The following is a 57,671-nucleotide window of genomic DNA, read 5'->3' as shown; positions in this document are numbered from 1 at the left end:
CACGTTCAAAACTCCGGTCTACTTCCGGCAGGATGCCATTCAAGCACTGACCGAATACATCGCGATTCGGCAAACCCGCTACAAGCCGGCCAAAAAAGAAAAAGCCCTCTTCCTTGCCATCGCAAACGGCAAAAAAGAAGGCGAACGTATGACCAAGAGAGCTATTCAAGAAATGGTAATCAAGTACGCCAAGCGCTTCGGTAAGCCGTACTTGTCCGTTCATAAGCTGAGACACTCTTTCGCCACAGATTATTACTTGCAAAATGATTTGTACAAAACGCAGGAACAACTCGGTCACGCCTCGCCGGAGACCACGCAAATCTATGCGCATCTTACCGATAAAACGATGGCGGAAGCAATCGACAAACGAGGGGAATCCTGAAGATTACTTCAGGATTTCTTCGATTTGCGCGAGCTCTTCGTTCGAGAAGTCCAAGTTTTTCAGCGCAGCTACATTTTCCTCGATTTGAGAAACGCGGCTGGCTCCGATGAGTGCTGAGGTTACCCGCTCTCCTCTCAGCACCCACGCCAAGGCCATCTGCGCCAAGCTTTGTCCGCGGCCGGCCGCGAGCTCATTCAGCTTGATGATCTTGTTCTGTGTTTCCTGCGTGATGTCCTTCTCATTCAAAAACACGCTGCTGCCACCTGCGCGGGAATCAGCTGGAACTCCAGATATGTATTTGTTTGTTAGCAATCCTTGAGCAAGCGGACAGAAAGCTATGCTTCCAACTCCATGCTCCTCCAATACACCTTGCAGACCCTCTTCAATCCAGCGATTAAGCATGCTGTACTTCGGCTGATGAATTAGCAGAGGTGTGCCTAGGTCTTTCAAAATTTTGACCGCCTGCTCCGTTTGCTCTGCCGTATAATTCGACAAACCCACATAAAGCGCCTTGCCCTGACGGACAATTTGATCGAGTGCGCCCATCGTTTCTTCAAAAGGCGTATTCGGGTCCGGTCTGTGCGAATAGAAGATATCTACATAGTCGAGACCCATGCGTTTGAGGCTCTGGTCCAGGCTGGAGATTAAATATTTCTTGGATCCCCACTCCCCGTAAGGGCCTTCCCACATATAATATCCTGCCTTCGTGGAAATAATCAGTTCATCCCGATGAGCGGCCAGCTCTTGCTTAAGCACCTGACCAAACATCTCTTCAGCTGAGCCCGGCGGTGGACCGTAGTTGTTTGCCAAGTCAAAGTGGGTAATGCCCAGATCGAAGGATCGAAGCAGCATAGCCTTTCCATTCTCGTGTGTATTGACGCCGCCAAAATTATGCCATAAGCCTAAGGAGATGGCTGGAAGCTTCAGACCAGACTTTCCTGTACGATTATATTTCATTTCTGCATATCGCGTTGCGCTCGCTTGATATCTCATCTACGTATCTTCCTCCTTCATCTTACTTGCATCCTTAGTATAGGCGAAACGCTTGTACAAAAAAAGAGCTGAAAAAAACGTGCCTTAGTTACCCGCAAGTGAGTACCACCGCAAAAATAGGAAGAAGCCGCCGAATGTATTGGATTCGACAGCTTCACATCTTCATCTCTGTTATTTTCTGCAGCCGCAGCCGCAAGAACGCTTCCGTTTCTTACTATGCGAGGTTCCATGATTGTTTCTATGGGATTTACCTTTGGAGCGGGAGCCGCTCACTGTTCTGGCACAGCTTAAGCAATCGGATATGCATTGACTTCGGCCTACAACAAACAACCTGGAACATACATTCGTACAATAACGACGGCATCGGGATCCGGCATTCCCCTGGTACATCGGTCTTGGCAAATGAAGCACCACCTTTTTATTTGGTGATACATGTTATGTCAACGACCATCTGATTACCCGTGCTCCTGCCCGATTTGCACAGCGATTCTTTCCCATATATTCACAACCCGTTCACCATATTGTTCAAGCCATCTTGTTTTCTCAACTGTACTCATGATCGTGCCGGCAAGCACGTCCTCTTGATCAACACCATCCAAATATCTGCCGAGAAAATGAACAAATACATCCAATCTTCGGAGCTCAATCAGCAGTGGAAGTAATCGAACCTCGTCTTCACTTAAGTCGGCAGCCTGACGATAACCCTTAAACAGAGCTTCAATTCTTCCCCACATTTCACCTTCTGCTGCTGATGGATCTATTAAATCAGAGACGCATACAGCCAGTTCCATAACTTTCAAGTCCCATGTCACGAACTCAAAATCCAGGATCGCTGCGATGGCGCCACCGTCTTTTACAAGCATATTGGAAGCGTTGATGTCTCCGTGAACAAGCTGATGCGGTAATTGCTGCAGCTTTGGTATTTGATCGAAGAATGCGCGGAAACGTTTCTCAATTTCTGACAGTTGAGGCCTCCATGTTTGAAAGTTAGAAGGAGGATTTTGAAAGAAGTCAAAAATCACTTCCGGCGTACAGCGCGGATGGATCTGATCAATTTCATAATAAGGTCTATACACGGGTTGAAGGCGAGAAGGCAGATCTCGTAAGGCAGCTGATATTTGACCCACAGCTAAACCGACCTGCTCGAGCTGTTCCCTCGATCTCCAGCTAGGATTGATACCTACCGTATAGCTGAATAAAGCTGCAAGTCTACGGGTACCGTCCGTAAGCTCAATCATGGTCTCCCCAGATGGCAGAGAAATGGGAACGGGTGTTCTGAAAGGAAGCTTCAACCTAGCTAATGCCAGCAGTACATGATGCTCAAATTCAATCTTCGCTAAATCTCGATGTGTCTCATAGATTCTTAAAACATATTTATGGTCGTCTAGCTCCACAAAACATGTTGTATTGTTCATTCCGCCGGTTCCGGTTACCATCGTCCATTCATCATGAGGAAACCAGTGGCCAGGTAAATCTTCCAGTCTCACGTCGCTATTCATCTTCATAACCCGCCTTATACCTATTTCTAAATGATTGCATCTCTACACTTGATAATCCTCTTCTACAGCATATTCGAAATCTTCCACATCAAACACCTGAACAGGTATTTCCGCCTCGATAATTCGCTCCATAAGCTCTAATTGATCGGTGATGAGCCCTGCGTTTTCTTTAATGGCTGTTAATATAAGCTCAGTTTCAATCGGATCGAACTGTTCCCCATATTCAGCATGATCAACCGCATAAACCACAGCCAATGTGACAAATTCATTGATCAGCAGCGGTGTGCTTTTTCTCCATGGAACTTGAAGCGCTTTCTCGATTTTCTTTCTATTAAAGGCTTCTTCAAAAAATGCGATGAGCTCGACGATACGCTGCTTCACATAAGCATCATCTGAAGAAACCAGCATAATCGGTTCATTCAAATCCTTCAGCTCATAAAGCTCTTGAATGCTTGTATATGGGATAACATAAGTAACAGGTATATCAGGATGCAGCAGCTGTCCGTGTACCGCCAGCATCACAGCTTCAATGACCAAAGTCCGGGACATGCTTCACCCTCCTTTATTCTTTGTACCCCTTACTTCGATAACGTGTTCTCAAAATCCTTCTTCAGATATCAGTCACTCTTAAAGGGAAAAAGCCGCTCGACATGCAGACCATGGTGCAGATCCGGCATGAGCGAACGGTTATGTGAAATGCTATAAGCTGCCATCGGCCACCTCTTGACTGGAGATATGCTTACGGAGAGGAGTCGGCTTCTTCGTATACCGATTGGCATAAGAAGAAGCTGCATAGCAATCCGGCTTGATCACCGGTACCATACCGACTGACTCGACTCTTCTCATCATTTCGTCTACGAAAGGAGCTGTTTTATTACGCAAAACGTCCGCGCCGGCATCAATATGAATAAACATATCAATCGAAGCGCCTTTGTAAATATAAGGAACGACGATATCCTCCATCTCCTTCCTCTTGTCTTCACTGATGTACATGGCAATTTCCTCACTCAGCGCGGTTTCCGTAGATAACTTCTCTCTCACTGAGCGCAGTGCCCTTGGAATGAAGACTTGCCGATAGCAAGCCCACGCGCCTTTCCCCATACGTTGGATGACAATACCGGAGATAAATTTGGTATACCCGGCATGTACTTGACAATCTGTTCCGATAATGAATCTATAGGTTCCTGTGGGATCCAAACGCATGAAACGAAGAATCCTATGATGTACGTCGTCGATCGTAAGCCCTTGTTCCGTCGTGTTTCGAAACTCCAACTTTCTGCTCTGCTGTTTCAAAGATAAGATTCTTCCCTTCCTATTTGGATTAAGAAAAAAACGGATGCACGTTTATGCATCCGTCTCTCCTATACTTAGTATATGTCTTGTAATCAAAAGTTCGAACCATACTTATTGTAAAGCACTGCCTCCATATAAAAAGCGGTAAGCCCACTGCTTGTCCGTCATCGATTCTACTACGACTCCGCCGGAATCGATGGAATAGGTATGAAGGATTTGGCCATTCCCTAGATAAATACCTACATGTGTTACTGGCTCAGTCCAGCTATTCATGCCGGCATAATCCGTGTCTCTCCAGCCTTTATAGGAACTAAAGAACATCAAATCTCCGCGCTTCAGCTGCTGCCAGTCCGTCTTCGCGTTACCCAGGGATCGTACATAATCCCCTTGGGCTTGAGAATCGCTTGGTATCATTACTCTTAAAGCATCCCAGAAAGCTGTTTGTGTGAAATCGGAGCAATCAAAAGTTGTGGGATTAAAACGCTCGGAGCCGTATTCGTATGGAGTACCTAAATAGGTCATTCCTGCTGCAATAACAGCCTCTGCTTGATCCTCTAGCGACATATTCGGTGTTGCAATGGTGAAGTCCGTAACTATGTATTTGCTGCTTGAACTCATATAGCCGGTTGTGCCATTCATATCTTGAATTTTATACCAGCTATCATTCGTCTTTTCCAAGACGAGCACTTCTTCGCCTTTAGACAACATCCGAATGACTTTGGATCCGTCTGTTGTCGGCAAGGTGCGAAGGTTTACTCCATAAATGATTTTCGCGTTGCTGATAATTTTTATATACTTAGCGTTAGAGGACACATACCCTGAAACACCCTGTGCATCCTTGACTTGATACCAATAGGAATTTACAATATCCGTTACCGTCACGACTTCATTTGTTTTCAAATATCGCAGAACGTTACTTGACGTACTAGGCTGGTCCCGGAAGCTCACTCCTGCTACGATCTGCCCCTTCGTATTCACCAGTTCATCGGCTGCTGCAGCCTGAGGCAAAATTAGCGTCAACACCATCAACATGAAACCCATCATTGCCGTCCATTTTTTCATCGTCTTTACCTCCATTAGTTGTCTTCTCTTGATGCTTCAGTAATATCGCGTTATGTATAACAATGTGGTCTTTCTGCAGACTGTATGCGGGTTGAACGCACCTCCTATACGAATGGAAAAAGGATAACTCTGGCCTTCAGCAGCCGGGTTACCCTGTGAGTACCCATCGCCTTCGGCAGCTGGCTGGCACTGTACCGCTTGATGCGGACTGGAGCCCCTATAGCTTTGCGTCCCAGGCTTTCGCCCGGTTTGCCTTTTCGCTTCGATGTTAGATTGTTTACTTCGTAGCTCTATTATAGATTCAGGGGGTCCTGTCGAAAATAGGTTTACAGTAGCGTTTCGTGTCGAATTTTTTCATGTCGCTCTGCCTATTGACCTGTCCATTCTTACATTTCAGCCTATTCTCTACGGCGGGCCTCATAAGTTTCATAGTCCATTTCGAATAGGTCTAAGGTGGGGTCATTCTTTAATTTCACATTACACAGCTTCATCTTGCGATCCTCGATCTCTTTCACTTCCCATTCAATTGGTAAAGCTTCACCCCTTTCCTGTAAAAATTGCTGGGATTGTTCCAACGCGTCATCACGCGTGTCCCAATATTTCACTCCGTAGTAAGCTAATTCATAATGATTGACAAGCATACACGCGTAGACCTGTTTGTTCTTCATATTCTGCAAAATAAATGGCATGACAGTTTCATCCTTTCTTCTATCAGTTTGTCGTAAGCAAAGGCAAAGGCACTGTTCCTGCGGACAGGAAAGTGCCTGGTTTCTTACAAATAAGGATTCTCGTGCTTCGCTTTCAGAATATTCCATCGGCGCTCGACTTCATGCTCGAACGATTTCAAAGACTCCTCATATTCCGGCTTCGTCATATGCTTCGTCTTGCCCATCGTTTTTAACCAATCAGCGAGCGGTACCTTCTTCCCTTTATCCTCCGGATTGTAAGTAAGCGTAGTCACCCCGTGCTCAACTTCATACAGCGGGAAGAAACAGGAATCTACTGCAGCACCTACGATATTGGAGCCCTGCTGATCGTCGGACAGCCAGTTGAGCGGGCAGGCAATCAGAATTTTCCCATAAACGAGCCCTTCGTTTTGAGCGTACCATTGGGCTTTTGCCGCTTTTTTCACCAAATCCTGCGGGTACGCCTCGGACCCTGTGAATACATAAGGAATATGTGTTGCCGCCATAATTTGCGCCGTATCCTTATGATGAAACACCTTCCCGCCCTGCTTCTTGCCGACATTGGACGTGGAAGTACGATGACCAAGCGGTGTGGAATAGGACAGCTGGGCTCCCGTATTCATGTAACCCTCATTATCGTACTCCAGGATAATCATCTTATGGTTACGCAGCGCCGCCCCGATGGCAGGCCCCATGCCGATATCCATGCCCCCGTCACCGGTAATCATGACAAAAGTAAAGTCATCTTTAAGGCCTAACTCATCCAGCTCACCGCGACGCTTACGCTCCCAGAACATTTCCACCACACCGGATAAGGTTGCAGCACCATTCTGGAACAGATTATGAATGTAGGTCGCTTTATGCGCCGAATACGGATATCCCGTTGTCACGACCATCGCGCAGCCTGTATGGAACAGCGCAACGATATCGCCCTCAATACCTTTAAAGAACAGCTCGAGACCTGAGAATATGCCGCACCCCGGACACGCGCCATGCCCCGGTGCAATTCGCTTAGGCTTCTTCGTCAGCGAACGAAGCGGCGGTATGCGCACATTCAATTTTCCTGTCTGCTCGTCAGGCGTAACGGTAATCAGCCCCGTCTTGAGGTCCTCATATTTCATTGGCGTTAGCACCCGCTTCGGTGCTTTAGTCGGATCGCCAGGTGTATGTCCGTAGTAATCAAACGGCACCTCGACATAGCCCTTATTCATTGCATCAATGGCAAACTGGAATAAATTATGTCCGTCTTCCGCATAGAAATCTTTACCGCCGAGACCGTACACACGGCTGATTACCAAGGTATCATGGTTTCTGTGCGTAAATAACGCAGCCTTAATCTCATTAACCATATTGCCGCCATGCCCGCCGTACGAATCAGCACGGTCGCCAACGGTGATAGCCTTCACATTCTTGAGCGCTTCCGCTATTTGCTTAGCCGGGAACGGGCGAATCATATTAGGAGCGATCGAGCCCGCCTTAATTCCCTTCTCGCGCAGCTGATCCACCACGTCCTTGATAATTTCGGATGATGAATTCATCAGGAACACGGCCACCTCCGCGTCCTCCATCCGGTACAGATCCAGGATTGGATAATCGCGACCGGTCAAATCCGCATATTCCTTACGAATTCGGTCAAAAACCTCCTCCGCATTATACATGGCAACAGATTGCTGATAACAGTTGTTAATGTAATCCGGTTCATTCATGTAGGGTCCAACCGTGATAGGGTTATCTCGGTCTAATGTATTAGGGAAGCCCTTCGGCTGCTCGCCAACGAAAGCATGCACATCCTCGCGATTGGCAAAGGTCTGTACCCTGCGCTTCTGATGCGACGTAAAGTAGCCGTCTGAAGCCACGAGTACAGGAAGACGTACCGATGGATCCTCCGCTAGCTTCAGCGCCATGATGTTCATATCATACACAGCCTGCGGATCCCGGCACATGAGAATTGGCCAACCTGTGTTCAGTGCGTAATAGAGATCGGAATGATCGCCATGAATGTCGAGCGGTCCGGATACCGAACGGCATACGAGATTCATGACCATGGGAAAACGGGTACCCGACTGTACCGGCATTTGCTCCAACATGTATAAATAGCCGTTGGCGCTAGTTGCGTTGAATACACGGCCTCCCGCTGTGGAAGCCCCATAGCATACGCCTGCCGAGCCGTGCTCGCCGTCTGCCGGAATCAGCACGATATCGTGCTGCCCGTTCGTTTTCATTAAATCCAAGAATTGCGCAACCTCAGTGGAAGGCGATATCGGAAAATACCCCATAATATGATAATTGATCTGATGAGCCGCATAAGCAGCCATCTCGTTGCCTGATTCATAGACAATGCGCTGCTCAATTTTGGCCTCTCCCAGTTCTTTTTTAATATCAATTGCCATCTGTCGTTTCCACCCTTCTTCCTTGCTCCCTTATTCACCTTATGATAATGATAATCGGATGTGAAGATCTTTCGGTCAAACGTTAGAAGCTAGACTAAACCGGTGAGGCATTCGGTTCGCATCCGCGTAACCGTCAACCTCGCGCTCGCTGGATAAAGCTTCGGTCGGACAGGCCTGTACGCATTTGAGGCAGCCCTTGCAGTATTGGTAGTCAATGCCTTGCAAGAACATTTGCGGACGGCCTTTCTTGTCCGGAAGCTCATCCCAGACAAAGCAGAAATCCGGGCACACATTATCGCAAGAAGCACAGTGGATGCATTTATCATCATGGAAGTGCGGCATCATACCCGCACGGGAAATGCTCAGATCTTTCAAAATGCTGTTTCCGGGATTCGTAATGACACCGCCGATCGGCTGTGTTTCGTAGCCGAGCACAGGTGTATCGAAACGAACAAAATCGGGCATCGTCTCGCCTTCCGGAAGCGCATAAGTTTGAAACTGGACTTCATTGTAGCCGCGATCGAAAGTTCGAATGGCAGGAGCCACCGCTTGCGGATACTTCTTCTCCAGGGACTTCTTAATAACGCCACGCATGACTTCAGGATCGAGAAAATCACAAAGCCGGAACAAAGCTCCAAGCATAGCCATGTTCACCCTATTCTTCTCTTCGAGCGAAATGCCAATCGCGTCAATAACTGCGATCGTGCCTCCTTTAAGCTTCATCTTTTCCTTCAGCTCATCCGGTGATTTTGTCGAATTCACCAGGACTGTACTGTCTTCATATATACCGCTGATAACGTTTACAGTTTTTGAAAGTGATTCATGAAATACCCCTACTACATGCGGCCTTTCGACCGGAGATGTATCACGAATGTTCGTGCTCATATCACAGAATCGGATGTGCGCCTTAACAGCGGATCCTTTTTCTCTGAACCATAAGAAGAAAAAACTGACCCCATTAAGTCCTACTCCAACCACACCTGCTTCAGCAAGCATTTTTCCGGCCAAATTCGCGCCGAGTCCACCGATGGATTCCAGCCTAATCTCGAAAAAATCCGAGATCGTTCACCTTGGGCAAAGTTACCATTCCATGTCTCCTTTCAAAAATGAAGTGCTGCGATGACTAAATTTTTAGAATAGTGAGTCTACTAACATTGTAACAATAAATTCAAGGTAAGCAACATTTTTTTACAAAACTAGGACTAAAGCAAATAATCAAAGATCAAGCCGCAGCCTCCCAAATAATAGCTTTCGCTGCCTATATCTGATTCATTAGGATTTTGTTCAGCGGAATCACTCCCGCATTGTTCGCACACATCGACGTAATCTTCATCAAGCGGATCAAAGATAACACCACAAACATGCAAGCACGTCTTCATCCTAATCGCTCTCCGTTCCTCCGTTGCTGCGCCGCTCACTGTAAACGCTTACAGCGCGCCCTCATCTTATTATACAGCGGAGCGATTAAAATGTCTCACCTGTCTTTGTGAAATCTTTATCTTTTGAAACGTGCCCTCCCTATTTGAAGCGGTCACAATTTGTGAGATAATGTAGAAAAAAGAAAAATATTGTCACGCGCAGAAAGGATGTTTGGATTGCTTCACTCCGTCATCTCCCATGAATGGCAAGGACTTTTGTACATTATGAGTGCGCTATTGATCTACTTGGTTCTCACTCCTATCTATGTATATAAAGAACGTAAGAGAAAAATTCTTTTCGTATTCATACTTTTTGTCCTCACTTACTTTTACTTGGGCTATGAAGATATTGAGCCTGTCGAATATACCCTGCATCTCATCCCGGTTTCATTAACCCTCGCCATATGGTTTGAAGGGTCCATACCGAGTATTTTCACCTGGATCGCGTTCAACTTTGGAAGCAGTGTCGTGCTTCATAACGAACCGCTTCCCGTTTTCGTGGGCAGCACCTTCATGCTTGTGGCCGGTCTATTATTTAAACATCGGGTAATTTCCGCCTCTCTCAGGCGAAAGCTCCTCTATTCGATAGGCTTGCTAACCGGATATACAGCATTTTACCTAGGCGCACAGCCTGTGCTGCTGAAAGGAAATCTTAACTATGCCTGCTTGACAATTGCATTATCTTATCTTTCAACTAGCTTTGTGACCTTCCTATTCTATCATGTGAAAAAACAAGAGATTCACAAAGAAAAGCTGCTGAGGCTTGAAAAAGATCGTATGGTCGGCCAATTAGCCGCCTCTGTCTCTCATGAAATACGAAATCCCTTAACAGCAACACGCGGATTCCTTCAAATGATGGAACAGAAGGAGTATTCAGTAGAAGAACGCAAACGGTACTTATCCCTGGCGATTTCAGGTATCGATCAGGCGAATGACATCATAACGGAATACTTGCATTATGCAAAGCCCAACAACGATCAACAAGCACAGCTGGATGTAAAGGAAGAACTGGCCTCCATTCTCCGCTTCATCAGTCCGAGTGCTTTTGCAGGCGGGGTTGCGATTGATATCTCTCACAGTAGCGAAAATCCTATGTATATATGGGGCGAGTCGAAGAAATTCAGGCAATGCCTGATGAACCTCATCAAAAATGCAATCGAATCCATGCCGGGTGGCGGGACTTTAACCATCCATACCCATCAATCCGATAAACATATCCAGGTATGGATTACCGATACAGGTGTCGGCATGAGCAAAGCCCAGATTAATTCGCTAGGCGTACCGTTTTTTACGACAAAGAAGGAAGGAACCGGATTGGGACTCGTTGTTGTTATGAGCATCATCAAATCGATGAATGGCAAAATCACCTATTCCAGTAATGTGAATAAAGGAACTGTATGCCTGATCCAATTTCAAACAGAATAGTCAAGTTCTACTTCCTGCTCAGCAATTAACAAGCTACCTCTTTTATGGTATTCTGTTAGAACAAGCAAAAGACCATAACTGTGAAGGAGGCTGCCTTATGAATCCGGACTTCATCAAGATCAAAACACTAGACGGGGACTTGAAGATGTCCCACAAGAAAAGAGACTACGGGTTAACGGTTTCTACTCACGAACTGGTTTTACATAAACCGCATGTGAATTATTATTTCAAGCTTAAGGACATTATTAGTATCGTGCCTTATGAGCCGGCGGCCATGAAGAGCATTACGTTTGTGAACTGGCGTTCTTCCAATCAAGAGACAACCCACATTGACACGGCTTCTAAGCATTATCGTATCTTTGTGAAGGGCGCAACCGTTCATAATCGCAGCGGAATCTTTACCCTGGGAGCAACGGATGTTATTATTCCGATCCATTCTAACATGATGGAAGCCATCTCTGAGTGCGTACAGCATCAAGGCTTAACAGCCTTTTAAATAAAAAAAGCAGTGAGCGATTGTTGTTAATTCGCTCACTGCTTTTTTTGATGATTAGATAGTTGAATGAATAACTGGAATACATCTCGCAATTATCATTGTTATAGAGTCGAACGCTATTCGCAGCCCATTCTTAACAACATTAAGCTTAGATGCCCTCTCTGTTTCTGATGTAAGCAAGTAGGCGTTCACAGCTTTCATCCACCATCTCAAATACTTCATTAAAGTTTCCCGTATAATATGGATCAGGCACATCGCCATTACTAGCATCAGGCGCAAATTCCAGAAGCTTATGTATAGATGCGGAATAGCTATCAGGAGCAAATGTCTGCAGGTTCCGAATATTACTTGCATCCATCGCAATGATGTACGTATAGTCGTTGAAATCCTCAGTTTTCACTAATCTTGATTTCATACCATCATATGAAATGCCGTGACTCTTGAGAATGCTCCTGGTTCCCTCATGAGGGGGCTCACCTAGATGCCAATCTCCGGTACCGGCTGAGTCGATATCTATCTGACGTTCAAGCCCCGCTTCCTTTACTTTACTACGAAAGACAGCCTCTGCCATCGGTGAGCGGCAAATGTTGCCTAAACAAACGAATAAAACCTTACTCATATCGCACCAAATATGAACTGTTTTTCGCGCATCGTAAGCCCTCTTGCTGGGATGTCCAGCACGATTTTACCACTTTCCAAACCCCAAATTCGAGTCGCGAAGCGTTCGGCCAGCTCTACCTGATGAAGTGTAGCGATAACAGTCATATTCCTTTCTTTACAAAGTGACCTCAAATCATTCATGATGTATTCGGCAGATTTGGGGTCAGGCCGGAAACAGGCTCGTCTGCTACGAGCACTTTTGGATTATGAATCAGCGCCTTAGCAATGGCGACACGCTGCTGCTCACCTCCGCTTAATTGCCCAACCTTCATTTCACCTTTGTCAAGCAACCCTACTTTTTCCAAATAATCCATGCCCAATACGTGCTCATCACGAGAAGCTGTGCCTGTTAGAATTCGAATTGGCGTTTGATACAGCCTGCCCATCATCACGTTTTTGATAGCGCTTTTATTTTTATTTAATGCAGGCTTTTCTTCCAAGTAAGCAAAATCCTTGCTTAGCTTCCATCTTTCCAGCAAGCCTGGCGTCGTTAAATCGTTGGAATTATAAATGAGCTGACCTGAAGTCCACTTCTCTTGATGGCTAATACAACGCAATAATGTCGTCTTCCCGCTGCCGCTGCCGCCAACAACCGCAATAAATTCACCTTCGTCTACGCGAAAGCTAATCTGAGACAACACGTGATTATCCGGGGGATAGGTTTTACTCAAATTTCTAACCGTAATCATGTCTCCGACTCCTTCTCATGCGTATCATGGATATCCTTGTTGCAAAAATCGCCCTTTCATCGGCAGAAAGCCTGACAAGAGGGCGAATTTGAACTACCTTACTTGTTATTCACTGCAGCTGCTAGGACTTGCCGCTTGGCCTTCCTCAACATTAATTTTATCCGAAATGGTGTCTCGAACAACAGACATGACTAACTGCAGCAAGTAGTTTATGTCTTCTTGAGATTGTTTAAATTCGCTGACAATCGGGATGTTATCGAGCTCATCTTGCAGCTCATCGATTTCCTTCTCAATCTTTTCCACCATTTTGGCGTTTTGAAATTTTTCGAAAGCTACGATTTCCTTTTGCTTTTTCTTAATCGCGCTGATCAGTTCCTGAATACTTTTATTTCCAGAAATTTGCTTCTCTGCTTTCTGAAAAAATTGCACTTCATTCGAAGTTGTCAGTAAATCCGCTAATTCTTTTGCCTTGGCGAGAATATCTTCTCGTACGATCATTTCCGTATTTGTATATTCTTTCATTTCAAATGCATGAGGCTGATTACTACATTCCGACATGACTAGCACACTCCGATCTTTAACCCGCTTATGATGGTATGGATATATTTTTAACTGGCGCATCCACGATGTCGCCCTTCAGGACCCACGTCTGTGCGTGTGTGACTTTAACATACACCAGCTTACCGATCAAGTCCTTGGAACCGGTGAAAAGGATCAGCTTATTAGTGCGGGTACGTCCTGATAAAACTTCCGCATTATTCTTGCTTTCTCCCTCAACAAGCACTTCTACAATCTCACCTTGCAGCTTCTCGTTGCCTTGCTTGCTGAGCTCGTTGATCAGTTCATTCAATCGATACAAACGCTGCTTCTTCACTTCCATAGGCACATTATCTTCCATATCCGTAGCAGGAGTTCCTTCCCGTGGCGAATAGATAAATGTAAAAGCAAGCTCAAACTTCACTTCCCGTACTAACGAAAGCGTCTCTTCAAACTGCTCATCCGTTTCACCGGGGAATCCCACAATAATATCTGTCGTTAAGCAAACATGAGGTATGGCCCGCTTTATTTTAGCAACAAGCTCCAAATAATGTTCTCTGGTATACTTGCGGCTCATTTTCTTGAGAATTTCTGTGCTTCCTGATTGAACAGGGAGATGAATATGCTCCACTAGATTTCCACTTTTGGCGAGAACCTCGATCAAATGATCGTCAAAATCACGCGGATGTGAGGTGGTAAAACGAATGCGCGGCACATCAATTTTGCGGATATCATCCATCAAATCTCCGAACGAATAGCTGATATCCTCAAAATCTTTACCGTACGCATTCACATTCTGTCCCAGCAGCGTAATCTCTTGAAACCCTTGTCTTGCTAAATCACGAACTTCTGCCAGTACATCTTGAGGCCTTCTGCTTCTTTCTTTTCCCCTGGTGTAAGGAACGATACAGTACGTGCAAAACTTATCGCATCCATACATGATGTTAACCCACGCTCTGATGCCTTCACGTTTCTTAGGCAGATTCTCGACAATATCGCCTTCTTTGGACCAAACCTCAACAACCATTTCCTTGTTGAAATATGCATCCTTCAAAAGCTCAGGTAAGCGATGAATATTATGAGTTCCAAATATCAAGTCGACAAAAGCATGCTTCTGCATGATTCGGTTCACGACCGCTTCTTCCTGCGACATGCAGCCGCACACACCTAGAACAAGATTCGGCTTTTCCGCTTTCAGCGCTTTCAAGTGTCCCAACTCACCAAACACCTTGTCCTCGGCATTTTCGCGGATCGCACATGTATTCAGCAGAATGACGTCTGCCTGAAATTTATCTTCTGTTGCTTGATAGCCCATTTGCTCGAATAGGCCCTTCATAACTTCCGTATCGTGCTCATTCATCTGACAACCAAACGTGCGAATTAAATAATATTTATCTGCGCCGAATTCCTTCATGCCTTCAGGGATCTGAAAATCATAGTGAACGGCGATATCTTCTTTTCCGCGTTTCTTGGCATCTGTCAATGAAGGAGGCTGAAAATATTGGGAATAATCCTTGTCGGATTTCACTTTATTAGCCATTTTCTCGTTTCCTCCTAGTAAAACTCTCACTACAAAAGTAAGCATGTAGATCCTATTATACCATTATAGTTCCACATAGTACAAAAGGAAAATGGCATAACCGTGAAAAATGTCGATTACTCTCCATCCAAAATTTCAGCCGTATCTCCTGTCTTCACTCCTGCTGCATTACCTTCATCCGTATCAATATGCATATCCAGCGCATACTGGTCCGACACTCTGGCAATAACATCGTCAAATGTAAGCGGTCTTTCGCCAGTTAGTCTTACATGTAGCTTTTGCTTATCTTGAATGCCCCACTTCTCTGCATCGGAGGTATGAAAATGTATATGTCTTGCTGCAATAATGACACCCATCTCCAGCTCTACCTCACCTTGAGGACCGATGACCTTAAGACCGGGGGTTCCATCAATATGACCCGATTCACGAACCGGGGGATTTACTCCAAGTGAGAAAGCATCCGTTCTGGAAATCTCTATCTGGGTTCGGCCTCTTGCAGGACCTAATATGCGAACCTTATCGAATCGTCCTTTAGGACCAACGACAGCAACCGTTTCCTGAGCAGCAAATTGGCCAGGCTGGGATAAGTCCTTCATGATTTGCAGTTCATACCCTTTGCCAAACAATTGTTCGATGTGTTCTGGTGACAGATGAATATGACGAGCTGAAACTCCTACGGGAACTAGCTTCATTATAATGACATCCCTTCACTGTTTATGTACTTCCATCAGTATTACCGCTCAGCAAAAAGGACATACGGAGAAATCCCCTTATGTCCTTTTGCCACAGCGATTATTTAAATTCAGCAAGCAGCTTTTGGAATTCCGCTTCCGAAATTTTCATATTTTGTTTGGTGAGTCCTTCTTGCGGGAAGTTAGCAACCATATCCTCATAGCTCTTTTTAGCTGTATTTTGATAAATAATACCTGTAAGCATACTGTTGGTTTCCATGATCTTAGTCATAGCCATAACACGATTCGTAGGATCGTAATCCGGAATTTCATCCAAATCTACGATATTTTCTTTGAACCAGTCATACGTATTGATTTTGTTGAAAGTAACGCAAGGGCTGAATACGTTGATCAAGGAAAATCCTTTATGATTCAGACCAGCTTCAATTACCGCTGTTAATTGCTTCAGGTTACTGGAGAAGGACTGAGCTACAAACGTTGCGCCTGCTGCCATTGCCACTTCAAGCGGAGACAGTGCGGACTCGATGGAGCCTTGAGGCGTACTTTTCGTTTTGAAGCCTTCAGCACTTCGCGGAGAAGTTTGACCTTTTGTCAAACCATAGATTTGGTTATCCATAACAATATAAGTAACATCGATGTTACGACGAATCGCATGAACGGTATGTCCCATACCGATTGCGAAACCGTCTCCGTCACCGCCGGATGCGATGACAGTTAGATCACGGTTTGCCATTTTAACCCCTTGCGCGATAGGCAAGGAACGACCGTGAATACCGTGGAAACCATATGCATTGATATAACCGGAGATACGACCGGAACAACCGATACCCGAAATGACAGCCAAATCTTCTGGCTCCAAGCCTACATTTGCTGCTGCTCTCTGAATTGCTGCTTGTACGGAGAAATCTCCGCATCCTGGACACCAGTTTGGCTTTACATTGTTGCGAAAATCTTTTAACGTTGCCATGCGAGGGTCATCTCCTTACATTTTTGTTCGATTTCTGCTGGCAGGAACGGATTCCCGTTGTATTTAAGAACATTTTTGATTTTATCCGCATGACCTACATGCAGCTTGATTTGATCTGCTAGTTGACCCGTCGCGTTATTTTCAACAACGATAACTTGCTTTGCTTTTTCAACGTATGGAGCAAGCTCAGCAGCCGGGAACGGATGCAGCAAACGCACCGTAGCGTGGTTGGTCTTAATTCCTTCTTTTGCTACACGGCTTCTAGCTTCGTCAATTGTACCGCCAGTAGAGCCCATGCCGATGATCAGCAGATCCGGATTCTCATGCGGTGCATCAACTTTAATAGCGTCGGTTACTTGAATATGCTTCAGCTTCTCCAGACGCTTATCCATCATCTTCTGACGGTTGTCCGTGCTTTCGGAAGGACGGCCCGTTTGATCGTGTTCTACGCCTGTTACGTGATGAATTCCGTGCTTCGTACCAGGCAGCACACGAGGAGAAACGCCGTCAGCTGTGAACTCATAACGCTTGAACAATTGGTTAGCTTCAAGCTCAGGAGCTTCGGTAACCAGGTTGCCGCGGTCAATGACGATGCGGTTGTAGTCAAGTTCTTCAGCAGATTGTTTACCAAGCGACAGCTGAAGATCTGTAACCAGGATAACTGGGCATTGGTACTTCTCTGCCAGGTTAAAAGCTTCGATGGTGTCGTAGAAGCATTCTTCAATCGTGCTAGGAGAAAGAACGATCTTAGGAATCTCACCATGGGTACCATAGATCATGGCATTGATATCGGATTGTTCTTGTTTAGTAGGAAGACCTGTACTTGGACCACCGCGTTGTGTATCCACGATAACTACAGGAGTTTCTGTCATACCAGCCAAACCGATCGCTTCCATCATCAAGGAAAGACCAGGACCTGCAGAAGCCGTTAATGCACGTGCACCCGCAAAGTTAGCTCCGATTGCCATGGTGCATGCAGCGATTTCATCCTCTGTTTGAATAACAGTGCCGCCAAACTTAGGAAGAGCCTTGATCAGGTATTCCATAATTTCGGATGCTGGCGTAATCGGGTATGCAGGCATAAAACGGCAGCCTGCGGCTACTGCGCCAAGAGCGATAGCATCGTTACCGATCATGAATAGCTTTTGTTTGCCGTCAGCAGGCTCTAATTGGAAGTCTGCAATTGGGCCGCCAGCAAGTTCTAGAACGGATTCAGCGCCTTTACGAACAGCCTCAATGTTCTTCTCAACAACTGCTGCGCCTTTACGGCCAAACTCTTCTTCTACCGCTTTATTAAACACATCAAGTGGCAGTCCTAGAAGCGCCCAGGATGCACCGGATGCGGCCATGTTCTTAAATAGGGATGTTCCAAGTTCTTCTGCGATCGCTGTGATCGGCACTGGGAACAAGCGAGCTTTAATACCTTCAGGCAATACAGGATTAAACTTCGCATCTGCTACGATAACTCCATTTTCACGAAGCTCATGTGCGTTAAAATCGATACTCTCTTGGTCAAAAGCTACCAATATATCCAAATCGTCGGAAATTGCGCGAATCGGCTTGGTGCTGATACGAATCTTGTTATTTGTATGTCCCCCTTAATCCGTGAGGAGAAATGACGGTACCCATACAAATAGTAACCGAGACGGTTCAATGCAGTGGAGAAGATCCGGTCCGTACTCTCGACCCCTTCACCCTGTTGACCTCCGATTTTCCAAGATAACTGACTAATCACCGTGCGTCCACTCCTTTTGATTGTAGCTGCATGAAGAATACAATAGGTATTGCGGGATTACATGTAAAAAGTGCTAATAAAAAATTCTTTTCAATGTCAACCAAATTTTATGCCTTTGCAAGCTAAATTGCAAGTAGTTTCAATGAATCTAAAACATAGAGTTTTTAGATGAAATCCATATCGAAATTAGAACGATCTTCACATGCCTTCCGGTAGATTAGAAAGCAGAAAATTCCGCCAATTCCCATACAAGAATCTCTCCACCTGGGACTCTGTATAGGTTTTACTAAGAGCATTAATTATATTATCATACAACCCGGCATGCTCCAGTCCCGTAATCCACTGCTCAATACCATCAAAATCCGAACCGAAGCCGACATGCTGCTCTCCTCCTAAAGCACATACATGGTCCAGATGCTTTAACAGCTGATTAATCGTTACCGGAGAACGATCATCTACAAAGAAGGGGACAAATGTAAGGCCTATTAGTCCATTCCTTCGAATTAATTCCAGAATTTGATCATCTGATAAATTTCTTGGATGAGCGCAGTGCTTGAATACATTAGAGTGCGAAGCTATGCATGGTTTGCTGTAGTTTTCCGCCAACTCCCAAAAGCCTTTCACAGATAGATGAGATACATCTGTTATTATGTCCATCTTTTCTAATTCCTTGAGCAGCATCTTCCCTTTTAACGTGAAGCCTCCTTTACGGGGCTCCATAACGCCGTCAGCGGCCCAATTCGCATAGTTCCATGTTAGACCTATACTTCTAACTCCAAGGTACTGGAGCACCCTCAGATGCGTTAGGTTGCCATGAAGCGCATCTAAGCCTTCGAGTGTAAGCAAGGCTCCAATCTCATTGCTAGCTTCCACTTGCAGGACATCGTTTCGATTCCGAATCAATCTTATATGAGGTGCAACCGCTATTTTCCTATAAAAGATATCCACCATTTGAAGCAAATGATCAAACGTTGGATTCTTAATGCTCTCAGACATATACATAGCAAACGCCTGAATCTTTACCCCTGCTCTCTGCAATCTTGGATAGCTAACATCAAGTTCCTTTTCTTCTTGAAAAAAATCCAATTCAGGACTCGCAAACAACTTCGTAATGGCGTCACAATGACCGTCGATTATTTTCATTTGTCACAGCCTCCTTCTTTTGAGCGCATAAAAAAACCTGTCTACTAGGTAAACAGGTGCCGAAATTTATGTAAGTTATATTCTTACCGAGGTTCAACAATTAGTTTAATAGCTGTCCGATCTTCCCCGTCGATCACGATATCAGTGAATGCTGGAACACAGATTAGGTCAACCCCACTAGGCGCAACAAATCCTCTCGCGATAGCTACCGCTTTGATGGCTTGGTTAAGCGCTCCTGCGCCGATAGCCTGAAGCTCCGCCGCTCCACGCTCGCGCAACACGCCAGCCAATGCACCTGCTACAGAGTTTGGATTGGATTTTGCTGAAACTTTTAATACTTCCATGAAAGTACCTCCTCGGGAATGATGGATAGATTCCAGTAACCATCATATTCTAGAGGTTCTCGAATAATTCCTTCTGTTTAAGACCAAAGATTCTTAATATTTCGAATTGTTTGTCAATCCAAGAATACTTGATCTTCCTCATAGCGGATCAACTGAATCCCTTTAGCAAGTCCGGTCTGATCATTGAGCTCTATCACAACAGCATGGAAATGCCACTTTCCTTCATCGGTAACAAATCGGACAGGAAGCTGTGTTTTGAACTTTTGCAAAACCGCCGTTCGTTCCACACCCAGTACGCCGTCTCTCGGGCCTACCATACCTACATCGGTTACATAAGCCGTTCCTTGCGGAAGCACCCGGTTGTCGTTAGTCTGTACGTGCGTATGGGTTCCTACGACAGCTGATACTCTTCCATCAAGATGCCAGCCCATGGCGATTTTCTCTGAAGTTGCCTCGGCGTGAAAATCAACAAATATATATTTATATTTTTTCTTTGCATTCTCTAATATTTCATCTACTTTTCGAAACGGACAGTCTATCGGAGGCAGGAATGTTCTCCCCTGAAGGTTAATGATCAAGATCTCTTGATCTTTTATCTTAATAACGGTATGTCCCCTGCCTGGTGTTCCAGCAGGAAAATTAGCAGGTCTTACCATTCTTTCATCCTGATCGATAAAATCGAAAATTTCTTTTTTATCCCACGTGTGATTCCCCATGGTTAGCGATTGAATGCCCATGTCATACAATTCTCTAGCGATGGATGCATTAATCCCTTTGCCGGCTGCAGCATTTTCTCCATTTGCAATAAATACCGCATTAGGATGTGCCTGTTTGAGCCGAGGCATCACTGCCTTTACCGCGTTCCGTCCAACTGAGCCTACAATATCACCTATAAATATAATTTTCATGATTGTTCTCCTCTAGTTCGAGCAAAATAAGAAAAACCTCTATCGGGATCGATCCATTCTGAGCGATCCCGATAGAGGTATGATAACCCGACTTTATTTGGCGTACTCAACAGCTCTAGTTTCACGAATGACCGTAACCTTGATATGACCCGGATAGTCCAGCTCGCCTTCGATTTTTTTCGTAATATCTCTGGCTAAACGGAACGCCTCGGTATCATCCACTTTTTCCGGTTGAACCATTACGCGCACTTCGCGGCCTGCTTGAATCGCGTAGGATTTCTCAACGCCTTCAAACGACTCTGAAATTTCTTCGAGCTTCTCCAGCCTTTTGATATAAGTTTCAAGCGTCTCTCTGCGTGCACCCGGTCTTGCAGCTGATAAAGCATCTGCTGCGCCGACCAGCATCGCAATGACAGAGGTTGCTTCGACGTCGCCGTGATGGGACGCAATACTATTTATAACAATTGGATGTTCCTTGTATTTCTTGCCGATTTCCACGCCGATCTCCACATGCGATCCTTCGACCTCATGATCAAGCGCTTTCCCAATGTCATGCAGCAGCCCGGCACGTTTCGCCAAAGTTACGTCTACCCCGAGCTCTCCAGCCATAAGTCCAGCAAGATAAGCTACTTCCATCGAGTGCTTCAACACATTTTGTCCGTAACTTGTTCTGAATTTTAATCGACCTAAAATTTTAATCAGGTCCGGATGTAGACCGTGAACGCCCACTTCAAATGTGGCTTGCTCACCGTACTCGCGAATCCGCTCGTCCACTTCTTTACGTGACTTCTCAACCATCTCTTCGATGCGGGCAGGATGGATACGACCATCTGCAACCAGCTTCTCTAGAGACGTTCTAGCAATCTCCCGTCGAATTGGATCAAATCCTGATAAAATTACCGCTTCAGGCGTATCATCAATAATGAGGTCTATCCCGGTAAGTGTTTCCAGTGCGCGAATATTACGTCCTTCACGACCGATGATGCGACCCTTCATTTCTTCATTTGGCAGGGTAACTACAGAAACTGTCGTTTCAGCTACATGATCCGCCGCACAACGCTGAATGGCAAGCGTGATGATTTCCCTAGCCTTCTTGTCGCCTTCTTCTTTGGCATGCGTTTCGATTTCTTTAATGAGCTGTGCTGTTTCGTGACGAACTTCCTGCTCTACATTGGTGAGAATAATATGTTTAGCTTCTTCCATTGTAAGTCCGGAAATGCGCTCGAGTTCAGCCACCTGCGTTTTATAAAGCTGATCGATTTGACCTTGCGTATCCTCGATCCGCTTCTCTTTGTTGGCTACTTGCTCTTCTTTACGCTCGAGAGATTCTAATTTTTTATCCAGCGATTCCTCTTTTTGCAACAATCGTCTCTCTTGTCGTTGTATTTCGTTTCGACGTTCACGAATGTCTTTTTCAGCTTCGGACCTCAGCTTATGCACTTCGTCCTTCGCTTCCAGAACCGTTTCCTTCTTCAGCGCCTCCGCTTCCTTCTTGGCAGCTTCTAAAATTTGTTCTGCCGCGTGTTCTGCGCTGGAAATTTTCGCTTCTGCAAGAGATTTGCGGATAAAATAACCAATCCCTAAGCATGCGACTCCAACAAAGAGAACGATCGCGATCCAGATGAAAGGGTTCATCTTGTTCACCTCCTCGTTGGTTTCTCCAAGGTGTTAGCTTGGGATTCCTTCGGTTTTTTAATCCGATTTTTAATTGTTGACAATATCATACATACCCGAGCTGCTCCAGAGAGAAGTTCGGTTCATAATGAATGCGCAACATGTGCTTGAGGCACAATATTGCATGTAATCCATAAGAATCAGCGTATAAATTGGCGATTTCTACAGCTGCAGCATCAAAACCAGATAAATAGAAATGATTTTGACTCCTTATGAAAATATACATTGTTATTTTATCTTTTGTCGAAGAAGCTTGTCAAGCTATTGTCCCCTTACAGCTAACATGAAATGTAATTTCCCTCCATCACTTAATGATGTTAATCACTATTTAATGCCATTAACTTTCATCTTCCCATACTTCAAATCCATCGTTATCCTCCACATTGCCGCCTACTTCTGACAGTACCTTGTTAACAATTGAATGTGTATATCCCCTACGCAGCAAAAAAGCAGCCGTCTTTCTTTTTTTGTCCAGCAAACTGCCCGATGTTAGCTTCCATTTATTGTGACCTAGTTTATAGGCACCATGATACTCTTCTTCAGGATCGATAGCTTGTATTGCTTCCTGTACAATTTCCTTCTGTACACCTTTTTGCTGGAGTTCTTGCTTTACCCAATTTCTTCCTTTCTTTTGCGAATAAATCCGATGTTCCGACCACATTTTAGCAAATTGTTCATCATTCACATAGTTTTGCTCCTGCAAGCGTTCACAAGCCCAGGTGATGATAACTTCCTCAAATCCGGATTCTTTCAGCTTTCGCTTGATTTCTACGGCCGAGTGCGGACGTCTTCCGATCATACCTAGCGCCTTCAAATACGCCTTATTGCGTTCTTCATCTTCAAGAATTGTCTGTGTATGTTCGGGATGAATGATCTCGCCTTTCATAAGTCGATGCTTAATCATAATGTCTTCATGTACGGAAAACGCATACTCATCGTTCACAAATATGTTATATCTGCTTTTACTTCGTTTCTGCTTCTCAATTGAAGTGATGATAAACTCTTGATGTTCATCCTTATACATAGTACTTCACTCCTTAATACAACGGCAGCACCTTAACCCTAGGTTAAAGTGCTGCCGTCCATCCTTTTATTCAGCTTCTAACGCCAGATCCTCTTCCATCTCTTCATCTTCGTTAGGACCAGTAACCTTGATTAAGTTGCTATTCTCACGAACTTTCGTTTCAATCGTTTGAGAAATTGCCGGATTCTCCTTCAGGAACTGCTTAGCATTTTCGCGTCCTTGACCTAAACGCTCACCTTCGAAGGAGTACCATGCGCCGCTTTTATTGACAATGTCCATCTCTGTTGCGATGTCAATGATGCTGCCCTCACGCGAAATACCTTCACCGTACATAATGTCGATCTCAGCTTGCTTAAACGGTGGAGCAACTTTATTTTTCACTACTTTAATCTTAGTACGATTTCCTACCATGTCATTGCCTTGCTTGATGGTTTCCACACGACGAACATCCAATCGCACGGAGGAGTAGAATTTAAGAGCACGTCCGCCTGGCGTTGTTTCCGGGTTACCAAACATTACACCAACCTTCTCACGAAGCTGGTTAATAAAGATAGCAATAACCTTGGATTTATTAATAGCACCGGACAGCTTACGCAGAGCTTGTGACATCAATCGAGCTTGCAAACCTACGTGAGAGTCTCCCATTTCGCCTTCAATCTCTGCTTTCGGCACGAGAGCAGCTACGGAGTCAATGACAATGATATCCACGGCTCCGCTTCGTACTAGTGCTTCTGCAATTTCCAATGCTTGTTCACCTGTATCCGGCTGGGAAAGCAGCAGTTCATCAATATTGATTCCAAGCTTGCTTGCATAAAGCGGATCCAACGCATGCTCCGCATCAATAAATGCAGCTTGTCCCCCTGCTCTCTGCACTTCGGCGATCGCATGCAGAGCAACTGTCGTTTTACCAGAGGATTCAGGTCCGTATACTTCGATAATTCTTCCTCTAGGAAAACCTCCTATTCCAAGTGCAATATCTAAAGCAAGTGAACCACTGGATATGGTCTCCACCTGCATATGTGTAGATTCTCCAAGCTTCATGATGGAGCCTTTTCCGAATTGTTTTTCAATTTGGCGTAATGCCATCTCAAGTGCTGCGCGACGATCTGTCAAAACACTCACTTCCTTTTATCATTATAGGTATATGATAACTCGTTTCCGGAGGTTTGCCAAGCATTTTTTCGAACATACATTCGTTTTTATGCGAACAAGCAAAGAACCGTAACAAAGTTATCGCTTTGCTACGGTTCTTCCGTTAACAGATAGTTTTATTATATGCGAAGCCTACGAATCTTTCAACTGTTTCCATAGCTGATAGAGTGCACTCTTCGCTGCTCTGAGCTTAATCATGTCTCGATTTCCCGACAGCTTAAGCGTGAATATTTGCGGCTGAGCACCGCGTTTGCCTAGCCCTACATAGACGAGACCGACCGGTTTGCCTTCCGACTCTCCCGGGCCTGCCACGCCTGTTACAGATAATGACCAGTCACTTCCAGTCGTATTGAGTAGATTTTGCGCAAGCAGGGATGCTGTCTCCTCACTAACTGCTCCAGGCGCTGCATCACCTTCAAGCACTTCCATTGGCACTTGTAAAAGCTTGTTCTTTAATAGATTGGTGTAGCAAATAATCCCTCCGAGAAACGATTGTGAGCTGCCAGGAACGGCAGTAATCAGATCACTCAGCAAACCGCCCGTGCAGCTTTCCGCCACCGAAAGAGTCATCATCTTACTGCTCAGCAGCTGCAAAATTACATGCTCTAACGGCAGGTCCTCATCCGCATAAATAAAGTCCCCAACCCGAGTGCGAATCTCTTGTTCAAGCGGAAGGAGCTTCTGTTTTCCTTCTTCAACGTCCCGCGCGCGCGTCGTAAGACGAATCGCCACTTCCCCCTCCTTGGCATACGGAGCGATCGTCGGATCCTGCTGATCTTGAATTAGATCCATCAACTGATGCTCCAAGCTCGATTCGCCAATACCAGCAAAACGAAGCATTTTGGAATAAAGCGGCACTTCATCTGTCATTACGCTACTAAGCCATGCTGCAGCATAATTCGTAAACATCGGCTTCATCTCTTTAGGAGGACCTGGCAGCAGGATAAAATGGGTTCCCTCATAGGTAACGGCAACACCTACGGCCATTCCAGTATCATTCAGCAGCGGATCGCAGCCTTCAAGCATAAGTGCCTGACGACGATTGCTTTCCACCATATGTATGCCCCTAGATGAAAAAAAATCGGAAATCTTGCTCATAGAAGGTTCATGAATAATCAGTTCTCGCCCTATGTAAGCTGCCAGTACATCCTTAGTCAAATCGTCCTGAGTGGGTCCAAGACCACCTGTACAGATGACAATATCTGCTCTGCTTGCAGCGAGTTTAAGCGTTTCAAGCAATCTGTCTTTATTGTCACCTACTACGGTTTGATAATAGACATCGATACCTAACCCAGCGCATTCCACAGCTAAAAATCGTGCATTGGTGTTCACAATCTGCCCCAGCAGCAACTCGGTACCTACTGCTACAATCTCTGCTTTCATCTACACATTCCTCCCAAAAGGAAAAAAACAATAGGTTTCCCTATTGCGATTTTTCCGAAAAGTCTATGACATGTTTATTCTTCACAAAATACTCAATGCCTGAATACATGGTGATAATCGCAGCTACCCAGCTAGCAATCACATCAAAGGGGAAGTCGATAAATGTAAAGGGAAAATTATTAATAAGCAGCGCAATAATGGCCGTAATTTGAGCAGCAGTCTTCGCTTTCCCCCATTTGCTGGCAGCCATAACGGTACCCTCGAGAAGCGCGATCTGCCGAAGTCCGGTGACAGCCCATTCGCGGCTAATAATGACAATCACGATCCAAGCGTCTACCTTATCCATCTCCACTAGTGAGACGAGCACCGCAGTAACTAGCAGCTTATCTGCTAGAGGGTCGAGCAGCTTGCCTAAATTCGTCACCAGCTTGCGCTTTCTGGCGATATAGCCGTCCAAACTATCCGTACTTGCTGCAATGATAAAGATGAGCGCCGCAATAATCTGATTATATGTGATGCTGAATTCCTCAATTCGGATGTGCGGAAACTTTACTTTAATCAGCAGGAAGAACATGATAATCGGAACCAGTAAGATCCTCGCCACCGTGATGCGATTGGCCAGGTTCATGCAATGACCTCCCCGGACAAATCAAACTCAAAGGAATGAGTGATGCGTACCTTGGCAAGCTCCCCAATATTTAGTTTCGCATTGGAGACAAACACTTCCCCGTCAATTTCGGGAGCATCATACTGTGAGCGCCCTACATATACATCGCTTCTGCCGTCATAACGTTCAATGAGCACATCCAGCTCTTGACCGATCCGGCGGCCGCCACGGATATTCGAGATTTCGCGTTGAATTTCCATGAGTGTATTGGCACGGTACTCTTTTACTTCATCAGGAACTTGATCAGGTAAACGCGATGCCGGAGTATCCTCTTCTTTCGAGTATGCGAATACGCCCAAACGGTCAAACTGCATGTCTTTCACGAATTGTTTCAAATTTTCAAAATCTTCTTCTGTTTCACCAGGAAAACCAACGATCAAAGACGTTCGAAGCGACACCTGCGGAATACGCTCACGAATTTTCCGAACGAGTTCACGTGCATCCTTCTGACGACCCGGTCTGCGCATCCGTTTCAGGATTGAATCTTCACTGTGCTGCAGCGGCATGTCTATGTATTTGCACACCTTAGGATTGGCAGCAATCGTATCGATCAGTTCATCAGTGAAAAATCCGGGGTAGGCATAATGCAATCGCACCCACTCAATACCCGGCACTTCGCTGACCTTGTTCAATAGCGCAGGAAGTTTGAAGCCATCATAAAGATCTGTTCCGTAGTTCGTGGAATCCTGTGCGATGAGGCTGATCTCCTTAACGCCTTGGGCAGCCAATTGAGTTACTTCTGCAACGATTGACTCCATACTTCTGCTTCGGAACTTGCCGCGCATGATCGGAATACTGCAGAAGGTACATGCATTATCGCAGCCTTCAGCAATCTTGACGTATGCCGTGTAACGTGGAGTGGTCACCTGTCTAGGGAGATCCGCATCATAGTTAAATACAGGATTGCCCACTAGAACCGGCTTCCTGCCGCGAAGCGCTTCATCCACAATGTGGTTGATCTTATCGAAATCCCCAGTCCCTACAATACCATCAATCTCTGGCATTTCTTCCATCAATTCTTTTTTGTAACGCTGTGTCAAGCATCCCGACACAATCAGCGCCTTCAGGTTTGCTGTTTGTTTTAATTCAGCCATATCCAGAATCGTATTTACCGACTCTTCTTTGGCCGCATCAATAAAGCCGCATGTATTGACGATGATGACCGTGGCATCCTCTTTGTTATCTACGAGCTGAAACCCGCGGCCATGAATTAATCCAGACATAATCTCGGAGTCGACCAAATTCTTCTCGCAGCCGAGTGTTACTACTTTTACTTTTTCTGTCATGAATAAAACAACCTCCAGATAGTCCTAGCCATACTTTTCAAGTATAATACATGCCTCATAGGGTGTCAAAAACAGAAAACCCCTTGCATCAAGGGGCTGGGCCGAGTCCATTCTGGACATCCTCTTATTTTAAGTTCACAAATTGAAGGTCCAAAGGGATCTCGGCTTTGCGAAGCATCGTAATAACAGCTTGTAAATCATCCTTACTTTTGCCGGTGACGCGAATTTGATCGCCTTGAATTTGGCTCTTGACCTTCAGCTTGGAATCACGAATCAGAATATTGATTTTCTTCGCATTCTCTTGGTCAACGCCTTGCTTTAAGCTGATTTTTTGTCTCACGGTTTGAGCAGCGGCCGGTTCTACTTTGCTGTATTCGAGATTTTTAATTGAAATGCCTCGTTTCGTCATCTTGGCATGTAAGATATCAAGTACGTTTTGAAGCTTGAACTCATCGTCCGAAACGACAACAAGCTGGTCTTTCTCCTGCTTGATGCTGCTCTTACTGTTTTTAAAATCAAAGCGGGTCGCAATCTCTTTCTCCGCCTGTTGAATGGCATTATTCAGCTCCTGCATGTCCACCTTGGACACAATATCAAATGAGCTTTCTGAACTCATAACGTCAACACCCTTTCCATCAAATTACATTAGCATTATAGCAAGAAGCTACACAAAAAGAAACATCCTACAACCGTAACGGCGAGGATGTCTCCTATGTGTTCAAATCATTACCCGGGAAAGCGCAGGAAGCGCCAAATTGTTAGCTTTTTTGCAAATTGAGCTGTACTCTCTTCGGGTTCGGCGTATCCCCTACAGGGATAACGGTTCCGTTAACGGTGAGTTCTACCGCGCTCGCTGCCCCTATGTTCAAATAGGATGAACCATCGATTTCAAAAGAATCGGTTTCACCGTTTTTGTATGTTTTTTGTTTCAGCATGCTTTTCTGATTATTTGCATTCAGCTCATCAATTCGGATCCAGCACTGAGCGCCTGTGATCTTCAACTGGATGTCCAACTTCTGGCTGCCTGTGATGGTATAATTATCAACACCCTTCTCGTTGGCGCTGAACTTCACCTGTACGGGCGAAGGCGTAGGAGTAGGTGCAGGTGTTGGCGTAGATACCACTTGAGGCGTGCTTTCCGCTGCTGTGCTGTTCAGCTTCGTTCCGGCCGTCGGGTCGGTAGAATCCGTAATTCTGGGTGATTGCGTCTGAGTAGGATTGTTCTCGGCAGGAGTAGTTTTGTGATTCTTGTACGTGTAGTAATACACGATCCCTGAAATCAGAACAATAAAACTGACAAACATAACACTCGAAGCCCAGCGGCTTATCTTTTCTGTGTTACGGACACTGGAACGTTTCTTACGAATCGTATCGACAACCGGCTGCTCCGGCTCGGGAGAAGGATTCGTTGACTGATACATCTGCAGCACTTCATTGGGGTCAAGTCCGACCGCTTCCGCATAGCTTTTAATAAAAGCGCGAACGTAAAAGCTGCCGGGCAATACCTTATAGTTACCTTCTTCGATCGCTTCGAGATACCTTTTTCGTATTTTCGTTACTTCCTGTAAATCGTCTAAAGAGATTTTGCTGTCCATGCGCGCTTTACGTAAAATAAATCCTAGATCGGACACAATTTCACCTCCCCGTGACCATGATTTGTTATTACTAAGACGTTCTTTCAACTAAAATGGTTCGATGTTATAGGTGAAAGATTCGTAATTGATCTCTTCGTCCGGATTGTTGCGCAGCTCGATGATGTAATCGAAGTGATTATAGGTATATTCCGACTCCTTGATAAATATATCCGGATGCTCAATGACTTTCGTGGAAGGCATAGACATAATTTCCTGAAGCAGGCTGTAATGCTTTTCATTGGATCTCATGGTTGAAACGATTCCATCGATAATAAACACGTTATTCGGCGACATCTCGTCTTCGGATAGCTGGCTTCGAACCGTCTGTCTTAACAAGGTCGACGATACGAACGTCCATCGCTTATTGGAGCATACACTACCTGCGATCAGCGACTCCGTTTTCCCAACTCGCGGCATTCCGCGAAGCCCAACCACCTGATTCCCTTCCCTTTTAAAAATCTCGCCTAAGAAATCCACCAGAAGCCCTAATTCATCCCGGGTAAACCGGAATGTTTTGCGATCGTCCGAATCCCGCTCAATATAACGGCCATGGCGAACCGCTAAGATATCGACCAATTTAGGAGGTCTTAATGCAGTAATAGTAATATTATCTACTTTTTTTAACATTCTACCCATTAAATCGATTTTTTCTTCATCATTCGTTTGAAGCAGCATTCCGCGGGTTCTGTCCTCAACCCCGTTAATCGTAACAATATTGATATCAAGCATCCCCATCAAAGAAGCAATATCACCCAATAGTCCAGGGCGATTCTTGTGAATCTTGTACTCCATATACCATTCTTTAACGTCCAATGAGTCCACCTCGTTCAGTTATTGCAAGCCAAAACTTACCATAACCAATATTTCTACAAAATTCGCCACAATCCTTCTGGAAACACGCAAATTTATTGCAGATCACTTCAGCTTTAGTTCTTTAAGCTCTTGTTCATTGTAATCCTCCGCGCCTGGCTTCCATGTCTGATTTAAAATTTCCTGTAGACGGTTGGCCATAATGGAATCCCAATTCAGCTCTATGGAAAATGCATTGGACAAATCCATGACAGGAACGCCAGTCGCTTTCGCTTTTTGTAGCATCGTTTGATCAGCAGGAGCATAAAACACAATCCACTTGGAATCATGCTGCTTAAGTTGAAAGGAAAGCTGCTGAAACCACTGCTCATTGTTATCCAGCAAAACGATATGATCCGCTTCCTCAGAAGGGGCCCATTCGGATGGAATGGGATGGTCAGCTCGAGTCACCCACTCAATAGGTAAGCCTTGCTGCATGATGCCGTCCACCCATTTGGCTTGGAGTGAAGCAATTTGATCCTTATTCACCGTAACCGCTTCCGCTTGCTCCGTCAGTTGATTCGGAAGGGAATCTGCGGTCAGGTTGTCCTGAAGAAAGGTCCATTTCGTTGTTGATACCGAGTCCACTGCCGGAGCAACATTGCTGAGTAAATCATTACCAACTACGTATATGTAATTATAAGTGCCTGTTTTTATTCTATTATAGGTTTGCTCATCCAATGCCGGCAAGATCCTTCAGCCATTCAAAGGTAATGGCCTGATTATTTCTCCACTCCAATAGCGCCTTCCCAATGGATTGTTTGGCTTGATTGGAAAGGGCAGGACTTGATAACATCAGCACAGATATTTTTTTATCCATGATTTCTTGCTTAATGACAGGCATACCTCGATTCCCGCACCCGGTCAGCAACAAGCCTAACATCAATGCACATACGGCAGATTTTCGAAGTAACATACCTGGAACAAATCCTTTCTTGTCTTGAAAGCATGCAAAAGCCTCCGAAGCAGGAGGCTTTCACACTGAAACGTCTTATTAAATTGTAAAACGCTTATTAGGCTTTGTCCACTAATTTTACCATGAGACGGGCAAGTGTGCGCTTCTCTTCTTCATTACCTGCATCCCACAGCTCTTTGAGCACGCGCTCTTGAGTGTTTTCAGGGTCTACTTTATCAGCAAGGAAATCGCCGATTTGAAAGGCCAGCTTGCTAATTGTCTCTTCGCTCATCCCTGCACGTTCAGCTTGACCCACGCGTTCTGCCAAAAACTCTTTCCACTTATCAAACACTTTAAGTACAGTAGCCATGGTTAAAAGCCTCCTTTAATTGATGAGTTAATCGTTATTACATGTAGTAATATGGCTTTCTCAGCGAGGAATTATACACATGGCTCACGGCAATGTTGTTATGGAGATATGGAAATAGATGAAATGATAATTGCAAAATTAAGTTAACCATCCGCCATTAGGGCTAATAATTTGTCCGGTAATGTAACCTGACTCCGGTAGAGCAAGAAAATAAACCAATGAAGCGATTTCGTCGGGCATGGCAAATCTTCCTGCTGGAATTTCATTTTTGATCGCGGCCTTCTCATCATCCTCGAATCCCGACATCATGACAGTATCCACAGCACCTGGAGCTACTGCATTAACGGTAATTCCCGAAGGAGCCAGCTCCTTAGCCAGCGCCTTCGTGAAAGCGTTCATCCCGCCTTTAGCCGTGGAATATACCACTTCACAGGATGCTCCCGAGATTCCCCAGATCGACGAAACATTAATAATACGACCGTACTTATTCTGGATCATGGTAGCCATAAAAGCCTGTGTACATAAGAATGCACCCTTAAGATTCACGTCCATGATGTGATCCCAATCCGACTCCGTAATTTCTGTCAGTAGTCCATAATGAGCGACACCTGCATTGTTCACAACAATATCCGGCACCATGTCTCTTTGCTCCAGCTTTTCCTTCATTTTTAAAATTTGATCCTTCGAACGAAGATCCGCAGAAACCGTTAACACCTTAGCGCCATGTCTCATGCAGCTCCTAGCTACCTCATTCGCAGCTTCATGTGACTCTTTATAATGAATCACGACATTCAAACCTACAGAAGCGAAGCGTTCCGCTATCGCCGCGCCGATCCCTCTGCTCGCTCCGGTGATTAAAACGGTCTGTTCTGTAAATGGCTTAGTCATCATGATTCTCGGCTGCGCACAATGGAAACGGCCAGCCTGCTCCAATCAAAATGCTCATGGAATCTGTTGTTGACATCCTCAAGCGTTAATTGTTCATAGATGGGGAGGATATCGAACAAATCAATTCCTTTAAACCGATACTTGGTAAATTCATTGGCAATGGCCTCCGGTGAGTTCATCATCCTTAGAAAATTACCGATTTTTTTTCTTACGGCTTCTCTCAAATGTAGTTTGATCCAGACCGGACTCTTTACGTTTCTCCACTTCTTCTCGAATTCGACTTACTAACAGCTCGGGATCCTTGGTGTCTCCTCCAAGAATGGAGAATGCATAATCTTCACTGATATTGTATTCATGACCGAAGTTATCGGAGATTAATTGTTCGTCATAAAGCGATTGATAGATGTCTGAGCTTGAACTGAACAGAATATCCATCATGAGCTTGGTAGTCAGTTCCTTCACCAGAAGAGATTTGCCAGTTAATTGAGGTGCAGGTTCTTTGATACCAAATAAACATTTAGGCAACGATATGGGTAAAATTGTCTCTCTTTTTGCCTGGTGGACAGGAAGGGGCTCATCTTCAAAGTAACGTTTGATCTCTCCCTGATCTCGGAAAGTCTTGGACTCTTGATTTTCTTTAACGACATTAATTATTTCTTGAGGGTCAACGCCTCCGACTACAAACAAGCTCATATTGCTGGGGTGGTAAAACGTATAGTAGCACTCGTACAGTGTCTCCTTCGTTATCCCTGAAATAGACTCTATAGTCCCAGCGATATCAATATGTACAGGATGCTTTTCATACATAGCTTCAATCAGCCCGTAGTAGCTTCTCCAGTCCGGATGGTCACGGTACATATTGATTTCTTGACCGATAATTCCTTTTTCTTTTTCTACATTTTCATCTGTAAAATATGGATTTTGCACAAAATTAATTAACGTGGTTAAGTTCTTGATGATCTGGTCTGTGGAAGAGAATAAATAAGCCGTACGATCAAAGCTTGTAAAAGCGTTAGCCGATGCCCCCTGTGAGGCAAACGCAGCGAATATATCCCCTTCAGGTTCCTCGAACATCTTGTGCTCCAAAAAATGAGCGATGCCGTCAGGAACGGTCACTTCATCCTTACCTTCAACCTGAAAATGGTTATCGATGGAGCCATATTTCGTCGTAAAGGTTGCATACGTTTTTTGAAAGCCTTCCTTCGGAAGTACAAATACATGCAGTCCATTGGACAATTGCTCATGATACAGTGATTCATTTAAGTGCGGATATGGAATCTTCTCCATCGATTACTCCCCTTTCTGATCCCGCAAGAAGTATATGGTGTCCAATTGGACTTGCTTCGCGGCTTGTGCGATAGCGGCAACGTCAACCTGCTGAACCGCTTCAATCAAGGCGGGAACGGAACGCTCTTTACCCGAGAGGATAGCGTTAAAATCAAAGGAAATCAATTCAAAAGCAGAGTCTTGCATTTCCCGCAATTGATTGGATATCATCGCTTTTGTCTGACTCATTTCTGTATCCGTAATCTCACCGCGTTCCATCGCCTCAAGCTGCTGACGAATAATACTGACCGCTTTCTCATAGTTCTGAATTTCAATGCCAGATTGCAGCGTTAGTATTCCCTTATGCCCATCAAACCGGGATGAAGCATAGTACGCGAGACTTGCTTTCTCACGAACGTTGATAAACAGCTTGGAATGCGGGTATCCGCCCAAGACGCCGTTATACATAAGGGCTATCGGGTACTTCTCATCGCTATATGAGATGTTTGTACGAAGGCCCATGTTCAACTTACCTTGATTGACATCCAATCGTTCTACTACAGTTTGTACCTCTTTAGCTGAAGAACTCGATACACTTGGCTTATACTCTTTGTCCTCTTCACGCTCAATGGTGAAAGCGCTCTTCACAATGGCTTCCACTTCTTCAAGTGTAGTTTGACCTACCACATAGATATCGATCGGTGCATTTTGGAGCCATTCTTTATATTGATGGTATAAGCTGTCCGCAGTAATGGACGCTAAATCTTCGATTCTTCCTAGCGGATGAAGCCGATAGGGTTCATGTTTACACATTTCTTCGATACAACGTTCGGCAGCGTATCTAATTTTATCGTTGATGATGGCTTCAAGTTTCTTTTGTATCGTTGCCTTTTCAGCATCAACGTATTTCTGACGAAATCGTCCTTCTTCTAGTACGGGTCTGCTAAGTGTCTCTCCGACAAACTCGAGTCCTTTTTTGAGTAAAGACTCATTAGAAGAAACATATTTATCATTGATGATATCCATGCGGAGCTGAACTATCTGATAATCACCCCGTTTGTATATATCAAATCCGAAGCCCGCTCCATACAAATCATCCAAGTATTCACGGAATTGCTTGGTTACCGGCCGATTCTCGGTACCTCTTCTCAGCACGAATGGAGTTAGCGCCGTTGAGGTGACTGTCTCCTCGGATAACGGACGACCTATGTAGACGGAAATTGCAAAGGTCTTAAATTGATCAGTGGGCAGTACATGCAGACGAATATGATTCCAACTGCTTCGTTCAAATTGTATATGCTTCAAAGGACTGCTCTCCCTTCCTGCTTCCAAGATATGTATTCATTATATTCCGATACAAACAGGAGAAGCAACCTCGCAAGGCTCCTTCTCCCTCGTTCCCTCTTATTTACAAAAAATATGCTTACCGATTTGCTTCACCTGTGGTCGGCTCCAAATCCATTTGGACGTTGCTGTCGCAGGGTTAAAGTAGTAAATGCAGCCGCCAGTCGGATCCCAACCGTTCAACGCATCTTTTACAGCCTTCTGAGTTGACTCGCTAGGTGTTAACCATATTTGTCCGTCCGCAACAGCTGTAAAGGCACCTGGCTGAAAGATGACTCCAGAGACTGTGTTAGGAAAGCTTGCCGATTTCACCCGATTCAATATCACGGCTGCTACAGCGACCTGACCGATATATGGCTCGCCGCGGGATTCGCCGTTAACGGCATTGGCCATTAGATTAATATCTTGTTGGGAAAATCCAAGATTTGTCGTAGGTGTCAAATTGGCCGGAGCGCTTCCGGACGAAGCCGCTGTTTGTCCGCTCGAAGAATTGCCGCCAGTTGCAGGAGCTGTCGGTTTCCACTCCTTCGTTGCTTCCCAGAGCTTTAGCTTGGTTTTGGGCCCCACAACCCCGTCTACGATCATGCCGAATTCGCCTTGAAATCGTTTCACAGCAGTGAGTGTACGATACCCGAAATCTCCATCAATATTTCCGCCGTAGAAGCCGATAAACTTAAGTCTACCTTGCAGTTCGTTAACATCACTGCCTGTAGCGCCATATCTAATTTCATTTTTACTAAACGTCTCTTCCGACGGCGGGCTGGACTGGTTCTTGAGCTGCAGAGCAGCAAACAATACGAAAACGATACAAAATGTAAGAACGATTAACCTCTTGTTCATTCCCCTTCTCAACCTCTCTTTTCATATAGCAGCCTTTTCTTGCTTATTATGAGAATTCAAGTGGTTGATTATGCACAAAAGGACGATCTCTCCTGAACGTAAAAACACCCCCTTGCGGGGGTGTACGTCCTTAGGAGCTCATTCGATTATGCTGATACTGTTCCATAGAAACCAGTACCTCACGGGGTTTACTGCCCTCATAAGGACCAACTACGCCCTTAGCTTCCATAGAATCAATTAGACGGGCTGCTCTCGTATAGCCTACTCTCATGCGTCTTTGCAGTAATGACACCGAAGCTTGCTTTGCTTCTAACACAATTTGTACAGCTTGGTCATACAGCTCGTCCTCAAACTCATCCTGCTGCTCAGGCTGTTCCTCTATTTGAGGTACCATCTCTTCTTGATAATTGGCTTGCTCCTGAGTACGGACGAATGTAACGACATGCTCGACTTCCTGATCGGATAAGAATGCTCCTTGCACCCGTACAGGCTTCGAGGCGCCAACCGGTAGATAGAGCATGTCGCCACGACCCAATAGCTTCTCAGCGCCAACCATATCCAAGATTGTTCTGGAATCCACTTGAGAGGATACTCCAAATGCAATACGTGACGGAATATTTGCCTTAATTACACCAGTAATGACATCAACAGATGGACGCTGTGTTGCAATGATTAAGTGAATGCCAGCAGCACGGGCCATTTGAGCCAAACGACAGATGGAATCCTCCACATCATTCGCTGCAACCATCATCAGATCGGCAAGCTCATCCACGATAACGACATAATAAGGTAGTGGAGCGCCTGTACTCGTTTCAGTCAACATAGCGTTGTAGCCTTCGATGTTACGCGTACCGCTTTTGGAGAACAGCTCGTAACGTTTCTCCATCTCAACTACAACTTTCTTAAGTGCTAGTGATGCTCTCCTCGGGTCTGTCACAACAGGTGCCAACAGATGCGGAATTCCATTGTATACATTTAACTCGACCATCTTAGGGTCAATCATCAAGAACTTAACTTCATTGGGCTTGGCTTTATACAAAATGCTTGTAATAATACCGTTAATACAAACGGATTTACCGGAGCCAGTCGCACCAGCTACCAATAAGTGGGGCATTCTTGCCAGATTGCCTACAATAGGCTGACCTGAAATATCCCGTCCAAGCACAACAGAAAGTCTTGAACTCGATTCCTGAAAGGCTCCTGTTTCCATCACTTCACGCATCGTAACAACAGATACTTCCATATTCGGAACTTCAATGCCGATCGCTGATTTACCAGGAATAGGGGCCTCCATCCGAATGTCTTTCGCCGCTAGCGCCAGAGCGATATCGTCCGTTAAACTTACGATACGGCTTACTTTCACACCAACATCCGGTTGGATTTCGTACCTGGTCACAGCAGGACCTCTAACAACTTCCAAAACTTTTGCCCGCACTCCGAAGCTTTCCAAGGTGGCTTCAAGCTTGCGCGCATTTGCTTTGTAGTCTGACATTTCAGCACCTTTTCCTGCGGCAGGCTTGGCTAACAAATCCAATAAAGGCATTACATACGGTTTGCTATTTTCAAGCGGCTTGTCCTGTTGGAATTCAACGGATACGGGACCTTGCTCTTCGTCACTCTGTTCAACTTTCGCTTTGGCTATTGGAATTGCAGCGACCGGTTCCGCCGTAACCTGTTGTTCCTGCTGAATCGATTGTTGAGCCTCTTGATAAACGTGTTCCTGAAAATCTCTGATGATAGGCGTTACAGGCTGCTCATGGGCAGCATTCTCATCATGATTACTCGCAGAACTCTGGTTGGCCTGATACACAACTTGTGAATCGCCATTCTCCTCTGCAGCTTGAATATCTTCTTCTCCCTTAGCATTTGAAGCCGTTTTATTCTTTTTCGCTTCCTTAATAGGCTTCAGCAGCTCCATAAACAGAGGGTTCTTCCTCTGTCGTTTCACAGGCTGAAAGATTTCTTCATCAAACTCGTCGTCTACGGGAACGTACGCTGCTTTTTTGTTTTTCGCAGATGATCTTTCATCTTGCACTTCTTGATGCTTTCCGCTATTGCGATCATCCAACCATTCATGCATGCGGTCCTTGATGTTATCGCCAACATTCTTGAATCTGCCTCGCACCATATGAACCACATCGACATAAGAGATACCCGTCGCTAATATGAATCCGATCGCGAAAAGTGCATATTGGATGAGTCTAGCACCCCAATTATCGAACAAGAAGTATAAGATACTGTAAAGCAGCGCGCCAATCATTCCTCCGCCTACACCGAATTTGAGAGCCTCGCTTCCCTCTTCGGTCGGCTTCAATCCATCCATCATGCCGTCCCAGGTAGCGGAGATGACTTTACCCGATTCGAAGCCTCCATCCGGATATAATTGAAGAAACAAATCAATGTGATTCTTAATTAATAGCGCAACAACAAATAACAGTATGCCTGACTTCTTCGCTGTCTTCAGCGGGGGCCAGGCTCGTTTGATCATCGCGTACAAAGCCACGTATATAAAAAACACGGGAATCAAGAAATCCATCGTTCCGACAAAAAAGCGAAACAGGTACATGAGTGAATTGCCCACATGACCTTGATGCGCTAGCGCAATAACCGCAAAGATTAAGATGAGTATGCCATAAAGCTCGAACATCAAGCTATTTTTCAACGATTTCGATTTCTTCTTGCGTTTGGCCACGCATGTCACCCCCAAGAACCACATTATACCATAGTTTCAAGGGGCGAGGTACTGTCAAGGAGCACTCCTCAGCTCAACGTTTGATGAAATCCGGGTATGTACGATATAACCGTTCCTGGCGTGTACTGTTCCTTCATGTAATCCTGTGGATTACCGCTCAAGAGTCTTACAATCCTTGCTTGCTTTGCGTCCATAGGCTCGACCTGTAGGGTCACTCCTTGATGTTCAATCTCCACAAACTCAGGCGAATAAGTATCCATGCCCTCGAAAATCACATCCATAGGTATCACCGAGTAATGAATCATTGTACCAATCCGCCTGTCACATTCGATTTTCTTTGTTCAATGCGTTGGTTCAACTCCTGTATAGCTTCTCCTACTCCCCCAACTCTATCGATCAAACCATATTTGACCGCATCCGCTCCAATGACCGTCGTTCCGATATCACGCGTCAACTCGCCTGTTTTAAACATCAACTCTTTGAATTTTTCTTCCGTCACATTAGAATGCTTAGTTACAAAACGAACGACACGTTCCTGCATTTTATCCAAATATTCAAAAGTTTGAGGTACGCCAATCACTAAGCCGTTTAAGCGAATTGGATGAATTGTCATGGTCGCCGTTTCCGCGATAATAGAATGGTTCGCCGATACGGCTATCGGAACACCTATGCTGTGCCCGCCTCCCAAAACAAGTGTAACGGTTGGCTTGGATAAGGTTGATATCATTTCAGCAATCGCAAGCCCGGCTTCTACATCACCGCCGACGGTATTCAGAATGATCATAACCCCCTCAATCTTGGGGTTCTGCTCCGCGGCTACAAGCTGAGGAATAATATGTTCATATTTCGTTGTCTTGTTCTGAGGAGGAAGTACCACATGCCCCTCGACTTGACCGATAATCGTCAGACAAAAAATATTGGATTCACCTGCTGGCGTATTTGTTTGACCTAGCTGTTGTATATTCTCAAGTGTGGCATTTTTCTTCGATTCTTCATTCCCTATTTCTTTTGGCTCTTGTGCTCCCACATTCGATTCCTCCCTATTCATAATCTCCCATAGTATGAATAGACAGGTCGAGTTTCATTCACATTTATAGAAGAAGATGGTTTTTACTCTTCGGGCTAAAAGCTGTATACGTAAAAAGGCCCTCCTTTTTTGTCGGGAAGAGCCTTTGTTATTTGCATAGGTTCAAGTGACTTGTTCGAGACTAGACTTCCATAATAATAGGAAGAATCATTGGTCTTCTTCTGGTTTGCTCATATAAAAATCGTCCAAGTGCATCTTTCACATTAGTTTTTAAAGATGCCCATTCATTTACATTCTCATTCATTAACTTGGTTAATGTATTCGTTACAATACGGTTTGCTTCCTCAAGCAGTCCCTCGGACTCTCTAACATAGACGAATCCTCGAGAAATGATATCCGGACCGGATAGGATGGTGCCATCCTGCTTACTTAGTGTAACGACAACAACGAGAATACCGTCTTGAGACAACAATTTGCGGTCTCTAAGAACAATATTACCTACATCGCCAACACCTAGTCCATCGATCAATATGTTGCCGCTCTGCACTTTCGAGCCTTTGCGGGCAACTCCATTCTGGATTTCAACCGTATCGCCAATATCACAAATGAAAATATCTTCTTTATCAATGCCAACGGATTCAGCCAGTAGGGCGTGTTGACGTAACATGCGGTATTCACCGTGAATCGGAATAAAATACTTAGGTTTCATTAAATTCAGCATCAGCTTGAGCTCTTCCTGAGAGCCGTGACCGGACACGTGTACGCCTGTGACAGAACCTGGTCCATAAATGACATTCGCGCCAATCCGGAATAGCTCATCTACAGTACGACCCACATAGCGTTCGTTGCCTGGAATTGGTGTAGCTGCAATGATAACGGTATCACCAGGCAAAATATCTACTTTGCGGTGAGTGGAACGAGCCATTCTTGTCAGAGCAGACATGGGCTCACCTTGACTTCCGGTCGATAAAATAACGACACGGTCAGCAGCCAACCTGTTTACTTCCTCAGGTTCGATCAGCATACCATCTGGAATATGCAGATAACCAAGCTCACTCGCAATGGATACCACATTTACCATGCTACGACCAATCACGGTCACTTTGCGGTTAGTAGCCGCAGCAGCATCAAATACTTGTTGAACACGATGAATGTTGGAAGCGAATGTAGCGATGACAACACGCTGTTTCGCTTTACGGAAAACTTCTTCGATTTCCTGTCCGACACTTTTCTCAGAACCGGTGTAACCCGGTCTTTCGGCATTCGTACTATCAGAAAGCAAAGCAAGTACGCCCTTTTTCCCTATCTCCGCCATACGATGTAAATCCGCATATTGCTCATTGACAGGCGTTTGATCGAATTTGAAGTCTCCCGTATGAACAACGACACCTTCCGGTGTCTCAAGAGCTACTCCAACCGAGTCAGGAATACTATGGTTTGTTTTGAAGAATGAGGCCGTGATCGTACCCAATGGGAGAATAGTATCCGCATTAATCTGAATACGCTTCGTTTCCCCTAGTAAGTTTGCTTCCTTCAACTTCGCTTCGATAAGACCAAGTGTCAGCTTCGTAGCGTAAAGTGGAACATTAAGGTGCTTAAGTACATATGGCAGGCCGCCGATATGATCCTCATGTCCATGTGTAATGATAATCCCGCGTACCTTATCCCGATTTTCCGTCAAGTAGCCGATATCAGGAATGACAATATCAATCCCCAGCATGTCCTCTTCAGGAAATTTTAAACCGCTGTCAATCACTACAATATCGTTAGCGTACTGGACGCAATACATATTTTTTCCGATTTCGCCCACGCCGCCAAGAGCGAAGATCAAAAGTTTGTCGTTATTTTTTTTGGACAAGAAATATACCTCCTTTTAAGATTGGACGACGAATTTTAAATGATAAAACCGAACCAGTCACTTGCCACCATTATACATGAAGAAAAACATCAAATACAAGTTGTGTCCCTAATATCTTCTAAGTGTAAGCATCCTGCAGCTACTTCAAACATCGTAGCCCTATTGTCCCCAAAAAAGAAAACCGATGCCGGAAGCACCGATTCATTAGGCGTTATCATTCAAAAAGAGATTGGATGAATTGTCCTTCTTGCTCGGATACATAAACTAACGGCAGTCTGACCCCACCTGTCTGAATCCCCTTCAATGCAAGAGCAAACTTGATAGGAGCTGGACTAGGAACCCGGAAAATACCAGTAAACACCGGATGAAGCTTGCGATGAAGCTCCGCTGCTTGCTGTACGTTACCTTCTAGGTAATACTTTATCATAGATTGCATTTCTTTTCCAATCACATGACTAGCTACACTGACAATGCCTTGGCAGCCAATGGCAAGAGCAGGAAGTGTACTGCTATCATCACCGCTGTACACAGTAAACCCTGCGCTAGCTCCACTAATAATGCGAGTGAGCTGGTCCGTATTGGCGCAATCCTTGGTTGCGACGATATTCGGGATTTGCGAGAGTCGAATTGTCGTATCTGCATCCAGATTAACCCCTGTCCGACCTGGTACGTTATAGAGCATGATCGGCAGGTTCACACTTTCCGCCACTGCTTTGTAATGCTGAAACAATCCTTCTTGTGAAGGACGATTGTAGTATGGTGTTACGATAAGCAGCGCATCTACACCTAATTTTTCAACGGCTTGGGAGAAATGTATCGTGTGAGCCGTGTCATTAGAACCTGTTCCTGCGATTATTTTGCAGCGCCCTCTCGCGTATTGAACGGAGACTTCAATTAACCGCAGCTTCTCTTCTTCTGTAAGCGTCGGTGACTCTCCGGTTGTACCGCATATAACCAGACTGTCAGACTGCTGCTCTTCAATTAAATAGTTAATAAGTGGTTCCACTTGATTCCAATTGATTTGCAAATGCTCATCAAATGGTGTTACCATCGCTGTGACTACTCTTCCGAAATCCACCGTATAGGCCTCCTACATGTAGCAATTTACATATATAAATAAAATTTATGGTGAAGCGCTCTCACCGCTTTTTTCATGTCTTCACCTTGAACGAGCACCCAAATCGTTGTATTGGAATCCGCTGATTGCAAAATCCGAATGTCCTCTTCGGTCAATGCTTCGACGATATGTGCCATGATGCCAGGCACACCGTTCATGCCTCCGCCTATAACAGACACCTTTGCACAGCCGCTTAGAATCTTAGGATCATATCCTTGAGCCTTCAACAGCTTAACAGCACGTTCCGCTTCATGGTCAAACACGGTGTATACAACACCAGATGGATTCACGTTGATAAAATCAACGCTGATCTGGTTTTGGGCCATCGTTTTAAACACTTTTAACTGCAGGTCAAAATGCCCTTCAACGGCCGATACTTGAATTTGTGTAATATTCGTAAATTGAGCGATTCCAGTAACGAATCGATCCTCTACTTTGTTCATCTCTTGACCTGTAATATCAGCTGCCGTAACCAACGTGCCTTCACCTTTGGAAAAGGTGGATCTGACACGAATGGGTATATTGGCATGCATCGCCACTTCAACAGCACGCGGATGAATGACTTTGGCCCCATTATGGGCCATATTACAAATCTCGGAAAAACTTACTCTAACAAGCGGCTTGGCATCTTCGACAATTCTTGGATCTGCCGTCAAGATACCGTTAACATCTGTAAAAATATCGACAATTTCTGCCTTCAACGCAGCACCAAGTGCGGTAGCGGAAGTATCACTGCCGCCGCGTCCTAGTGTAGTAAATTCGCCTTGAGCCGTCTTTCCTTGAAAGCCGGTTACAATCACGACATGATTCTGCTCTAGCAGCTCCAAAATTCGACTAGGATGAATCGATTCGATCTGTGCGTTCCCATGGGAATCATTCGTCTGAATCCCCGCTTGCCCACCTGTAAGTACTGTGGACATGATCCCCTTTGACTGCAAAAGACTGCATAAATGAACGGCAGAAATAATCTCACCACAGCACATGAGTAGATCAAGTTCCCTAGCTTGCAAGTTCTCCCCATTGTGTTTCACCAAATCAAGGAGAGTGTCTGTAGCATATGGTTCGCCTTTTCTTCCCATCGCAGAAACGACTACGACTAATTGGTAATGGTTCGCTATTGCGTCTTGAATGTGTCCGATAACATGATCTCTAGCTTCAGCGGTGGAAAGCGAAGTACCTCCAAACTTCTGTACAAGTATTCGCATATCTTTCCCCCAAATCTCGACCTGCTGAAGAAAGCCAGATCGTGCTGATTATTGTTCAATAGCAATATATTCAGCAATTTGCACAGCATTCCAAGCTGCACCTTTCAACAGATTGTCAGATACAATCCACAAATTTAGTGCCCTCGGATTACTTAAGTCCCGACGCACACGACCTACGAACGTATCCAGCTTTCCTGCCGCATTCGTAGCAAGAGGATATAACTGATGCTCGGGATCATCCAACAAAACGATCCCAGGTGCACCGGCTAGTAAGCTCCTCACTTCGTCCATATCGAAGACATCTTTCAACTCTACATACACGGATTCGGAATGCCCGTAAACAACCGGAATCCTTACGCATGTGGCTGTAACCTCGATGGTTTCGTCATCTAGAATTTTTTGGTTTCCAGTATCATCTTCATTTCTTCATGGGTAAAGCCATTCTCATGAAAGCTGTCAATTTGCGGAATCGCATTAAAAGCAATCTGGTGCTTCACTGGCAGAGAACCAACAGGCAAAATGTCAGGTTGAACCGCGCTTCTTTCCAGCACTTCCTTGGATTGGCGCAGCATCTCATGTATGGCTTTAGAACCGGCTCCAGAAACGGCTTGGTACGTTGAGACAATGATCTTGGATATACCAAAACGATCATAAAGCGGCTTTAATGCAGCCACCATCAGGATCGTAGAACAATTTGGATTCGCAATAACACCTTTGTGCTCGTTGATCTTCTCCATATTGACTTCAGGCACGACAAGCGGCGTATCCGGATCCATCCGATATGCACTCGTGTTATCTATACAGATAGCCCCTGCTTGGACAGCAAAAGGAACCAGCGCCTTGGAGACACCTCCACCGGCGCTGAACAGAGCGATCTCTACTCCTTCAAAACTTTCAGGTGTTGCTTCTTCAACTGTAATCTGACGTCCTTGAAAAGTAAGGATGGTACCTGCGGAACGTGAGGAAGACAGCAGCTTCAACTGATGAATCGGGAAGTTTCGATCTTCAAGAAGACGAATAATTTGCTCACCGACAGCACCTGTTGCGCCGACAACTGCAATGTTGAATAACTTCTGATTCGACACAAACCGCCATCCTCCTGCTTGACATGTATATAAATGAATTAATATTGGAATCTCTCAATAATCATCGGCTGCAATTGCTTACCTTCCAGTGCAGCTTCACAAGCTTCCATAATAAGATCCATTCTAGCTACTAACGAATTTGGCTTAGCTCCAGGAGCATCCTGACCGAATGGCACGAAGTATATGTTCTTGGTAATTAATAGCTTAGCTATATTCATTGCATTCAAACCAAGTCCGTCATTGGTGGAAATCGCCAAAACAAGTGGTCGCAAGTTACGCATTTGTGCTTTGGCTGCCATCAGAACCGGACTCTCTGTAATGGCATTTGCTAGTTTACTGGTCGTATTTCCGGTGCAAGGCGCAATTACCATAACATCCAAACGCTTAGAAGGACCTAATGGTTCTGCATCCACAATGGTAGAAATGATTTTATTACCTGTTATGTCTACAAGCTGCTGCTGCCAATCGGCGGATTTGCCGAAGCGTGTATCTGTAGTGAGAATCGTATTAGAAACAATCGGAACAACATTCGCTCCAGCGTCTACGAATCTCTTAATCTGAGGCATAACCTCTTCTAGCGTACAATGAGAGCCGGTTAGAGCATAACCGACTGTTTTTCCTGTCCAGTTCATTCCACATCGCTCCTGTCTTTAAAGTCTTCCTCGATCAGCTGACTCAAGGTGTTCGCCATGATGCGTCCAGCTGTTTTCGGTGCGACAATGCCAGGTAATCCGGGCGCCAGCATCGCTTTGATGCCTCTCTTTTCAGCAAAACGGAAGTCCGTTCCACCGGGCTTTGAGGCCAAATCGATGATGAGCGCGCGATGTGGGATATTGGTAATAACTTGCGCTGTGACTATCATAGTCGGAATTGTATTAAAAAGCAAGTCAATATTGGACACTTCCGAGTACAAGTCTTTCGTATAAAATGGCAAGAATCCCATCTCCCACGCCCTTGCAAAATGCTCCGGTTTACGAACTCCAATCTTCACTGTAGCCCCTAGTCCTTGCAGGGTTTTGGCCATGGTAAAGCCGGTCCGCCCAAAGCCGAGAACCATACAGATAGAACCATGAATGGTGATATCTGTATTTTGAATAGCCATCATCAAAGCACCTTCTGCTGTTGGGATCGAGTTATAGATCGCAACATCATCACGATCGAATAGCTCCACGACCTCGATCCCATTCGAAGCACACAACTGCTTCAAATAGTTCTTCGCCATTCCCGTGTAAACTTTCGCATGCTTTGGCAGAGCTTCAATATGCGCATCGGTTAATCTCATTTCTTCACTGGAGAATATCGATTCCACTTGTCCCGTGTCATCTGTACCCACGGCAGGCAGTATCAATGCATCAATAGATTCAAGCAGCGATGGCTGCAGCTTAGCATTAGACACTCCGCTGAACTGCCGCCCTAAATTATCAAAGCCGATTAATGTCACCGTCGCATCCAGTTCAGTAAATTTCTGAATCACTTCTAGCTGCCGGGCGTCCCCGCCCATGAAAGCAACCGAAATACCAGTAAGCATTCCCGCTTACACCCCTTTCTCGGTCGTTACGATAAGTTATACTATGCTTCCGCCTAAGGATGGGTGACTTCTGGCCGCAACAATGATAAGCGTCCAGGTTATGACTGCAATAAAAAAGAGCTCCTCCCGAAGGAAGAACTCTCGAATGTAACTTTATATAAAATACATATTCCTAATCCATTTAACGACCGGTATGGCCAAAGCCCCCTGCGCCCCGCTCCGTATCGGACAACTCATCCACCTGGGTGAGCTGTATGTGTGGGACAAGCTGAAAGACCATTTGGGCAATTCTTTCACCACGCTGAATTTCAAACGGCTCCTGACCATGATTAATTAAGAGCACTTTCACCTCGCCCCGATAATCAGCATCAATGGTTCCAGGCGAATTCAGCGTTGTAATCCCGTGTTTGAAAGCTAAACCACTTCTCGGACGAATTTGTGCTTCAAGCTCTGACGGCATGCTTAAGGCAAAACCCGTTGGAATAAGCTTACGCTCACCTGGATTCAGTACGACAGGTTCGCTCACAGCCGCATGAAGATCAAAGCCGCTTGCCGCGGCGGACATTTTTTGCGGGAGCTGAACATCTTCATGTCCAGGAAGCCGCATGATTTGAACATCGTACTTATAGGTTGACAAGCTGATCCCTCCTGAATTCCTTTAACGCCGCATCGGATTGACCGACCATAGATAAAGCGAACGGAGTGGAAAACAACGTTTTCGTTAATTCGCGAACATGATCCATCTGAACGCTATTAATTCGATCAATCATTTCATCCAAGCTGTAATGCTTCCCTGTCATCAATTCATTCTTCCCTAAGCGGTTCATTCTGCTGCCCGTGCTCTCCAAGCTCAGAATCAGACTACCTTTCAACTGTTCTTTACCCTTGTTCAGCTCGGAATCCGTAATACCGTTCACTGCGATATCCTCCAACAGTTCCATGGTAACTTTAAGCACTTCTTCCGTTTGCTTTGGAGCTGTTCCTGTATAAATCGTGAACATCCCGCTGTCAATATGCGAAGAATGGTAGGAATACACCGAGTAAGCGAGCCCTCTCTTTTCCCGAATTTCCTGGAAAAGCCTCGAGCTCATCCCGCCTCCGATTGCATTATTGAGCAGCACCATTGGGTATAGGTTATCTTCCTGGAGGGATAAGCCCGGCAGCGAAAGACAAATATGATTTTGCTCTGTTTTCTTAGCATGAAAGATAAGATCGCCTAAGAAATCAGGAGCTATGTAGTCGGTTTCACTTCCGGAGTGCTCGAAGCTTCCAAAATGCTGCTCAATCATCTCCCGAACGCTGTCATCAATATTCCCGGCGATGCTGATCACAATGTTCTCAGAATTATAGTACTGCTTCATATAACGACGAAGGTCATCCGGTTTCATACGATTGAGATTTTCCTGTGTCCCCAAAATTGTGTAGCCGAGCGGATGCGTACCATAAGCAGCTTTGGCAAGCAAATCGTGCACTAGATCATCTGGCGTATCTTCGTACATGGAGATTTCTTCGAAGATAACATTCTTCTCTTTCTCCAGCTCCGTCTCATCAAACGTAGAGTTGAAGAACATATCAGCAAGCACGTCCATCGCAAGAGGCAAATGATCGTCCAGTACTTTACAGTAATAACACGTATATTCCTTGGAAGTGAACGCGTTCACATTCCCGCCGATTCCGTCAAAAATCTCCGCGATTTCCTTAGCGTTGTGGCGCTCTGTGCCTTTGAACAGCATATGCTCAATAAAATGAGAAATTCCGTTGTCTTCAGGCTTCTCATTGCGCGAGCCCGTCTTAACCCAAATACCGAACGATACGGATCGGCAAGTAGGGATTTGTTCCATAACCACTCTTAAACCATTATGTAAGCGGTATTTGATCACCAAGGTTCCTCCTCGAATTAACTCCTGAAATTCCTGCTCCCAGTTTACTTTCCTAGTCTAACAAAAATGTTCCATCGACTCAACTTTGCAAGTCTGCTACCTGCACTCGGTTCGGCGACAAAAGTTCGCTAACGGTCCCCAGCGTTAACCCTTTATTTTTGGCAATTTTAATCATGCCTTCGAGCGCTTCACTTGAAGAAGCAGTTGGATGCATCAAAACGAGAGTCCCAGGCTCTACATTTTTATTAAACCGTGAAAGAATGCGGTCTGCGCCTGGATTTTTCCAATCGATGGTATCGAAGGTCCATAAAATGGTTTTCAACTTATACTCAGCCGCCACCTGCACGGTTTCTTCTTTATAATAACCCGAGGGCGGAGCGAACAATTTGTTTTCTACACCCAGCTGTTTCAAGAGTGTTTCGGTTTTTCCGATCTCTTCGGTTGCCTTCGCCCTGCTGATATTTCGCATATCTTTATGGGAGTACGCATGGTTAGACAACTCGTGCCCTTCCTTTAAAATCTGCTTGGCCATATCAGCATGTTTACTAAGCCACATGCCATCCAGAAAGAAGGTAGCATGAACATTTTCTTTACGCAGAATGTCGAGCATTTTGACCAAATACTCGTCCCCCCAAGCAACGTTGATCATCAATGAAACCATCGGTTTCTTGGGATTACCTTTATAAATTGGAGTCGGTCCCAAATCTTCTAGCTGAATGCTTGGCGGCGTCTCCTTCATCACATATTGAATGTTACCGGGTACAATTCGATGCTGCGCCAGCTTAAACGTCTCTTCCACGTCCACTTCCAACCCATTATAGCCAGGTATAGCTTTCCATACTGGATCTACTTTGGCGTTGATCGGCGCTATCTTTCTATTTTCCGCCTCTTCTTGAATCGTTTCTAACAATCCAGGCTTTGCATCTGCGGAAAAGTTATGAGAATCCTGCGCCAGCGCAAACACCGGAACAGCCTTTTCCTGAATGTCAAAAGGTCCTACCGCTGCCCCGGATGTATAACTGGACTTCACAGCATCAACATAGGAACTTATACTCGGAATCGCTTGTATACCGATTGTGCTCAGCACGAAAAAAACCTCCAAGCACCAGCCATTTGGAATAGCGCATCTCATAGCCTCCTCTACTCTATGTCCTGATCTTATGCGAATAAGGACAAGATTAGAACACAGGAGGCCTTTGCTGCAGAATGCAAAAAAGAGACAGATTGAACTGGCTCTTTATCAGTCGAAGCTATGAAAGTGACCGCAAGTCACTCGGCTTTAAGTCTGAGCCGGGACTTGCGATGTTAATGTTGCTTTACGGGACAGGTTCACTCGGCCTTGCTGATCGATTTCCGTTACTTTCACAGTAATCTGATCGCCCACATTCACGACATCCTCAACTTTGGCTACCCGTTCTGTTGAGAGTTGCGAAATGTGTACAAGTCCTTCTTTGCCTGGCAGAATTTCAACGAATGCGCCGAATTTCTCCACGCGTTTTACTGTACCGAGATAGGTTTCTCCAACTACGACCTCGCGTACGATACCCTCGATAATGGATCGCGCTTTTTCGTTCATTTCTTGGTTCGACGAAGCAATGAATACGCGGCCATCCTGCTCGATATCGATTTTCACGCCGGTTTCTTCAATAATTTTATTGATGATTTTGCCGCCGGCACCGATAACATCACGGATTTTGTCAGGATTGATTTGCATCGTAATGATTTTTGGAGCATAAGGAGATAGTGATTTCTTAGGCTCATCGATGCGAGAAAGCATTTTATTGAGGATGTGCATACGACCCTCTTTAGCTTGTTCTAAGGATTGCTGCAAGATACTGCGATCGATCCCGTCGATTTTAATATCCATTTGAAGTGCTGTAACACCCTTGGCTGTTCCTGCCACCTTAAAGTCCATGTCGCCTAGATGGTCTTCCATACCTTGAATGTCGGACAAGATCGAGAAATGATCGCCGTCCTTGATCAGACCCATCGCAATACCTGCTACCGGTGCTTTAATCGGTACCCCAGCATCCATCAAGGCTAGCGTACTTGCGCAGATACTAGCTTGGGAGGTAGAACCGTTGGACTCAAGAACTTCCGATACAAGGCGAATCGTATATGGAAAATCAACTTCATTCGGAATGATAGGCTCAAGCGCTCTTTCACCTAAGGCGCCATGTCCGATTTCGCGGCGGCCCGGAGGACGAAGCGGTCTTGCTTCCCCAACGCTGAACGGCGGGAAATTATAGTGGTGCATGAATCGCTTAGTCTCGGTCAGATCCAAACCGTCAAGAATTTGAACATCGCCTAAAGCTCCTAACGTACAAATGCTTAATGCTTGCGTTTGTCCACGTGTGAACAGACCCGAGCCGTGTGTACGTGGAAGTAAGTTGATGTCGCACTCGATTGGGCGAATCTCTTCCAATTTACGGCCATCCGGTCTTACTTTATCATGTGTGATCAGTCGGCGGACTTCTTCCTTCACGATGTCATAGAGAGTTTCTTTCACATCATCCATGCTATCTGGAGTTTCTGCGTATAACTGACTGAAGTGTTCAACAGCCTCAGCATTGACAGCATCAATCGCCTCTTGACGAGCATGCTTTTCTGGAATCTTAATAGCTTCCACCAAGCGGGCTTTTGCAAAATCGCGAACAGCCTTGCTGACTTCAGTAGCTACAGCATGAAGCTTCACTTCCATCTTCGGTTTGCCAGCTTGCTCTGTCAGCTCTTCAATCACAGCTACGATTTTGCGAATCTCGTCGTGACCGAACATAATTGCTTCAAGCATGACTTCCTCAGGAACTTCGTTCGCACCTGCTTCAACCATCATAATTGCGTCTTTTGTACCTGCAACTGTTAGATGAATATCGCTTTTCTCAGCTTGCTCCGTCGTTGGATTAATGACGAATTGTCCATCAACACGTCCGACGATTACGCCGCCGATCGGTCCATTAAATGGAACATCGGAAATGCTTAAAGCGGCAGATGTACCAATCATCGCTGCGATCTCTGGAGAACACTCTTGATCCACGCTCATCACGATGGACACGATCTGCACATCATTCCGGAAGCCTTCCGGGAATAACGGACGAATTGGACGGTCTGTCAAACGGCTGGCAAGAATCGCTTTTTCGCTTGGACGACCTTCTCTCTTAATGAATCCGCCTGGAATTTTACCTACGGAGTATAATCTTTCTTCATAGTTTACGGTTAACGGAAAGAAATCCAAGTCTTTCGGCTCACTGGAAGCCGTAACCGTACACAGCACGACTGTATCGCCATATCGGGCGGTAACAGCGGCGTTGGCCTGCTTAGCGAGTCGGCCCGTTTCCAAAATAAACGGTCTGCCGCCGAGGTCCATTTGTACCCTTTTTTCCATAGTATCCTCCTTCAAGGTTGTAGAACTTTCACAGAAAGGTATGTACCAAAAGTTACCTAAAGGCATGCGTCAATGTGTATTTCTGCATAGCCCCTAGTATTTCCTTCTTTTGCCCGTTTTAAAATACAAGAAAAAGCAACCTGTTTGCTGCTCTTGTCAAAAGCTCTTAGCGAGCCCGGCCAAGATGCAACAGGTTGCTTCTCATTGTCGGTTTTATCGACGCAAGCCAAGCTTTTCAATCAAAGCACTGTAACGGCTCACATCTTTGTTCTTCAGGTATGTCAGCAGCTTACGGCGTTGTCCAACCATTTTAAGCAAACCACGGCGGGAGTGGTGATCTTTCTTGTGAGTCCGCAAGTGATTTGTCAGGTTGACAATGTTTTCCGTAAGGATAGCTACTTGCACTTCTGGAGAACCCGTGTCGGTATCATGTACCTTGTGAGTTTGAATCAGTTGTGTCTTACGCTCTTGAGTTAATGCCATCCTTGTTCACCTCCAATTTCTTCAAAAGTATCCCCAGCAGCCCAGAGTACGCCGGTGATAGCGTGAGTCCAAGCTACGGTTAGCGTCTAATGTATTCACACACTACTAGACAACGTTGATCAGTATATCATAGGAACTAGGCAGAAGTAAATGCCTGGATTATAAAATAGTAGACAATCGATCCTTCGATGTTTCGGCGTCCTGCTTGATCTGTTCCACCAATTCCTCAATCGAAGCAAACTTGCGTTCAGGACGTAAGAAGGAAACTAACTCTACCCTAACAGTTTCACCATAGATGTCATCCGAGAAGTCGAACAAATGAGCTTCGAACGTGGTTTTCAATTCACCTGTTTCAAAAGTGGGCTTCACCCCAATATTCATAACCCCTTTGTAGTATTTCCCATTTACATGCGCTTTAATCGCATAGACACCATTTTTAGGAACAACATACAGTTCGTGAGGTTCAATATTTGCAGTAGGAAAACCGATGGTACGGCCTCTCTTATGCCCATCGACAACCTTGCCGCTGATTGAATAGCATCGCCCTAACAGCTTGCTCACTTCATCGATATCCCCTTGCTGCAATGCCTCACGGATGGAAGTACTGCTTACCTTTTCACCATGCATGATGTAGGGTCTCACGACTTCAACAGAGAACTTGCCGTGGCTCAATTCACAAAGAGTATCAGGATTACCGCATCCTTGATAGCCAAATGTAAAATCAAAGCCGCATACGATGCTCTCTACTCCAAGCAATTCCAGCACATCATCCACGAACTGCTGTGGAGACAAATGCATAAGTGAATCGTCAAAGGTCACAATGTAAACATGATTGACACCAAGGGAAGCCAGAATCTCCATCTTGCGATGTATCGGCGTCAACAGATGTTCATACTTGTGCTGCCCCATGACCGACCGAGGATGAGGATGAAAGGTCATAACAGAAGCTGGCAAATCAAGCCGTTTAGCGGTTTGAATGGCTCGTCCGATCACTTCCTGGTGACCGAGGTGAACTCCATCAAAATCGCCGATTGCCACTACTTGTTTTCCTACGTACATGGGGCTTGAATGAAGATCAATCGGATATGAGAGCGGAATTATTTTCATATAATATAAAACTCACCTACCTATTTAAGCCAATCCGAAACGATGATGAACCGGATCTATACAAACACTTTGGAAGGAACAAGGCACTGCGTGCTGGAATGCCATTCAAACAAACCTAAAAACCGCTCTTCAGGAGAGTATGCTCGAAGCAGCGTCTCAGAGGCAGCACCTTCCAATACTCGTTCCGGTTGCACAGAGATCCGCTTCCCTTGCAGAGCATGCTCCGATTCTCTGGCAGTAAGCCGCACAGCAGGCAGATGTCCAATAGATTGATCCATAGGGATAAGCTTGCTCTGAAGAGTGCCTTCTTCCTTCAATTGTGCCATCTGTTCGAGTGTAACGCATTGCTCCCTACGAATATTTCCCGTTGAAGTTCGAATTAAGCTTTTCATAACAGAGGGATATCCTAATGCTTTGCCGATATCTACACATAATGTCCGGATGTAGGTACCCTTGGAGCAGCGAACACGAAGATGAATCTCCGGCTTGTCGCTTTGCATATTCATTGTCAATACGTCAATCTCATGAATGGTCACTTTACGAGATTTACGCTCTACTTCCTTACCTTCCCGCGCCAGCTCGTAAAGACGTTTTCCTTCCACCTTGACAGCCGAATACATAGGGGGCACTTGATCAATCTCACCGATGAATGTACCGATAGTTTGCAGAACTTGATCTTCATCAAGTCGAACATTCTCAGCTTGTTCCGTAACGGTCCCTGTCATATCTTCCGTATCGGTAGAAAGACCAATCACTAGCACAGCTTCATACTCTTTAGGGAGCTCTTGAATAAACTCCACCATGCGGGTAGCTCGTCCTAAACATAATGGCAGTACGCCGGTAACCTGGGGGTCCAGCGTACCCGTATGGCCGATCCGTTTCATACCTAAAATTCGTCTAGCTTTGGCTACAACATCATGGGAAGTATAGCCTTCCGGCTTCCAAACAGGTAAAACACCTTCATACATCATGACAGTTCTTTCCCTACTTCCTCCACCATTCTCGCTATCGCTTCATCCAAAGTGCCGTATATCGTACAACCAGAAGCACGGACGTGTCCACCGCCTCCTAAACTTTGCGCGACACGAGCTACATCCACTTTGCCTGCAGAACGGAGACTTACTTTAATCGTACCCGCATCTTTCTCCTTGAACAACATGCCGACTTCAACGCCCTCGACATTGCGTGGATAGTTGACCAAGCCGTCCAGATCGTCGCTCGAAGCTCCAGTAGCAGCAAGATCTTCGAGCGAGACAGCCAACCATGCCAATTTGCGGTCATACGCAAAGGATAACGTGGAAAGAGCCTTCTGAAGCAATACGATTTGCGAGAAGGTTAGCCGTTCGAGAACCTCTTCTGCAATGTCGGAGCCCTTCACTCCTAGTGCTAATAGGTTGGCGCCTATCTGCATCACTTCGGGTGAAGTGCTTGAATACCGGAAGCCTCCCGTATCTGTTAGCAAGCCTGTATAGATACATTCTCCGAATTCCTTGGTAGGCTTCAAATCCATATGTATGGCAAGATCGTACAAAATTTGAACGGTCGCCGCTGCGTCATGCTTAATCAGATGATATGTACCGAACCTGTCGTTCGTCGGATGGTGGTCAATGTTGAGCAGTTCCACTTGTTCATCAAAAAGAGTGCTGATCTTACCCATTCTGGAAAAATCAGCACAATCCACGCTTATGATCGTTTGAAATTTGCGGTTTACTGTATCTTTGCTGAAATCCTTGACCTGTTCGCTTCCCCATAGAAAAGAAAACTTAGAGGGCATAGGGCCCTCGTTCATCATTGTGAAAGTTTTCCCAAGCTGTTGAAGCATCCAACCGGTCACATAAGTAGAGCTGGCAGCATCCCCATCCGGTTGGATATGGGATACCACCAGGAAATCATCATGCTGCTCGATAAACTTCGCGGCTGCTTCCAGCTGCTGCATGTATACGGGTGCATGGTTCATTCCACTCTTCATAGTTCTGGATTTCCTTCTCTATTAAGTTGATGCAGCAGGTTGTCGATCCGGCTTCCATAATCAATGGAGCTATCAAACTTGAACTGAAGATCAGGAATTTTACGCAAGCGAATTCGTTTCCCTAGCTCGGAACGGATATATCCAGTTCCGGAAGCCAGCGCTTTAAGCGTAGCTTCCTTCTGTTCATCTGTACCCATAACGCTAAGAAATACGCGAGCTAAAGAAAGATCATTCGTTACGTCAACGCCTGTCACAGTAAGAAACCCGATTCGAGGATCCTTTAATTCAGACTGAATGATTTGGCTAAGCTCTTTCTTGATCTGTTCGCCTACTCGACCTACACGTACTCTGGCCATCTGTTATCACCTCTCAACAGTTTCCATGATAAAGGCTTCAATAATGTCCCCATCTTTAATATCGTGATAACGCTCCAGAGATATACCACATTCGTAACCTTGGGCTACTTCTTTTACATCGTCTTTGAAACGTTTCAGGGAATCAATCTTGCCTTCATGCACGACAATACCGCTGCGGATCAAGCGTACTTGCGCATTTCGAGTAATTTTACCTGAAATGATCATACAACCAGCAATAGCTCCAACACCTGTGATCTTAAAGACGTTACGGACTTCAGCTTGACCAAGTGTGTTCTCTTTGAAGATCGGATCCAGCATACCTTTCATCGCTTGCTCGATTTCCTCAATTACGTTGTAAATGATGTTGTGCATGCGAATATCAACTTTTTCCTGATCCGCTGTTGCCTTAGCGGCCGGCTCAGGACGTACGTTGAAACCGATAATAATCGCGTTGGATGCGGAGGCCAAAATAATATCGGATTCGGTAATGGCGCCGACACCGTTATGCAGAATTTTCACGCGAGCGCCTTCGACTTCGATCTTCTCCAAAGAGCTTTTGAGTGCTTCTACAGAACCTTGAACGTCCCCTTTGATGATGACATTCAAATCTTTGATTTCGCCCTCTTTGATATGCTTGAACAGGTCATCCAACGTAACACGGGAGTTCGCTGTCATTTCAGATTGACGAAGTGTTGTTGCACGGCGCTCCGCGATATCTCTAGCTTTGCGTTCGTCCTCATACGCTAAGAATGGATCCCCGGCTTGCGGCACTTCGGTCAAACCAGTAATCTCTACCGGAGTAGAAGGACCCGCTTCTTTCAAACGTTTACCTTTGTCGTTCACCATAGCTCTTACACGACCGAAGCATACACCGGCAACGAAGCTGTCTCCAACCTTAAGTGTACCGTGTTGAATCAGGATACGGGCAACAGGTCCGCGGCCTTTATCAAGTTCGGCTTCAATAACCGTACCTCTCGCACGTTTATTCGGATTCGCTTTGTATTCTTGAACCTCAGCTACAAGAAGAATCATTTCAAGCAAATTCTCCAAGCCAATGCGCTGCTTAGCTGAGATTTCGCAGAAGATCGTATCTCCGCCCCATTCTTCCGGTACAAGTTCAAACGCTGTAAGAGCCTGTTTAATTTGATCCGGATTTGCGCCTTCTTTATCAATTTTGTTAACCGCTACGATAATCGGGCAACCAGCAGCTTTAGCATGGTTGATGGCTTCCACGGTTTGTGGCATCACACCGTCATCTGCAGCAACAACGATAATGGTAATGTCAGTTACCTGAGCACCGCGGGCACGCATCGTAGTAAACGCTTCGTGACCTGGTGTATCCAGGAACGTAATTTTCTTGTGATTCACTTCAACCTGGTACGCACCGATATGCTGTGTGATACCGCCGGCTTCGCCTTCGGTTACGTTTGTTTTGCGGATGGCATCAAGCAAGGTCGTTTTACCATGGTCAACGTGCCCCATGATCGTCACAACTGGCGGACGTTCTAGAAGATCAGCTTCATCATCCACTTCTTCGAAGGTTTCAAAGCGGTCTTCTTCCACTTTAATCTTGATTTCAACCTCGACACCGAACTCACCAGCGATTAACTGAATCGCATCCAAATCCAGCTCTTGGTTGATGGTAGCCATAATACCCAGGAACAAAAGCTTCTTAATAACCTCAGAAGCATCTTTATGCAGCAGCTTCGCTGTCTCACCCACGGTCATATTGCCGCGAACGATGATTTTCTTAGGTGTATTGTCAATCTTCTCTTTCTTGACTGTCTCTTGCTGATAACGGCCTCGTTGATTACCGCGCTGATTTCCACGTTGATTGTTGCGGTAATTTCC

The 57,671-nt window shown here is 45.3% G+C and carries 53 protein-coding genes, 4 pseudogenes and 1 riboswitch (2 of these 58 running past the window's edge); of the genes and pseudogenes, 3 read left to right on the top strand and 54 right to left on the bottom strand.

Going from position 1 to position 57,671, the window contains the following annotated elements; genetic code table 11:
• Positions 1 to 382 (top strand): annotated as a pseudogene (xerS, locus tag L0M14_RS10175) (tyrosine recombinase XerS) (it extends 709 nt beyond the left edge of the window).
• Positions 383 to 385: 3 nt separating this feature from the next.
• On the opposite strand, the gene mgrA reads toward xerS, so the two are convergent.
• The 9 genes from mgrA to L0M14_RS10130 all read right to left on the bottom strand — a co-directional run bounded on the left by mgrA (position 386) and on the right by L0M14_RS10130 (position 9,684).
• Complete coding sequence (gene mgrA, locus L0M14_RS10170; RefSeq protein ID WP_235121993.1) at positions 386 to 1,375, bottom strand: L-glyceraldehyde 3-phosphate reductase; 990 nt, start codon at positions 1,373 to 1,375, stop codon at positions 386 to 388.
• Between the two features lie 455 nt (positions 1,376 to 1,830).
• Complete coding sequence (locus L0M14_RS10165) at positions 1,831 to 2,874, bottom strand: phosphotransferase (protein WP_235121992.1); 1,044 nt, start codon at positions 2,872 to 2,874, stop codon at positions 1,831 to 1,833.
• 42 nt (positions 2,875 to 2,916) lie between these two features.
• Positions 2,917 to 3,423 carry an ADP-heptose synthase gene (locus tag L0M14_RS10160; protein ID WP_235121991.1) on the bottom strand — a complete coding sequence of 169 codons (507 nt, stop codon included), beginning with the start codon at positions 3,421 to 3,423 and terminating at the stop codon, positions 2,917 to 2,919.
• 150 nt (positions 3,424 to 3,573) lie between these two features.
• Positions 3,574 to 4,146, bottom strand: a complete 573-nt coding sequence (locus L0M14_RS10155; RefSeq protein WP_235121990.1) for a ribonuclease H-like YkuK family protein — start codon at positions 4,144 to 4,146, stop codon at positions 3,574 to 3,576.
• A gap of 132 nt (positions 4,147 to 4,278) precedes the next feature.
• Positions 4,279 to 5,229, bottom strand: coding sequence for a C40 family peptidase (locus L0M14_RS10150; protein WP_235121989.1), 951 nt, complete (start codon positions 5,227 to 5,229; stop codon positions 4,279 to 4,281).
• Positions 5,230 to 5,400: 171 nt separating this feature from the next.
• Positions 5,401 to 5,493, bottom strand: a riboswitch (cyclic di-GMP riboswitch).
• Between the two features lie 134 nt (positions 5,494 to 5,627).
• On the bottom strand, positions 5,628 to 5,918 hold the full coding sequence (locus tag L0M14_RS10145) for a hypothetical protein (protein WP_235121988.1): 291 nt from the start codon (positions 5,916 to 5,918) through the stop codon (positions 5,628 to 5,630).
• A gap of 83 nt (positions 5,919 to 6,001) precedes the next feature.
• Complete coding sequence (locus tag L0M14_RS10140) at positions 6,002 to 8,305, bottom strand: thiamine pyrophosphate-dependent enzyme (protein WP_235121987.1); 2,304 nt, start codon at positions 8,303 to 8,305, stop codon at positions 6,002 to 6,004.
• Positions 8,306 to 8,380: 75 nt separating this feature from the next.
• Positions 8,381 to 9,313, bottom strand: coding sequence for a 2-oxoacid:acceptor oxidoreductase family protein (locus tag L0M14_RS10135; protein WP_405030829.1), 933 nt, complete (start codon positions 9,311 to 9,313; stop codon positions 8,381 to 8,383).
• Positions 9,314 to 9,507: 194 nt separating this feature from the next.
• Positions 9,508 to 9,684: a hypothetical protein gene (locus L0M14_RS10130; RefSeq protein ID WP_235121986.1), complete on the bottom strand. Its 177-nt coding sequence runs from the start codon at positions 9,682 to 9,684 to the stop codon at positions 9,508 to 9,510.
• Between the two features lie 264 nt (positions 9,685 to 9,948).
• On the opposite strand from L0M14_RS10130, the gene L0M14_RS10125 reads away from it, so the two are divergent.
• Together L0M14_RS10125 and L0M14_RS10120 are read left to right on the top strand one after the other, a co-directional pair.
• Positions 9,949 to 11,148 carry an ATP-binding protein gene (locus tag L0M14_RS10125; RefSeq protein ID WP_235121985.1) on the top strand — a complete coding sequence of 400 codons (1,200 nt, stop codon included), beginning with the start codon at positions 9,949 to 9,951 and terminating at the stop codon, positions 11,146 to 11,148.
• Between the two features lie 97 nt (positions 11,149 to 11,245).
• Positions 11,246 to 11,644 (top strand): hypothetical protein, encoded by a 399-nt coding sequence (locus tag L0M14_RS10120; protein ID WP_235121984.1) that lies wholly within the window; start codon positions 11,246 to 11,248, stop codon positions 11,642 to 11,644.
• Positions 11,645 to 11,792: 148 nt separating this feature from the next.
• Here L0M14_RS10120 and L0M14_RS10115 read toward each other — a convergent pair whose 3' ends face one another.
• The 45 genes and pseudogenes from L0M14_RS10115 to infB all read right to left on the bottom strand — a co-directional run.
• Positions 11,793 to 12,263 (bottom strand): low molecular weight protein-tyrosine-phosphatase, encoded by a 471-nt coding sequence (locus L0M14_RS10115; RefSeq protein ID WP_235121983.1) that lies wholly within the window; start codon positions 12,261 to 12,263, stop codon positions 11,793 to 11,795.
• A gap of 178 nt (positions 12,264 to 12,441) precedes the next feature.
• Positions 12,442 to 12,993 carry an ATP-binding cassette domain-containing protein gene (locus tag L0M14_RS10110; protein WP_311198866.1) on the bottom strand — a complete coding sequence of 184 codons (552 nt, stop codon included), beginning with the start codon at positions 12,991 to 12,993 and terminating at the stop codon, positions 12,442 to 12,444.
• A gap of 105 nt (positions 12,994 to 13,098) precedes the next feature.
• Positions 13,099 to 13,551, bottom strand: coding sequence for a YlbF/YmcA family competence regulator (locus L0M14_RS10105; RefSeq protein WP_235121982.1), 453 nt, complete (start codon positions 13,549 to 13,551; stop codon positions 13,099 to 13,101).
• 28 nt (positions 13,552 to 13,579) lie between these two features.
• On the bottom strand, positions 13,580 to 15,070 hold the full coding sequence (gene miaB / locus L0M14_RS10100; RefSeq protein ID WP_235121981.1) for a tRNA (N6-isopentenyl adenosine(37)-C2)-methylthiotransferase MiaB: 1,491 nt from the start codon (positions 15,068 to 15,070) through the stop codon (positions 13,580 to 13,582).
• Between the two features lie 116 nt (positions 15,071 to 15,186).
• Positions 15,187 to 15,762 (bottom strand): phosphate propanoyltransferase, encoded by a 576-nt coding sequence (pduL, locus tag L0M14_RS10095; RefSeq protein WP_235121980.1) that lies wholly within the window; start codon positions 15,760 to 15,762, stop codon positions 15,187 to 15,189.
• A gap of 100 nt (positions 15,763 to 15,862) precedes the next feature.
• Positions 15,863 to 16,729, bottom strand: a complete 867-nt coding sequence (locus tag L0M14_RS10090; protein WP_235121979.1) for a 2-oxoacid:ferredoxin oxidoreductase subunit beta — start codon at positions 16,727 to 16,729, stop codon at positions 15,863 to 15,865.
• A pseudogene (locus L0M14_RS10085) lies at positions 16,717 to 18,464 on the bottom strand (2-oxoacid:acceptor oxidoreductase subunit alpha). Before L0M14_RS10085 ends, L0M14_RS10090 begins: the two are co-directional and overlap by 13 nt.
• Before the next feature lie 198 nt (positions 18,465 to 18,662).
• On the bottom strand, positions 18,663 to 19,607 hold the full coding sequence (locus tag L0M14_RS10080) for a dipeptidase (RefSeq protein ID WP_235121978.1): 945 nt from the start codon (positions 19,605 to 19,607) through the stop codon (positions 18,663 to 18,665).
• An 83-nt stretch (positions 19,608 to 19,690) separates the two neighbouring features.
• The gene (locus L0M14_RS10075) at positions 19,691 to 19,951 is read right to left on the bottom strand and encodes a stage V sporulation protein S (protein ID WP_005550495.1); all 261 of its coding nucleotides are present in this window, start codon (positions 19,949 to 19,951) and stop codon (positions 19,691 to 19,693) included.
• 113 nt (positions 19,952 to 20,064) lie between these two features.
• A complete protein-coding gene (locus L0M14_RS10070) occupies positions 20,065 to 20,859 on the bottom strand; it encodes a TIGR00282 family metallophosphoesterase (protein WP_235121977.1) in 795 nt (264 codons plus the stop codon).
• Positions 20,860 to 20,952: 93 nt separating this feature from the next.
• Positions 20,953 to 22,494 carry a ribonuclease Y gene (rny, locus tag L0M14_RS10065; protein ID WP_235121976.1) on the bottom strand — a complete coding sequence of 514 codons (1,542 nt, stop codon included), beginning with the start codon at positions 22,492 to 22,494 and terminating at the stop codon, positions 20,953 to 20,955.
• Between the two features lie 376 nt (positions 22,495 to 22,870).
• Positions 22,871 to 23,557 (bottom strand): regulatory protein RecX, encoded by a 687-nt coding sequence (locus tag L0M14_RS10060; protein ID WP_235121975.1) that lies wholly within the window; start codon positions 23,555 to 23,557, stop codon positions 22,871 to 22,873.
• Positions 23,558 to 23,623: 66 nt separating this feature from the next.
• Positions 23,624 to 24,670 carry a recombinase RecA gene (recA, locus tag L0M14_RS10055; protein ID WP_311198865.1) on the bottom strand — a complete coding sequence of 349 codons (1,047 nt, stop codon included), beginning with the start codon at positions 24,668 to 24,670 and terminating at the stop codon, positions 23,624 to 23,626.
• Between the two features lie 171 nt (positions 24,671 to 24,841).
• Positions 24,842 to 26,092 (bottom strand): competence/damage-inducible protein A, encoded by a 1,251-nt coding sequence (locus L0M14_RS10050; protein ID WP_235121974.1) that lies wholly within the window; start codon positions 26,090 to 26,092, stop codon positions 24,842 to 24,844.
• A gap of 40 nt (positions 26,093 to 26,132) precedes the next feature.
• A complete protein-coding gene (gene pgsA / locus L0M14_RS10045) occupies positions 26,133 to 26,720 on the bottom strand; it encodes a CDP-diacylglycerol--glycerol-3-phosphate 3-phosphatidyltransferase (protein ID WP_235121973.1) in 588 nt (195 codons plus the stop codon).
• Positions 26,717 to 28,045 carry a 30S ribosomal protein S12 methylthiotransferase RimO gene (gene rimO, locus L0M14_RS10040; protein ID WP_235121972.1) on the bottom strand — a complete coding sequence of 443 codons (1,329 nt, stop codon included), beginning with the start codon at positions 28,043 to 28,045 and terminating at the stop codon, positions 26,717 to 26,719. Before rimO ends, pgsA begins: the two co-directional genes overlap by 4 nt.
• Before the next feature lie 124 nt (positions 28,046 to 28,169).
• The gene (locus L0M14_RS10035) at positions 28,170 to 28,661 is read right to left on the bottom strand and encodes a YajQ family cyclic di-GMP-binding protein (RefSeq protein WP_235121971.1); all 492 of its coding nucleotides are present in this window, start codon (positions 28,659 to 28,661) and stop codon (positions 28,170 to 28,172) included.
• A 142-nt stretch (positions 28,662 to 28,803) separates the two neighbouring features.
• Positions 28,804 to 29,676, bottom strand: a complete 873-nt coding sequence (locus tag L0M14_RS10030) for a helix-turn-helix domain-containing protein (RefSeq protein ID WP_235121970.1) — start codon at positions 29,674 to 29,676, stop codon at positions 28,804 to 28,806.
• Between the two features lie 51 nt (positions 29,677 to 29,727).
• On the bottom strand, positions 29,728 to 30,471 hold the full coding sequence (locus L0M14_RS10025; protein ID WP_405031058.1) for a DUF3388 domain-containing protein: 744 nt from the start codon (positions 30,469 to 30,471) through the stop codon (positions 29,728 to 29,730).
• A gap of 123 nt (positions 30,472 to 30,594) precedes the next feature.
• The gene (locus L0M14_RS10020; protein WP_235121968.1) at positions 30,595 to 31,209 is read right to left on the bottom strand and encodes a hypothetical protein; all 615 of its coding nucleotides are present in this window, start codon (positions 31,207 to 31,209) and stop codon (positions 30,595 to 30,597) included.
• Complete coding sequence (locus tag L0M14_RS10015; protein WP_235121967.1) at positions 31,202 to 31,444, bottom strand: hypothetical protein; 243 nt, start codon at positions 31,442 to 31,444, stop codon at positions 31,202 to 31,204. The genes L0M14_RS10020 and L0M14_RS10015 overlap by 8 nt, the downstream gene beginning before the upstream one ends.
• A 97-nt stretch (positions 31,445 to 31,541) precedes the next feature.
• Complete coding sequence (locus L0M14_RS10010; protein WP_235121966.1) at positions 31,542 to 31,793, bottom strand: DUF3243 domain-containing protein; 252 nt, start codon at positions 31,791 to 31,793, stop codon at positions 31,542 to 31,544.
• Positions 31,794 to 31,931: 138 nt separating this feature from the next.
• Positions 31,932 to 32,684, bottom strand: a complete 753-nt coding sequence (ymfI, locus tag L0M14_RS10005) for an elongation factor P 5-aminopentanone reductase (protein ID WP_405030828.1) — start codon at positions 32,682 to 32,684, stop codon at positions 31,932 to 31,934.
• Positions 32,681 to 33,968, bottom strand: a pseudogene (yfmH, locus tag L0M14_RS10000) (EF-P 5-aminopentanol modification-associated protein YfmH). The gene ymfI and the pseudogene yfmH overlap by 4 nt, the downstream one beginning before the upstream one ends.
• Positions 33,969 to 33,971: 3 nt before the next feature.
• Complete coding sequence (gene yfmF / locus L0M14_RS09995) at positions 33,972 to 35,252, bottom strand: EF-P 5-aminopentanol modification-associated protein YfmF (protein ID WP_235121965.1); 1,281 nt, start codon at positions 35,250 to 35,252, stop codon at positions 33,972 to 33,974.
• A 99-nt stretch (positions 35,253 to 35,351) separates the two neighbouring features.
• Complete coding sequence (gene sleB, locus L0M14_RS09990) at positions 35,352 to 36,131, bottom strand: spore cortex-lytic enzyme (protein WP_235121964.1); 780 nt, start codon at positions 36,129 to 36,131, stop codon at positions 35,352 to 35,354.
• A gap of 130 nt (positions 36,132 to 36,261) precedes the next feature.
• Positions 36,262 to 38,823 carry an FtsK/SpoIIIE family DNA translocase gene (locus L0M14_RS09985; RefSeq protein ID WP_235121963.1) on the bottom strand — a complete coding sequence of 854 codons (2,562 nt, stop codon included), beginning with the start codon at positions 38,821 to 38,823 and terminating at the stop codon, positions 36,262 to 36,264.
• Between the two features lie 68 nt (positions 38,824 to 38,891).
• Positions 38,892 to 39,128: a YlzJ-like family protein gene (locus L0M14_RS09980; protein WP_235121962.1), complete on the bottom strand. Its 237-nt coding sequence runs from the start codon at positions 39,126 to 39,128 to the stop codon at positions 38,892 to 38,894.
• Entirely contained in the window at positions 39,125 to 39,871 is a 747-nt protein-coding gene (locus tag L0M14_RS09975) for a ClpP family protease (RefSeq protein WP_235121961.1), read from the bottom strand. Before L0M14_RS09975 ends, L0M14_RS09980 begins: the two co-directional genes overlap by 4 nt.
• A gap of 160 nt (positions 39,872 to 40,031) precedes the next feature.
• Positions 40,032 to 41,708: a ribonuclease J gene (locus tag L0M14_RS09970; RefSeq protein WP_235121960.1), complete on the bottom strand. Its 1,677-nt coding sequence runs from the start codon at positions 41,706 to 41,708 to the stop codon at positions 40,032 to 40,034.
• A gap of 214 nt (positions 41,709 to 41,922) precedes the next feature.
• On the bottom strand, positions 41,923 to 42,786 hold the full coding sequence (dapA, locus tag L0M14_RS09965; protein WP_235121959.1) for a 4-hydroxy-tetrahydrodipicolinate synthase: 864 nt from the start codon (positions 42,784 to 42,786) through the stop codon (positions 41,923 to 41,925).
• 26 nt (positions 42,787 to 42,812) lie between these two features.
• Entirely contained in the window at positions 42,813 to 44,030 is a 1,218-nt protein-coding gene (gene dapG / locus L0M14_RS09960; RefSeq protein WP_235121958.1) for an aspartate kinase, read from the bottom strand.
• Positions 44,031 to 44,078: 48 nt separating this feature from the next.
• Positions 44,079 to 45,115, bottom strand: a pseudogene (locus L0M14_RS09955) (aspartate-semialdehyde dehydrogenase).
• A 38-nt stretch (positions 45,116 to 45,153) separates the two neighbouring features.
• On the bottom strand, positions 45,154 to 45,747 hold the full coding sequence (locus L0M14_RS09950; RefSeq protein ID WP_235121957.1) for a dipicolinate synthase subunit B: 594 nt from the start codon (positions 45,745 to 45,747) through the stop codon (positions 45,154 to 45,156).
• Complete coding sequence (gene dpsA / locus L0M14_RS09945) at positions 45,744 to 46,643, bottom strand: dipicolinate synthase subunit DpsA (protein ID WP_235121956.1); 900 nt, start codon at positions 46,641 to 46,643, stop codon at positions 45,744 to 45,746. Before dpsA ends, L0M14_RS09950 begins: the two co-directional genes overlap by 4 nt.
• Before the next feature lie 181 nt (positions 46,644 to 46,824).
• Positions 46,825 to 47,250, bottom strand: coding sequence for a dUTP diphosphatase (dut, locus tag L0M14_RS09940; protein ID WP_235122867.1), 426 nt, complete (start codon positions 47,248 to 47,250; stop codon positions 46,825 to 46,827).
• Between the two features lie 16 nt (positions 47,251 to 47,266).
• Complete coding sequence (locus L0M14_RS09935; RefSeq protein ID WP_235121955.1) at positions 47,267 to 48,523, bottom strand: M16 family metallopeptidase; 1,257 nt, start codon at positions 48,521 to 48,523, stop codon at positions 47,267 to 47,269.
• 79 nt (positions 48,524 to 48,602) lie between these two features.
• Complete coding sequence (locus L0M14_RS09930; protein ID WP_235121954.1) at positions 48,603 to 49,610, bottom strand: polysaccharide deacetylase family protein; 1,008 nt, start codon at positions 49,608 to 49,610, stop codon at positions 48,603 to 48,605.
• A 192-nt stretch (positions 49,611 to 49,802) separates the two neighbouring features.
• A complete protein-coding gene (gene pnp, locus L0M14_RS09925) occupies positions 49,803 to 51,905 on the bottom strand; it encodes a polyribonucleotide nucleotidyltransferase (RefSeq protein ID WP_235121953.1) in 2,103 nt (700 codons plus the stop codon).
• 213 nt (positions 51,906 to 52,118) lie between these two features.
• Positions 52,119 to 52,388 carry a 30S ribosomal protein S15 gene (gene rpsO / locus L0M14_RS09920; RefSeq protein ID WP_235121952.1) on the bottom strand — a complete coding sequence of 90 codons (270 nt, stop codon included), beginning with the start codon at positions 52,386 to 52,388 and terminating at the stop codon, positions 52,119 to 52,121.
• Positions 52,389 to 52,547: 159 nt separating this feature from the next.
• Positions 52,548 to 53,495, bottom strand: a complete 948-nt coding sequence (locus L0M14_RS09915; RefSeq protein WP_235121951.1) for a bifunctional riboflavin kinase/FAD synthetase — start codon at positions 53,493 to 53,495, stop codon at positions 52,548 to 52,550.
• A gap of 56 nt (positions 53,496 to 53,551) precedes the next feature.
• Positions 53,552 to 54,466 carry a tRNA pseudouridine(55) synthase TruB gene (truB, locus tag L0M14_RS09910; RefSeq protein WP_235121950.1) on the bottom strand — a complete coding sequence of 305 codons (915 nt, stop codon included), beginning with the start codon at positions 54,464 to 54,466 and terminating at the stop codon, positions 53,552 to 53,554.
• Positions 54,463 to 55,464: a DHH family phosphoesterase gene (locus L0M14_RS09905; RefSeq protein WP_235121949.1), complete on the bottom strand. Its 1,002-nt coding sequence runs from the start codon at positions 55,462 to 55,464 to the stop codon at positions 54,463 to 54,465. Before L0M14_RS09905 ends, truB begins: the two co-directional genes overlap by 4 nt.
• Positions 55,461 to 55,820, bottom strand: coding sequence for a 30S ribosome-binding factor RbfA (rbfA, locus tag L0M14_RS09900; RefSeq protein WP_235121948.1), 360 nt, complete (start codon positions 55,818 to 55,820; stop codon positions 55,461 to 55,463). Before rbfA ends, L0M14_RS09905 begins: the two co-directional genes overlap by 4 nt.
• A gap of 6 nt (positions 55,821 to 55,826) precedes the next feature.
• Positions 55,827 to 57,671 carry the 3' portion of a translation initiation factor IF-2 gene (gene infB, locus L0M14_RS09895; RefSeq protein WP_235121947.1) on the bottom strand. Its footprint extends 957 nt past the window's final position, so only the last 1,845 of its 2,802 coding nucleotides appear in the window; its start codon lies beyond the right edge, outside the window; the stop codon is at positions 55,827 to 55,829.

This window comes from Paenibacillus hexagrammi (assembly GCF_021513275.1).
GTDB classification, from domain to species: Bacteria; Bacillota; Bacilli; order Paenibacillales; family NBRC-103111; genus Paenibacillus_E; species Paenibacillus_E hexagrammi.
Note: the sequence above shows the minus strand (reverse complement) of the source record. Positions and strands in the feature narration are given on the sequence as shown.

Coding starts and splice junctions, on each gene's coding strand:
- mgrA (WP_235121993.1), bottom strand. CDS start 1,375: ATGAGATATCAAGCGAGCGCAACGCGATATGCAGAAATGAAATATAAT.
- L0M14_RS10165 (WP_235121992.1), bottom strand. CDS start 2,874: ATGAATAGCGACGTGAGACTGGAAGATTTACCTGGCCACTGGTTTCCT.
- L0M14_RS10160 (WP_235121991.1), bottom strand. CDS start 3,423: ATGTCCCGGACTTTGGTCATTGAAGCTGTGATGCTGGCGGTACACGGA.
- L0M14_RS10150 (WP_235121989.1), bottom strand. CDS start 5,229: ATGAAAAAATGGACGGCAATGATGGGTTTCATGTTGATGGTGTTGACG.
- L0M14_RS10145 (WP_235121988.1), bottom strand. CDS start 5,918: ATGCCATTTATTTTGCAGAATATGAAGAACAAACAGGTCTACGCGTGT.
- L0M14_RS10140 (WP_235121987.1), bottom strand. CDS start 8,305: ATGGCAATTGATATTAAAAAAGAACTGGGAGAGGCCAAAATTGAGCAG.
- L0M14_RS10130 (WP_235121986.1), bottom strand. CDS start 9,684: ATGAAGACGTGCTTGCATGTTTGTGGTGTTATCTTTGATCCGCTTGAT.
- L0M14_RS10125 (WP_235121985.1), top strand. CDS start 9,949: ATGAGTGCGCTATTGATCTACTTGGTTCTCACTCCTATCTATGTATAT.
- L0M14_RS10120 (WP_235121984.1), top strand. CDS start 11,246: ATGAATCCGGACTTCATCAAGATCAAAACACTAGACGGGGACTTGAAG.
- L0M14_RS10115 (WP_235121983.1), bottom strand. CDS start 12,263: ATGAGTAAGGTTTTATTCGTTTGTTTAGGCAACATTTGCCGCTCACCG.
- L0M14_RS10110 (WP_311198866.1), bottom strand. CDS start 12,993: ATGATTACGGTTAGAAATTTGAGTAAAACCTATCCCCCGGATAATCAC.
- L0M14_RS10105 (WP_235121982.1), bottom strand. CDS start 13,551: ATGTCGGAATGTAGTAATCAGCCTCATGCATTTGAAATGAAAGAATAT.
- miaB (WP_235121981.1), bottom strand. CDS start 15,070: ATGGCTAATAAAGTGAAATCCGACAAGGATTATTCCCAATATTTTCAG.
- pduL (WP_235121980.1), bottom strand. CDS start 15,762: ATGAAGCTAGTTCCCGTAGGAGTTTCAGCTCGTCATATTCATCTGTCA.
- L0M14_RS10090 (WP_235121979.1), bottom strand. CDS start 16,729: ATGGCAACGTTAAAAGATTTTCGCAACAATGTAAAGCCAAACTGGTGT.
- L0M14_RS10080 (WP_235121978.1), bottom strand. CDS start 19,607: ATGAAAATAATCGACGGTCATTGTGACGCCATTACGAAGTTGTTTGCG.
- L0M14_RS10075 (WP_005550495.1), bottom strand. CDS start 19,951: ATGGAAGTATTAAAAGTTTCAGCAAAATCCAATCCAAACTCTGTAGCA.
- L0M14_RS10070 (WP_235121977.1), bottom strand. CDS start 20,859: ATGAAAATTATATTTATAGGTGATATTGTAGGCTCAGTTGGACGGAAC.
- rny (WP_235121976.1), bottom strand. CDS start 22,494: ATGAACCCTTTCATCTGGATCGCGATCGTTCTCTTTGTTGGAGTCGCA.
- L0M14_RS10060 (WP_235121975.1), bottom strand. CDS start 23,557: ATGTATAAGGATGAACATCAAGAGTTTATCATCACTTCAATTGAGAAG.
- L0M14_RS10050 (WP_235121974.1), bottom strand. CDS start 26,092: ATGAAAGCAGAGATTGTAGCAGTAGGTACCGAGTTGCTGCTGGGGCAG.
- pgsA (WP_235121973.1), bottom strand. CDS start 26,720: ATGAACCTGGCCAATCGCATCACGGTGGCGAGGATCTTACTGGTTCCG.
- rimO (WP_235121972.1), bottom strand. CDS start 28,045: ATGACAGAAAAAGTAAAAGTAGTAACACTCGGCTGCGAGAAGAATTTG.
- L0M14_RS10035 (WP_235121971.1), bottom strand. CDS start 28,661: ATGAGTTCAGAAAGCTCATTTGATATTGTGTCCAAGGTGGACATGCAG.
- L0M14_RS10025 (WP_405031058.1), bottom strand. CDS start 30,471: ATGGAGTACAAGATTCACAAGAATCGCCCTGGACTATTGGGTGATATT.
- L0M14_RS10015 (WP_235121967.1), bottom strand. CDS start 31,444: ATGTTACTTCGAAAATCTGCCGTATGTGCATTGATGTTAGGCTTGTTG.
- L0M14_RS10010 (WP_235121966.1), bottom strand. CDS start 31,793: ATGGCTACTGTACTTAAAGTGTTTGATAAGTGGAAAGAGTTTTTGGCA.
- ymfI (WP_405030828.1), bottom strand. CDS start 32,684: ATGATGACTAAGCCATTTACAGAACAGACCGTTTTAATCACCGGAGCG.
- sleB (WP_235121964.1), bottom strand. CDS start 36,131: ATGAACAAGAGGTTAATCGTTCTTACATTTTGTATCGTTTTCGTATTG.
- L0M14_RS09980 (WP_235121962.1), bottom strand. CDS start 39,128: ATGATTCATTACTCGGTGATACCTATGGATGTGATTTTCGAGGGCATG.
- L0M14_RS09975 (WP_235121961.1), bottom strand. CDS start 39,871: ATGAATAGGGAGGAATCGAATGTGGGAGCACAAGAGCCAAAAGAAATA.
- dapG (WP_235121958.1), bottom strand. CDS start 44,030: ATGCGAATACTTGTACAGAAGTTTGGAGGTACTTCGCTTTCCACCGCT.
- L0M14_RS09950 (WP_235121957.1), bottom strand. CDS start 45,747: ATGAACTGGACAGGAAAAACAGTCGGTTATGCTCTAACCGGCTCTCAT.
- dpsA (WP_235121956.1), bottom strand. CDS start 46,643: ATGCTTACTGGTATTTCGGTTGCTTTCATGGGCGGGGACGCCCGGCAG.
- dut (WP_235122867.1), bottom strand. CDS start 47,250: ATGCGGCTTCCTGGACATGAAGATGTTCAGCTCCCGCAAAAAATGTCC.
- pnp (WP_235121953.1), bottom strand. CDS start 51,905: ATGGAAAAAAGGGTACAAATGGACCTCGGCGGCAGACCGTTTATTTTG.
- rpsO (WP_235121952.1), bottom strand. CDS start 52,388: ATGGCATTAACTCAAGAGCGTAAGACACAACTGATTCAAACTCACAAG.
- L0M14_RS09915 (WP_235121951.1), bottom strand. CDS start 53,495: ATGAAAATAATTCCGCTCTCATATCCGATTGATCTTCATTCAAGCCCC.
- truB (WP_235121950.1), bottom strand. CDS start 54,466: ATGATGTATGAAGGTGTTTTACCTGTTTGGAAGCCGGAAGGCTATACT.
- L0M14_RS09905 (WP_235121949.1), bottom strand. CDS start 55,464: ATGAAGAGTGGAATGAACCATGCACCCGTATACATGCAGCAGCTGGAA.
- rbfA (WP_235121948.1), bottom strand. CDS start 55,820: ATGGCCAGAGTACGTGTAGGTCGAGTAGGCGAACAGATCAAGAAAGAG.